The organism is Actinoplanes sp. NPDC051343, from assembly GCF_044455125.1.
Classification (GTDB): domain Bacteria; phylum Actinomycetota; class Actinomycetes; order Mycobacteriales; family Micromonosporaceae; genus Actinoplanes.
In genome coordinates this window covers 1-57,202 of record NZ_JBITEL010000021.1, presented here as the reverse complement: position 1 = coordinate 57,202, position 57,202 = coordinate 1, and the positions used below count along the sequence as shown (strand labels likewise).

Below are 57,202 nucleotides of genomic sequence, written 5' to 3'. Positions count from 1 at the left end.
TGGGACCCGACGCGCGGCAAACGAGCGTGGAGCGCTCCTCCTGGCGTACCTTCAGGAGCGCGCCCGGACCGGGCGCCTCGACCCGGTCGTGACCGTGCCCGCACTGGAGGGGTCGCGGTGACGGAGCCGCACGCTGACGTGGTCGGCCAGGTCGAGGAGGCTGTCCTCGCCGCCGCCACCCTCGCCGCCGCCACGCACGAGCCCGGGGCGGCCGACCGGCTGCCCACGCTGACCGCGACGCAGCTCGAGACGGCCTCTTTGCGCTATGTGGCGACGATGCTCGCCCACCTGGGGGAACACGAACTGGGCATCCGGCTCCTGCAGGACGGCTTGTCGCACGCCATGTCGCGCGCGGAGCGGTCGCGGTTGGCCGCGCTGCAGGGCGTACTGATGGCGCAGCTCGGCCGGACCGCCCAGGCCGACGCCCGCCTGCAGGAGGCCCTGGCCGACGCCGAGGTGGCGCTCCTGCGGGAGGACGCCGAAGCCTCCGCAGCGCTCGGCCAGTCCCTCGCGCAGGCCGCCGACGAGGTGATCGACAAGCTGCCGGACCATCATCCGGCCGCTCTGGCCACGGTCGCCGACCTGGCTTATGCGCAGTTCCGAATAGCCCGCCTGACCGGACATCCAGGACAAACCGCCACCCCCGCGTCGGTCCTGCGCGCCGCGACACTCGCGCTCGCGGCGGCCCTCGGCGCCGAACACCCCCGCACGATCACCGCCCGGGTCCGGCAGGCGGAGTGCGACCGGCTTGCGGGTGGGGCGCGCTTCTCGGACGTACGGGCGTGGGCGTGCCGGCTTCACGGATCTGATCACCCCCTGGCTGTCGCCGCTCTGGCCGCCGACCTCCCGCCCGCCGGCCCGGCATTCCAGGCTGCGCCCGCAACCGCGGCCGCAGGCAGCCACGCCGTAGCGGCTTTCGCGGCCGGGCGACTCGCCGCGTCGGGTAACCGGGCCATATACAGCCGGTCCAGTGCCGACGCTGCCCTTCCCTCCGTGCCGGATAGTTTCCCCTCGAACTATTCGAGCGGGGACAGTTTTGTCGCGGATGGTTCCGGCTCGGACGGTTTCGCCGCCGGTCGGCCGGTTGCCAGTTCGACCGCGGCCCGCGCACCAATTCCTTCGGCCCGCTCGCCCGTGGTTGGACCGGGCGTTTTCAACGCTTCTGCCGGAAATGTTGACGCCGCAAATATTGACGAAACGGGCGCCGCTGTCGCCGCCCGAGTGTTGGGGCGGCACCATCCGCTGACCGTCGTGCTAGTTGCGGCGGCCCGTCCGGAGGGCGACGAACTCGCCCGGACCGCAGCTCAGGCGGCCCTGGTGCTCGGCGTCGGACACTCCGTGACCAGAATGCTCGACGAGAGACTGCGGTCCTGCCGCCGCACTGGCCCCAACACCACACCCACCCATCGCACCACCGACGCCATCGGGACCGACACCACTGCCATGAGCGAGCCGACCGCCGCAGCGACCGCTGCCACCGCGACCGCATCCACCCACACCGCCGCCGACCTGAACCAGACCGCCGACGGAGGTACCTCACCACCGCACCCCTCCGGCGCTGCGACCTCCGCCGCTGCGGCCTCTGCCGCCGCCCCGGACACGCCGGCCGCCGCCGCAACGGACCCGGCAGCCTCCGCCGGCAACGTGCCTGCCGCTCCGGCAGCATCCGCCGCCGACGACGGACCGACCGCACCGGCGGCCTCCGCCGCCGGGACGCCCGGGGACGCCGGCTCAGCGACCGCAGCCGCGACCGAGTCGGGCACTCCGGCCGGCCCTGGCGCCGCCGCGGGCTCGGAGGTTGCCGCCGACCCGGCCGCTGCCGCCGACCCGGGCAACGCCGCCGGCTCGAACGCTGCCGCCGACCCGGGCAACGCCGCCGGCTCGAACGCTGCTGCCGACCCGGGCAGTGCCGCCGGCTCAGCCGCTGCTGACGGCTCAGCCGCTGCTGACGGCCCGGACGCGGCTGCCGGCCCGGACGCTGCCGCCAGCACGGACGCCGCCACCAGCACGGATAAGGGCGCCGGAACAGAAGCTGCTACCGGCACCGAAGCTATCGCCAGCTCGGACAGCGGTGCCAGCTCGGACAGCGGTGCCAGCTCGGACAGCGGTGCCAGCTCCGACAGCGGTGCCAACTCCGACAGCGGTGCCAGCTCCGACAGCGGCGGGGGCACGGAAGCTGCTCCCGGCTCGGACAGCGGTGCCGGCACCAGTGCTATCGCCGACTCGGATGCCGCCATCGCACCGGGCGACGGGACCTCGCCTGGCGCGACAGGTGACGGGGACCCGGTCGGCGGCTCGTCGGACTCGGGCGCTGCTCCTAGCGCGGAAGCGGCTGCCGGGTCGCCGGACGGGGCCGGAGACGTCGCCGCCGCGGCGCCGGACGGAGCTGGGGACAGCGCCGCGGCGTCGGACGCGAGCGGGGACAGTGCTGCCGCGGCGCCGGACAGCAGCGGGGACAGCTCCGCGGCGTCTGGCGGGAGCGGGGACGGTGCCGCTGCGTCGGGCGGGAGCGGAGACGGTGCGGCTGCGGGTGCGGGCGGGGGGGCCTCGGGCTCGGGCGGTGGGTCGCCGACTCCGGGTGGTACACCTGGGCGCAGCCGTGGGCCTCGGCAGCAGCCGGAGTCCGAGGAGAAGGCGCGCCTCTGGGAAGCCATCGAGAAGATCCGGGACGACGGGGGCGTGCTCCGGGGCCGGGTCGTCGAGGTGGTCAAGGGAGGCCTCGTGCTCGACGTCGGCGTGCGGGCGTTCCTGCCTGCGTCGCTGGTTGAGATGCGCCGGGTTCGGGACCTCAACCCGTACGTGGGCCGGGAGCTGGAAGCGAAAGTCCTGGAAATGGACCGCGGCCGGGGCAACCTGGTGCTTTCCCGGCGGGCGCACCTCGAGGAGACCCGGTCGGCCGGGCGGTCGACGCTGCTCGCGCAGTTGGAGCCGGGGCAGATCCGGCGGGGCGTGATCTCGTCGGTGGTGAATTTCGGGGCGTTCGTCGATCTGGGGGGCGTCGACGGGCTGATCTCGGTCGCCGAGCTGTCGTGGGCGCACCACAATCATCCGTCCGACGTGGTCGAGGTCGGGCAGGAGGTCGAGGTCGAGGTGCTCGACGTCGATCAGACGCGGGGGCGCATCTCGCTTTCGCTGAAGGCGACTTCGCAGGACCCGTGGCCGCAGTTCGCCCGCAACCACCCGATCGGCCAGATCGTGGCGGGGCGGGTCACGAAGCTGATGCCGTTCGGGGCGTTCATCCGGGTCGACGGGCTCGAGGGCCTGGTGCACGTGTCGGAGCTGGCCGACCACCGGGTCGACACCCCGGACCAGGTGCTGCGCAACAACCAGGACGTGCTGGTCAAGGTTACCGACATCGACCTGCAGCGCCGCCGCATCTCGCTGTCGATCCGGCAGGCGAACGCCGAGTATCTGCCGGACGAGGAGCAGTTCGACCCGGTCACCTTCGGCATGCTCAACACGTACGACGCCCAGGGTAATTACATCTACCCGGAGGGCTTCGACGCGGCGACCGGCGAGTGGCTGCCCGGTTTCGAGGAGCAGCGCGACTCCTGGGAACGCCAGTACTCGGAGGCCCACGACCGCTGGGTCGCCCTCGGCCGGCAGGTGGAGGCCGCCCAGTCCGGTGCCCCGGCCTACACCGCCGGTCCCCCGGCGGGCCCGCGCGGCGGTGGCGGCGGCGGTGGCGGCCGCCGGGGCGGCAACGACCGCAGCAACAGTCACGGCAGCGGTCAGTCCAATTCGCCTCGTACCGCCTCCGAGCCCACCACCGGTAACGAGGACGTCGACGAGCGCCTGGCCGCCCTCCGCGAGCGCCTCTCCGAGGGGCACAACAACAACGGTGACGCCTGACGGCAGCTGAGGGCCCCCATCCCGTACGGGGTGGGGGCGCCGGCGGTCAGGGCCGGGCCGGCAGCAGCAGGGACAGCAGCAGGGCCGCCACGGTGCAGACGATCGACCACCAGAAGGCGATGTCGAAGGCGGTCGTCAACGGATGTGACGTCGCGTAGTGCTGGAGGACGACGGCCAGCACCGCGGTCCCGAAGGAGCCGCCGATCTGCTGGGCGGTGCGGGTCAGGATGCTGGCGTGGGGCACCTCGGTGCGTTCCAGACCCTGGTAGGCGGCCGCCATCACCGGGATCGTCACCGCTCCGAGCCCGAGGCCCCGCACCACCAGCACCCCGGTCAGCCACCATTCGCCGGTTGTCGCGCCGGCCACCGCGAACGGCACCGTCGCCGCGGCGACCACGGCCAGGCCGGCGAAGGCCACCCAGCGGGCGCCGATGCGGTCGGTGAGGCGGCCGGCCAGGCTGCGGCTGCCGAGCACGCCGACGCCCTGGGCCGCGATGAACAGTCCGGCGGCGAGTGGGCCGTACCCGCGCACCTGCTGGAAGTAGAGCGGCACCAGCAGGAGCGCTCCGTAGAGGGCGAACCCGCTCAGGAACAGCAGCAGCACCGAGCCGGTGAAGGACCGGAGGCGGAAGAGCCGTACGTCGACGAGCGCCGCCTCGCCGATTCGTCGTGCCCGCAGCGTGAAGGCGGTCAGCAGGGCGGCGCCGAGGGCTAGCGGGAGGTAGGACGACGGGAAGCGGGACAGCCCGTAGACGACGGCCGCGATCCCGGGGAGGGCCAGGGCCAGTCCGGGCAGGTCGAGCCGGGCGCGGCCGGTGCCCGGGAAGGCGGGCAGGAGGCGCCAGGCCAGCAGCAGGCCGGCGACGCAGAACGGGACGTTGACCCAGAAGATCCAGCGCCAGCTGAGGTGCTGGACGATGAGGCCGCCGGCGAACGGGCCGAGGATCGGGCCGAGCAGGGCCGGGAACGAGATGAGTGCGGTCGCCCGGCCGAGCATCCTGCCGCCGGTGGCCTGCACGATCAGCGTGGTCATCACCGGCAGCATCAGGCCGCCGCCGAGGCCCTGCACGACCCGGCAGCCGATCAGCGCGCCCGCGTTGCCGGCCAGGGATGCGCCGATGGAGCCGGCCAGGAACAGGAACAGCGCGGCGATCCACACGCGTTTGCCGCCGAGGCGGTCGGTGAGCCAGCCGGTGACCGGTACGGCGACGCCGAGCGCAAGGAGGTAGCCGGTGGTGACCCATTGGATGGTGCCGACGGTGACGTGCAGGTCGCGGCCGAGGGTGTCGAGGGCGACGTTGACGATGGTGGTGTCGAAGACGACGGCCAGCACGCCGGTGAGCAGCACGAAACTGAGCCGGCGGAAGGAGACGTCATAAGATACGCTCATGTATCTAGAACTACACTGGGCGGCACGGTGAGGCAATAAGATACAGGAGTGTTTCTAATGACACGTCGCCGCGGCGCGGAGCTCGAAGGGGCCCTGCTCGACGCCGCCTGGCGCGAACTGGTCGAGGTCGGCTACGGCCGGTTCACCATCGACGGCGTCGCGGGCCGGGCCGGCACCAGCCGCCCGGTGATCTATCGGCGCTGGCCGGACCGGGCCGAGCTGGCGATGGCGGCGGTGCGCTACTACGCGAACACCCACCAGGTCCCGACACCGGACACGGGCACGCTGCGCGGCGACCTCATCGAGATGCTGACCATCGCGTCGCGCCTGCGGGCCGAAGTGGCCGCGCTGTTCAGCGTGCACATGGGCGAATACTTCGCGGAGACCGGCCGCACGCCCAACGAGCTGCGGGACGAGTTCCTGGCCGCCCGGCGGCAGCCGTTCGGGATCGACGAGATCCTCCAGCGCGGGCTCGCGCGCGGCGAGATCGACCGGGAGCGGCTCACGCCCCGGATCGCCGGGCTGCCCGGCGACCTGATGCGGCACGACCTGCTGATGAACATGCAGCCGCCGTCCGACGAGGCGATCCGGGAGATCATCGACGACGTCTTCCTGCCGCTGGTCACGCCAAAGAATTGAGCAAGGCGGCCAGGCGCGACGCGATGGAGAACAGTCCCGGGGTCGGCGGCCCGCCCGGCTCGATCATGTAGCCGTCGCGCCGAATCTCGATCATCACCGCGGTCACGGCCGGCTCACGGCCGTAGAACTCCAGCGGCACGTAGCAACCGGCGAACGGCGCATCGAGGGCGACATCGACGAACGCCGCTTTCGCGGCGGAAATCAGGCCTTCAGGCGTGTGGTAACGGTCCGTGCCCAGGCAGACCGGTGGGCGCGGGCCTGCGCCATGCATTTCGTACGGCAGGGGAAGCGTCGAATACGAGTGGACGTCGACGATCACCGCCCGTCCGCAGACCGCGAGCCGGTCCGCGACCAGGTCTTCCACCGCAGCCGCGTAGGGACGGAAATGCGTCTGGAGCGCGGTCCCGTCGCGTACGGAATCCTCGTCGCGCAGCTTGCGCCCCGCATAGCCGTGCGTATAAACGACGCCCATGCCCACCGCCCGCATTTCCTCGCGGTCGTCCGGAAAGCGTTCCGGATCGACCGCCAGCCGGGACCATCGGTGACGGAAGATCCAGGGCCGTCGCGATGCCCGCGAGGCGGCGAGAAGAGCGATCTCGTCGGTGTACGCGTCGGTCAGATGGTCCAGTTCCTCCGCCAGTTCGGCGGGCGAGACCAGCAGACTGCCGAGGGCGGCCGGCGGCAGCGCGCGCGAGGCGTGCGGGACGTGCAGCACCACCGGGGACGCCGGGTCCCCGGTGGTGACGTCGTACGGCAGCGTCACGCCTCGGCGAGCGCCGAGCAGCAGGTCTCGACGATCAGGGCAGTTGTGACGTACGGGTCGCAGTTGGCGTTGGGGCGCCGGTCCTCGATGTAGCCCTTGCCGTCCTTCTCGACCTGCCACGGGATGCGCACCGACGCGCCCCGGTCGGAGACGCCGTAGCTGTATTCGCTCCACGGCGCGGTCTCGTGCATGCCGGTGAGCCGGTGCTCGATGTCGGCGCCGTAGCCGGCGATGTGCTCGGGAACCCGCTTGCCGAGGGCCTCGCAGGCCGTGATGATCGCGTCGTAGCCGGACCGCATGGCGTTGGTCGAGAAGTTGGTGTGCGCGCCGGCGCCGTTCCAGTCGCCCTTGACCGGCTTCGGGTCGAGGGTGGCGGCGACGCCGGAGTCCTCGGCGATGCGGTAGAGCAGCCAGCGGGCGACCCACAGCTCGTCGGCGACCTGCGGCGCGGCGACCGGTCCGATCTGGAACTCCCACTGCCCGGGCATGACCTCGGCGTTGATGCCGCTCAGGTGCAGGCCGGCGGCGAGGCAGGCGTCCATGTGCTTCTCGACGATCTCGCGGCCGAAGACCTCGTCGGCCCCGACGCCGCAGTAGTAGCCGCCCTGCGGGGCCGGGAAGCCGCCGCCGACCGGGAAGCCGTAGGGGCGGCCGTCCTTGAAGAACGTGTATTCCTGCTCGATGCCGAAAATGGGTTCCTGGTCCTGGAATTCGGCGGCGAGCGCGGCGCAGGCGGCCCGGGTGTTGGTCGGGTGCGGCGTGCCGTCGATCAGCAGGACCTCGCACATGACCAGCACGTTGTCGCCGCCGCGGATCGGGTCGGGGCAGCTGAACACCGGGTTGAGTACGCAGTCGGACCTGTCGCCCGGCGCCTGGCCGGTGCTCGAGCCGTCGAAGCCCCAGATCGGCAGTTCGGCGCCGTTCTCGACGATCTTGGTCTTGGAGCGGAGCTTGGCGGTCGGCCGCGTGCCGTCGACCCAGATGTATTCAGCCTTGAACGGCATGTCGTCTCCTCGGAAGCGTCTGGCAGATAGAGCCGGGACGACATTGGCGCGGCGCCTGGATGTTACCGACTGAGCACCTTCGTACGGTGCGACCGTGACCACGCTCCGCGGTAACACGGCGGTAATACGTGTGCGCTAGGAGCGAGGACGATTCGCGGTTTTCATCCCATATACGCGAATCCGTCTCTACAGTTGAGCCGATTCGCGTTCGCCGAGCCGGGAGGGGCCAAATGTCGCGTGGAGGGATCCTGGACCGCGTCCTCGGCGACCGCAGCATGACGGTGAAGACCTCGTTCGCCGCCGGCTGCGTGGGCATCGTCGCGATCCTGGTCGCCGTGCTGTCGATCAACCAGATGTCGGCCCTGCGCAACGACCTGCAGACGATGAAGAACGACCACGTCGACAGCCTCCAGCAGGTCGCGACGATGTACCACGGGCTGGCCGCGATGTACCGCGGCGGCCTGGTCTTCCGCTCGGCGGTCAACGCCCAGGCCGCGGCGGCCGGCAAGGCGGCGGTCTTCACCGCCGACGCGGTCGTCGACAAGGCGGTCGCCGCCTATCGCGACATCGCCGACGACACGTCCACGCGAACCAAGGAAGTCGACCACTTCGTCAGCGCGGAGGCGCACTACCGGGCGCTGCGCAACGCGGTGCTGTTCAACATGCCGGTGCCGGCACCCTGGACCAAGCCGACACCGGCGACCCAGACCCAGGTCTTCAACGCGGTCGACGGCGAGGCGAACGCCGCGTTGGTCGCCCTCCAGCAGCAGGAGGACGCCGAGGCCGACGCGATGCAGGCCCACGCGGCCAAGGCGTACTCGCGGGCCCGGCTGATCACGCTGCTCGCCCTGGTCGTCGGTTTCGCGCTCGCCGCCCTGCTCGGCGCGGCCGTCGTGCGCCTGGTGCGGCGGCAGCTCACCACGGTGTCGGCGGCTCTGCACGCGGTGGCCGAGGGCGACCTGACGGTTCCGGCCGAGGTCAACGGCCGCGACGAACTGGGCGTGATGGCCGAGGAGGTCAACCGGGCCCGGGAAGGTTTGCGCGGCACGGTTCTCGCGCTGACGCAGGGCGCGACCGTCCTCGGCGAGGGCACGGCCCGGCTGACCGCGGTCACCGCACGCCTGGCCGTCGGCGCCCGCGAGGCCTCCGATCAGGCCGGCGTGGTCGCCTCGAGCGCCGGCGACGTGTCGAGCAGCGTGCAGTCGGTGGCGGCGGGCAGCGACGAGATGGGCGCGTCGATCCGCGAGATCGCCGAGAACGCGAACAACGCCGCCCAGGTCGCCTCCAGCGCGGTCGGCGTCGCCCAGTCGACCAACGAGACCGTGGCCAAGCTGGGGACGTCCTCGGAGGAGATCGGCAACGTGGTCAAGGTGATCACCCAGATCGCCGAGCAGACCAACCTGCTGGCTCTCAACGCGACGATCGAGGCGGCCCGGGCCGGCGAGGCGGGCAAGGGCTTCGCGGTGGTGGCGACCGAGGTCAAGGACCTGGCGCAGGAGACCGCGAAGGCGACCGAGGACATCTCGCGCCGGGTCGAGGCGATCCAGGCCGACACCACCAGCGCGGTCGAGGCGATCGCCGAGATCTCGCGCATCATCTCCGAGATCAACGACTACCAGGTGACGATCGCCTCGGCGGTCGAGGAGCAGACCGCGACGACCAACGAGATGAGCCGCAGCATCGGCGACGCGGCGAGCGGCAGCGCAGCCATCGCCGGCAACATCAACTCGGTCGCCTCGGCCGTGCAGGCGACCACGGGTGCGCTCGGCGAGGCTGACGCCTCGGTCTCCGAGCTCACCCGGGTCGCCGACGAATTGCGTACGGTAGTGGGCCGGTTCCGGGTCTAGCTGAGCGCGAACTTCTGAGCTGCGTTCCCGTTGCAGTCATAGATCTGCAGCCGGGTGCCGTTGGCGGTCGCGCCGTTCGGCGAATCGAGGCAGCGGCCCGACTGCGGGTTCTTCAACGAGCCGTCGGCCTGCTGCTGCCAGACCTGGCCGCCGACACCGTTGCAGTCGTAGAGCTCGACCTGGGTGTTGTTGGCCGTCCCGTTGCCGTTGATGTCCAGGCACCGCCCGAGCGTCCGGAGCGAACCGTTGGACTGGTGGAACCAGTGCTGGTCGGCGGCGTAGGTCTGGCAGTCCCAGAGCTGCACCGCGGTCTGGTTGGTGCCGCTGTCGTCGGCCGCGACGTCGACACACTTGCCGCCCGGGGCGGCGGTGACGCCGCCGCCGTTGACCGCGAACTTCTGGGCCGCACTGCCGTTGCAGTCGTAGATCTGCAGCCGGGTGCCGTTACCGGTGGCGCCGCTCGGCGAATCGAGGCAGCGGCCCGACTGCGGGTTCCGCAGTGAACCGTCGGCCTGCTGGATCCACTTCTGACCGCCGACACCGTTGCAGTCGTAGAGCTCGACCTGGGTGTTGTTGGCCGTCCCGTTGCCGTTGATGTCGAGGCAGCGGTTGAGCGTACGCAGGCTGTTGTCCGGGAAATGCGTCCAGTGCTGGTCCTCGGCGTAGTTCTGGCAGTCCCACAGCTGCACCCCGGCGCCGTTCGCCCCGGTGTCGTCGGCCGCGACGTCGACGCACTTGCCGCCCGGGCCGGTGATCGTGCCGGCCGGGCCGTTAGGCACGTTGGTCTGCCCGCCGTAGCCGACGCCGACCACGTTGGCCTGCACCGCGTTCTCGCTCGCGTCGGTCGGGTAGCCGGCGACCATCGCGCCCTCGAACCAGGTGCCCCGGTTGCGGTTGCTGTTGTCGCCGCCGATGCCGAGGATGATGCCGCCCTCCTGGTGCATCGGCTTGTAGCCCTGCTTGTCGGTCGGCAGCGACCCGTTCCACCACGTGCTCAGGCCGCCGGACTGGGAGTTGCCGCCCTTGAGCGCGTACGTCGTCTGGCCGTTGTTCTTGAGCACCGCGGTCACGAAGGCCGAGTTGTTGCCCGGGTTCGGGTTGGAGCCGTTGCCGCCCTGGAACATGCCGTTCTCCATGTCGGCCTCGATCCACGGGCCGGAGCCCTGGCACGGCGCGAAGTAGCAGGTCGTGGCGATGCTGACGGCGTCCATGTGTCCGTTGCCGGTGTCGTACGGCGTGGACTCGGCGTTGCCGTAGTCGAAGCAGCAGTCCGAGTTGACGTGGGTGCCGCTGGCGACCATGTAGACGCCCTCGGACTGGCCGTTGACGGCCACCCCGGACGCGACGCCGTTGTAGCGGTAGCCGACGCCCGGGGAGACCCAGACGGCGTACACCTTGTGGCCGCCCGCGGTGACGGCGATCTCGCTCGCGTCGGCGCCGCGGTCGCCGCTGCCGGCGCCGCCGTCGGGGGCGATCGAGAGGTCGTTGTGCCGGGTGGTCTGGTCGTAGATCCGGGTGATCCGGCAGGTCGTGCCGTTGCAGAAGGCGTCCTGGTCGCCGGCGTCGGCGTAGCCGCCGGCGGCGAGCGTGCCGATGTCGTGGGCGGCGCCGTCGGAAGCCCGGGTGACCTGGTAGAGGCGTCCACTGTAGGCGCCGAACAGGGCCCGAGTCGTCGAGTGGGCGGCGACGCACGGGGTGCCGCCGGAGGCGTAGATGTCGCAGGGCAGCGTGCCGGCCGCTTGGGCGGGGGACGCCACGGCCAGACCGAAGGCCGCGGCGACGAGCGCGAGGAAGGCGGCGAGCACCGGGGATCGATGTCTGCGCATGGGGAGGACTCCCTGGTCAGGGGGACGGGGGCGTGACCACGCAGCGGCCGCGGCGCAGACACATAGACGAGGATCGACCCGTTAAGAAAGTTACGTTGATTGGTCGATTGGGTCAATGTCCGATGGCTTTTGTGACTTCCCGGGTTGCCCGAATGTGCGTCTGTGTTGTTTTCGAAAGCGCATCTGGCTCGTCACGGAAGCCACATATCGTGATAATCATGCGGCTCTTCGGCAATATCTCGATCGGCGTGCGACTGGCTGGGGCGTTCATCTGTGTATGCCTCTGCCTCCTGGTTGCCGTCGCGATCGGTCTGTGGGGCCAGAGCACGACGCAGCATGCCACCGACGACCTCGCGGTCGCCGGCAACCTGCGCCGCGACGCCATGGTGGTCAAGTTCCGCACCGCCGACTTCAACGGCTGGCAGAACGGGTACGCCCTCGACATTCTGCGCGGGGTCAACGGCGCCACCGACGACACCGTCGGGTCACGAGCCAAGTTCCTCGCCTCGACGACCGCCTTCCGCGACGACCTGGCCGCGGTGCGGAAATATCAGCTGCGCGGCGCCGAGCAGACCGTGCTGACCTCGGTCACGCAGTCGTTCGAGCAGTTCATGTCGGTCGACCAGCAGGTTATCGCGGCGTACCGGACCGGCACCCCGGCCGGACGTGCCCAGGCCAACAATCTGGTCGCCGGGCAGGAGGTGACCCTGATGGACCAGATCTTCGACTCGGTCGACCAGCTCGCCAAGCTCACCACCGAGGACGCCGACCAGGCCAAGAAGGAGGCCGACCACGCGTCGGCCACCGCGCGGACGCTGATGATCGTTGCCGGGCTGCTCTGCCTCGCCCTGGCCGCCCTGCTCGCCGTGCTGGTCACCCGAAGCATCACCGTGCCTCTGAAGTCGACGGTGGGCGCGCTTCGCGACATCGCCGACAAGGACCTGACCGTCCGCGCCCCGCAGAACGGCCGCGACGAACTCGCCACCATGGGCCGGGCGGTCAACGAGACGGTCGACGTCCTGCTGGCCACCTTCGGCACGATCGGCGAGAGCAGCCGTACGCTGGCCGGCGCCTCCAGCGAACTGACCGCCGCGGCCGGCCGCATCTCGGACGCCGCCGGCGACGCCTCCAGCCAGTCCGAACGCGTCGCCTCGGCGGCCGAGGAGGTCTCGCGCAGCGTGCAGACCGTCGCGTCGGGCACCGAGGAGATGAACGCGGCGATCCGCGAGATCTCGGGCAGCGCCAGCATGGCCGCCGGGATCGCCGCCAACGGCGTGGAGAGCGCCCGCGAGGCCGGCGACACGATCGGTCAGCTGGGTCGGTCGAGCGCCGAGATCGGCGCGGTCGTCAAGCTGATCACCTCGATCGCCGAGCAGACCAACCTGCTCGCCCTCAACGCCACCATCGAGGCGGCCCGGGCCGGCGACGCCGGCAAGGGCTTCGCGGTCGTCGCCTCCGAGGTCAAGGACCTGGCCCAGGAGACCGCGCGGGCGACCGAGGACATCTCGGCCCGGGTGCAGGCGATCCAGCACGACACCGGCGCGGCCGTCGCGGCGATCGACCGGATCAGCACGATCATCCGCGAGGTGAACGAGCACTCGACGACGATCGCGGCCGCAGTCGAGGAGCAGACCGCGACCACCGCCGAGATGAGCCGCAACATCGTCGAGGCGGCGACCGGTGCGGGCGAGATCGCGGAAAGCGTCTCCGGGGTCGCGACCGCCGCCCAGATCACGGCCGAGGGCGTGACCGAGGCCCAGGAGACCGCCTCCCAGCTCGAGCTGATGTCCCGCGAGCTGAACGCGGTCGTGACGCAGTTCCGCGTCTAGGACAAGCCCTGGCCGAGCAGGTTGGTGAGCGCCTCCCGGGCCGCGGCCGAGTTGTCCGCCAACTTGGACAGCACCCCGGCCAGGGCGACCAGCCACTCGTCGATCCCGACCGTGCTGCGCTTGATCGTCACGCCGCGGACGATCTGCCGGACCTCGGCGTTTCCCGGGCGCAGAACCAGAAGCGAATCCGGAGTGGTCACGGTCAGCGCCACCGGGGTGCCCTCGCGCCCGTTCATCCGGTCGGCCAGCGACCGCTTGCGCTCGACCTCGACCATGCCCGGCGGCAACGCGTCGCCCAGCACCGACGTGAGCACCCGGGTGAGCGACTCGACGTCGGCCCGGTCCGAGCGCAGCGCGGCCGCGATCAGGTGCAGGTCGCCCATCGGGCCCAGCGAGTCGGTCATCGGTCGGTCAGGGGCAGCACGAGCTGCGGCTTGGCGATCACGTGGTCGGCGCGCAGCGGGCGGACGGCCGTGCCGATCGCGAAGAACTCGGTCGTGTGACCGCCCCAGCGGTGGGTGTTGGAGAGCATCTGCACCCCGACGATGCCCTCGGCCCCGAGCGCCTCGGCCTCGGCCTGCATGCGGCTCATCGCCAGCTCGCGCGCGTCGTACAGCGCCTCGGTGTACTGCGGGATCTCCACGTTCTGCCCGATGTTGCCCATCGCCTGCCAGAACCGCTGGTGGGCGATGTGGTAGACGCAGGTGCCCATGGTCATGCCGAGCGGCGCGTAACCGGCCTGGATCAGCGTCCAGAAGTCCTGCCCGGACAGGTCGCTGGTGAACGGCTGGTTGTGCCGGTTGCGCCAGGTGCCGCCCGAGGCCGGCGGGGCGTCGCCCTTGACCGCGGTGCCGATCGCGATGAACTCGGCCAGGTCGGAGCCGAACTCCTTGAACTCGATGTCGAGCCGCACCCCGACGATGCCGTCGGCGCCGAGCGCGTCGGCCTCCGCCTCCATGCGGGTCATCGCCAGCTCGCGGGCGTGGTACATCGCCTGGGACAGCGACTCCAGCTCCTGATTTTTGCTCCACCGGCCGAACTGGATGCCGACGTGGTAGATGCTCGAGCCGAGCACCAGCCCGAGCGGCCGGAACCCGGCCTCCCGCACCAGCAGGAACTCGTTGACGCTCAGATCGGAGGTGAACAGGCTGGTGGCCTGGCCGGGGCGCATCTGCGCCAGGCGGCGCATCGCGTCGTCGGGGACGCCGAGGGCGTCGGAAGTGTTCACGGTCATCGGGAGCTCCGCAGCGGCAGGATGGTGAGACTGCTGGTGGTGGCCTTGCGCCCGGTGTGGAACCGGGCGATCGCGTTGCCGGTGACGACACACTCGGCGACGTGGTCGGTATGGTTTTCGCCCACCTCGATCGGCCACACGTGTGACCAGAGGCCGGAGAGCAGCGCGGCGTCGCCGCCGAGCCGGGACGCCCGGCCGGCGAACTCGCGCCGGGCCTGCGCGCGTACGTGGGTGAGCAGCTCGGTGTAGCCGCTGACCTCGGTGTTGCCGGCCATCCAGCCGGTCTGGGACTGGGTGCGCCAGTCGTCGTGCCGCACCGCGATCGAGATGCCGTACGCGATGCCGGACGGCACCCAGCCCGCGGCGAGCAGCTTGGCCACGTCCTGGCCGCCGAGGTCGGTGGAGAACGCGGTCGCCGGCCGCTCCCGGCCGCGCGAACGCACCGCGGTGCCGAGCGCCATGAACTCGCGCTTCTGCCCCTCCATGCGCTCGTCGGTGAAACGCACCCCGACCACGCCGTCGGCGCGTAGCGCGGTCGCCTCCTGGTGCATCCGGTCGAGCGCGGTGTCGCGCCCCTGCCGGACCGCCCTGGCGTACGGCTCGTAGCCGGACCAGCGCGACGGCCGCGACACCGCCGCCGGGCCGTAGTAACCGCCGGTCAGACCCGGTGTCCAGCCGCAGCCGCCGTAACCCTGGAAGCCGATCTGCATCACCGCGGTGCCGAGCACCTCGCCGACCACGTCGAACCCGGCCGCCTCGAGCCCGGCCAGCCCGTCGGCCGACAGCAGCGAGGTGCGCACCCCGTCGCGGGCGGCGCGCTCGATGCGGGCGCGGGCCACCGGTGGCAGTCCGCGCCCGTCCCACCCGTCAACCGTCACTGTTCAGTCATACCGCGCCGCCGCCAGCGTGGCACTCCCCGGTCGGACAAGATCACTGCCGGGGTCGCCGGAACGGCCACCGACGAGCGACGGAACCGGGCGATCGCGGTGCCGACGATCCGGCACTCGGCCGAGTGGTCGACGTGGCCGGGCGGCTCGTGCCGGCCGGCCTCCGCGCCCGTCCCACCCGTCAGCCGTCACTGCTCACTGATACCGCGTGGCGTCCACCGGCGCGGACCCGTGGTTCCAGCACCAGGGCGACGACCAGCAGGGCGGCTCCGGCGAGGCCGGCCGGGCCCAGCCGGTCACCCAGCACGATCGCGGCGAGCGCGGTGCCGATCAGCGGTTCCAGCAGGGCCATCAGCGAGGCGGTTCCGGCCGGGGCGGTGCGCAGGCCCCGGAAGTACGCCGCGTACCCCAGCGCCGTCGGACCGACCGCGATGGCGGCCGCCAGCCCCAGCCCGGCCGGGTCGACGGTGAAGCGCAGACCGGTGGTCGCCGCGGCGATCGGGGCGAGCAGCGCCGCGCCGAGGGTGAACGACCAGCCGGTCGTGGCGATCTCGTCGAGGCCGGGCACCGGCCGCGCCTGAATCAGCGTCATGGCGGCGAACCCGGCCGCCGCGACCAGGGCAAACCCGCCTCCGGCGAGCAGGGCGGTCAGGTTGCGGGTGCCGTCCGGTACGCCGACGAGCAGGGCCAGCCCGGCGACGGCCAGAGTGGCGATGCCCGCCGCGCCCGGCCCGATCCGCCGGCGCCCGGTGGCCGCCTCGGCGGTCAGCACCAGAACCGGCGAGGCCCCGATGGTGAGCAGGGTGGCCACGCTCACGCCGACCGTCTGCACGGCCGCGAAGTAGGTGGCCTGGAAGAGCGCGGCGAGCCCGCCGACGATCGCGATCCGGGTGCGGGCGTCCCGGCCCCGCGGCACCGGCCGGCGGGTCGCGGTGCGGACGGCGACCAGCAGCAGACCGCCGCCGCCGAGCCGGTAGGCGGCGACGGCCAGCGGGCCGAGACCGGTGTGGTGGGCGAGCAGGCTGCCGGTGAGCCCGCCGGTACCCCAGAGGACACCGGCGACGACGAGAAAGCCGACGCCGGACGTGTTTCGGTGCAACATGGACTTGTCACTCGCTTCTGCGACGAAGGATCAGGGTCGCGGAAAGCGGGGAGCCACGGCGTACGCCAGAAGAGCGCGCCCACCCGGGGCGCGCGACCGAAAGTCCCCGCTCAGGCGAGCGGCGGGGAGTTCACGATGCGACGCACGCCCCGATGTTATGCCGTCGCCGATTCGCCGGCCGCCGGGCACCCGGCAGACGGTAGCCTTCCGGCATGGTGAACAGGCGCGGGCGTGGCGAGCTCGAGTCCGAGGTGATGGCGGCACTGTGGGCCGCCGAGGGCCCGATGACCGCGGCCGGGGTGCAGACCGTGCTCGGTGACGGGCTGGCCTACAACACCGTGCAGACCATCCTGATCCGGCTGCTGGAAAAGGGCGTGGTCAAGCGGGCGCCGGCCGGGCGCGGTCACGCCTACTGGCCGGTTCAGGACGCGGCGACCACGGCCGCCGACCGCATGCGGGCGGCCCTCGACGGGCGGCCGGACCGGCGGGCGGTGCTGCAGCAGTTCGCGGCCGGCCTCGACGCGGTCGACGCCTCGACGCTACGGTCGCTGCTCGAGGAACGCGACTCGTGACCGCCGTCGTCTACCTGCCACTCCTGCTGCCGGTCCTGGTCTCGCTGGCCGCCCGCCGGGCCGCCGACCGCGGGCGGCCCGCTCTCGCGGTGAAAGGCCTGGTCGCGGCCGCGTTGGTGACCGCGGCGCTCTCGCTCTGGTCGCTGGTCCTGCTCGCCCTGACCCTCTTCGACGACGTGCCGCCGTGGCGTGCGCTCGGCGCCACCCCCGGCCTGCACCTGCCCAAACCGGTCCCCGACGCGGTCGCGGCGCTCGCGCTGGGCGCGCTCGGCTGGGCGGCGGTCCGGCTCGGGCGCGACCTGCGGCACCGGGCCGACACCGTACGCCGCCTGCGGGAAGCCGGAGCCCCCTCGGCCGGCCTGGTCGTCGCCGACTGGAACTCGCCGCTGGCGGTGGCCGTGCCCGGCCGCCCCGGCCACGTGCTGGTCACCAGCGGGATGCTGCGCGTGCTCGGCCCCGACGAACGCCGCGCGGTGCTGGCCCACGAACGGGCCCACCTCTCCCACCACCACCATCGGGCGGTGTCCGCGGCGGCGGCCGCGGCGGCGGTCAACCCGCTGCTGGTCCCGGTCCGCACCGCGGTCACCTACCTGGTCGAACGCTGGGCCGACGAGGAGGCCGCGGCGGTCGTCGACGACCGCGGCCTGGTGGCCCGCGCAGTCGCCCGGGCGGCCCTGGCAACCACGGGCGAGCCGCTGGCGCCGGCCTTGGGCGTACACGGCGGCGTCATCGTCCGGCGGGTGAGCGCCCTGCGCCGCCCACCGACCGGCGGCGGTGGCCTCCTCCCCTTGGCGGCCCTGGCCGCGGCGGCGGTGTGCCTCCTGGCCGGTGGCGACGCCACCACCGACTTCGTCGAGGTAGCCCGGGCCTGGCTGCGCTAGCCGCGGTCGAAGGCACCGCGGTGGGTGCGGGTCTCCTGACCCTCCGGTCAGCGGGCCGGGCCGCCGTAGCGCAGTGCGGCGTGGTGGGCCATGACCAGCGGGGCGGCGTAGGCGATCAGGTCCTTGACCCGCTGGTCCTCGCCCTTGGCCAGCTCCGTCCGGCCGGCGGCCAGCGCCTCCTCGTGTGCCTTGAGCTGGGTGCGCAGGTAGAGCCGGTCGAAGGCGGCCCGCGGCACCGACTGGTACTTCTTGACGAGGGCCAGCTGGGCCGCGGTCGGCGTGTCGGGCAGCTGCACGCCGGCGGCTCGGGCGACCGCGGTGAGGTGGGTCTCGATGGCGGTGTGGTCGCGGACGAAGCGGGCGCCCAAGGCTCGCACCCGGGGCGACACGCCGCGCTCCTGGGCGATGTTGCCGCCCGCGATCTCGGCCAGGTCGGCCTGGTGGGCGGCGCGGAGGAAGCTGGCATCCTGAACCGGCTCGGCGGCCGGCGGACCCACAGCGCCGGGGGCGGCCGACGCGGGGAGGGCGGAGAGCCCGGTCATCAGCACGGACAGGGCGATGCTTTTCAACAACATGGCGACCTCAGCGGCATAGTTCGGACATAGCGCTCACAAGCGTACGGAAAGGACCGTGGGAGCGGGGGGAATCGCCGGACCACCGGCGGGGTTGGAGGCGACTGTGAAGAAGATCGGTTTCCTGTCCTTCGGGCACTGGCGCGACGCGGCCGGGTCGCAGACCCGCAGCGCGGCCGATGCGCTGCTGCAGACCATCGAGCTGGCCGAAGCGGCCGACGAGCTGGGGGTGAACGGCGCGTTCGTACGCGTGCACCACTTCGAGCGTCAGCTCGCATCGCCCTTTCCGTTGCTCAGCGCCATCGCCGCCCGCACCCGTACGATCGAGATGGGCACCGGCGTGATCGACATGCGCTACGAGAACCCGCTCTACATGGCCGAGGAGGCCGCCGCCACCGACCTGATCAGCGGCGGACGGCTGCAGCTCGGGGTGAGCCGCGGATCGCCGGAGACGGTTCTCGAGGGGGCGCGAAGCTTCGGCTACGAGGCGCCCGACGGCATGACCGCGGCCGACCTCGCCCGGCAGAAGACCGAGGTGTTCCTGCAGGCGATCGAGGGCGCGGCGGTCGCCCGCACCGACCCGGCCCGCACCGGCGGCATCAGCGGCGGTCTCGCGGTCACGCCGCAGTCGCCGGGCCTGCGCGACCGCATCTGGTGGGGCGCCGGCACCCGGGCGACCGCGCAGTGGGCCGCCACCCTCGGCGTCAACCTGCAGAGTTCGACGCTGCTGACCGAGGACACCGGGGTGCCGTTCGACGAGTTGCAGGCCGAGCAGATCCAGCTTTACCGGGACTCCTTCGCCGAGGCCGGGCACACCCGCGCCGCGCAGGTGTCGATCTCCCGGAGCGTGCTGCCGATCACCGAGGAGATCGATCGGATCTACTTCGGCACGCAGGCTCACGACGACCAGGTCGGGCTGCTCGAGGGGGTGCGGTCACGCTTCGGGCGTACGTTCGTGGGTGACCCGGCGCAGATCGCCCAGGAGCTGGCCGCCGACAAGGCCGTGCAGGCCGCCGACTACGTGCTCTTCACCGTCCCGAACCAGCTCGGCGTCGAGTACAACGCCCGCATCCTCGAGACGATCACCAAGCACATCGCGCCGGAAATCGGCTGGAGCGCGGCCTAGATTCGACGGTGTGGAATATGTGAAATTCGGAAACACCGGCATGGACGTCTCGCGGGTGTGCCTCGGTGCGATGAGCTACGGCGTACCGGACCGGGGACCGCACCCGTGGACCCTGCCGGAAGATGAGGCACGGCCGTTCGTCCGTCAGGCTCTTGACCTCGGGATCAATTTCTTCGACACGGCCAACGTCTACTCCGACGGCACCAGCGAGGAGATCCTCGGGCGGGCGCTCAAAGACATGGCCCGCCGGGACGAGATCGTGCTCGCGACCAAGGTGCACGGCGTCCGCAGGCCGGGGCCGAACGGCGGCGGACTCTCCCGCAAGCACATCCTGAGCGAGATCGACGCCTCGCTGAAGCGGCTCGGCACCGACTACGTCGACCTCTATCAGATCCACCGGCTCGACCCCGCGACGCCGATCGAGGAGACCCTCGAGGCGCTGCACGACGTGGTCAAGGCGGGCAAAGCCCGCTACATCGGCGCTTCCTCGATGTTCGCGTGGCAGTTCGCCCAGACGCTCTACCTGGCCGATCTGCACGGCTGGACCCGGTTCGTCTCGATGCAGAACCACTACAACCTCCTCTACCGCGAGGAGGAGCGCGAGATGCTGCCACTCTGCGCCGACCAGGGCATCGCCGTCATCCCGTGGAGCCCGCTCGCGCGCGGACGGCTCGCCCGGCCGCAACAGCAGGACGACACCGCACGCACCCGCGGCGACGAGTTCGGCCGGACGCTCTATCAGGGCGCCGAGGAAGCCGACCGCCGGATCGTCGACGCGGTGGGCGAGGTGGCCGGGAAACACGGCGTGCCGCGGGCCCAGGTGGCCCTGGCCTGGGTCGCCGCCAACCCGGTCGTCACGGCGCCGATCGTCGGCGCGACGAAACCCCACCATCTGACGGACGCGGTCGCCGCGGTCTCGCTTGCGCTCGACGACCAGGACGTACGCCTCCTCGAGTCGCACTATCTTCCAAGGGCGGTGGCCGGGTTCTGATGCGCCGGGGCGCGGCGCCTGTAGTCTCCCGGAAAAGAATTTCGGCAAACAGGGGCTCGTCCAGGTGTTCAGTCGTATCGCCATCGTCAACCGTGGTGAGGCCGCCATGCGGCTCATCCATGCCGTTCGTGAGCTGTCCGCGGAGACCGGGGCGGAGGTCGAGATCGTCGCCCTCTACACGGACGTGGACCGGTCGGCCACGTTCGTCCGTCAGGCCGACATCGCGTACGACCTCGGCCCGGCCGCCGGTCGGCCCTACCTCGACCTCAAGGTCCTCGAGCACGCGCTGGTCGAGACCGGGGCCGACGCGGCCTGGGTCGGCTGGGGCTTCGTGGCCGAAGATCCGGCGTTCGCCGAGCTGTGCGAGCGCATCGGGGTCACGTTCATCGGCCCGTCGCCCGACGCCATGCGCCAGCTCGGCGACAAGATCGGCGCGAAGCTGATCGCCGAAGAGGTCGGCGTCCCGGTCGCGCCGTGGAGCCGCGGCCCGGTCGAGACCCTGGAGGCCGCGCTCGAGGCGGCCCAGCGCATCGGCTACCCGCTGATGCTCAAGGCGACCGCGGGCGGCGGCGGCCGCGGCATCCGCGTCGTGCGCGACCCCGACCAGCTGGCCGACGCCTACGAGCGCACCAGCCAGGAGGCGGCGCGCGCCTTCGGCAGCGGCATCGTCTTCCTGGAGCGCCTGGTCACCGGCGCCCGCCACGTCGAGGTGCAGGTGATCGCCGACGGGCAGGGCACCGCGTGGGCACTCGGCGTGCGCGACTGCTCGGTGCAGCGCCGCAACCAGAAGGTCATCGAGGAGTCGGCGTCGCCGGTGCTCCCGCCCGAGCGAGCGGCCGAGCTCAAGGAGTCAGCCGCGCGCCTGGCGGTGCGGGTCGGCTACCGCGGGGCGGCCACGGTCGAGTTCCTCTACCACCCGGGCGACGACCTGCTCGCCTTCCTCGAGGTCAACACCCGGCTCCAGGTCGAGCACCCGATCACCGAGTCGACCAACGGGTTCGACCTCGTCAAGGCCCAGATCCACGTCGCGTCCGGCAACCGGCTCGAGGGCACGCCGCCGGTCGAGCGCGGCCACGCCATCGAGGCCCGGCTCAACGCGGAGGACCCCGACCGCGACTTCGCGCCCTCCCCCGGCCGCATCGCGCGGCTCGACCTGCCGGCCGGTCCGGGCATCCGGGTCGACACCGGGGTCAGCGAGGGCGACACCATCCCGGGTGACTTCGACTCGATGATCGCCAAGGTCATCGCGTACGGGAAGGACCGCGAGGAGGCCCTCGGCCGACTCCGCCGGGCCATGGCCGAGACCACCGTCATCATCGAGGGCGGCACGACCAACAAGAGCTTCGTGCTCGACCTGCTCGACCAGCCCGAGGTGATCGACGGCAGCGCCGACACCGGCTGGATCGACCGGGTCCGCGGCGAGGGCCGGCTGGTCTCCCAGCGGCACTCGGCGGTCGCGCTGGCCGCGGCGGCCATCGAGGCGTACGAGGAGGACGAGCGCGTCGAACGCCAGCGCCTCCTGTCGACCGCGTTCGGCGGCCGGCCCCAGGTGCGCCACGAGAGCGGCCGGCCGCTCGACCTGAAGCTGCGCGGGGCGACCTACCGGGTGAAGGTGGCCCGGGTCGGTGCCCACCGGTTCCGGGTCGGCGTCGAGGCGGGCTCCGACGGGCGCACGGCCGACGTCGAGCTGGAGCGGTACGACAAGCACAGCGGGCGCATCGTGGTCAACGGCGCCCGGCACAAGCTGCTCACCGGCACCCACGGCTCGATCCATCTGGTCGAGGTCGACGGCGTCACCCACCGCATCAGCCGCGACGAGGGCGGCGTGCTGCGCGCCCCGATGCCCGCGCTGGTCGTCGCCACTCCCCTGGCGCCGGGCGCCGAGGTCGAGGCGGGCGCGCCGGTGCTGGTGCTCGAGGCGATGAAGATGGAGGCGGTGCTCCGGGCGCCGTTCAAGGCCCGGGTCAAGGAGTGCCTGGTCTCGGTCGGCGCCAAGGTCGACGCCGGGGCGGCGCTGCTGCGTCTGGAGCCCATCGGTGACGCCTCGGCCGAAGTCGCGGCAGCCGGAGAGCATGTCGAGATCGACCTGCCGTCGGCCGCCGGCACCTCGCCCGGGCAACGGACGGCACGCGGCCAGGACGACCTGCGCAGCCTGCTGCTCGGCTTCGACGTCGACCCGCACGACGAGCGCCGGGTGCTCGCCGACTACCTGGCCGCGCGCGCTTCCTCGGTCGAGGCCGGGGTGCGCCCGCTGGCCGGCGAGGTCGAACTGCTCGACGTCTTCGCCGACCTGACCGAGCTGAGCCGCAACCGCCCGGCCGGCGAGGACGGCGGCAGCGACACCCGGGTGCACAGCGCCCGCGAATACTTCCACACCTACCTGCAGAGCCTCGACGTCGAACGGGCCGGTCTGCCGGCGACGTTCCAGGCCCGGCTGGCCAAGGCGCTCGGCCGCTACGGCGTCACCGAACTGGAACGCACCCCGGCGCTGGAGGCCGCGGTCTTCCGCATCTTCCTGGCCCAGCAGCGGACGGCCGCCGACGCCACGGTGATCGTCAGCCTGCTGCGCATCTGGCTCACCGAGGGGCCGCCCGACGACACCCTGCGCGAACCGGCCGGTCTCGTCCTGGAACGCCTCATCACGGCCGCCCAGGTGCGTTTCCCGGCCGTGGCCGACCTGGCCCGCGCGGTCGTCTTCGCCTGGTTCGGCATGCCGCTGCTGCGGCGCAACCGGGCCCGGGTCTACGCCGAAGTCCGCAAGAGTCTGCGCCACCTCGACGAGCAGCCGCAGGCCGCCGACCGCGACGAGCGGGTCGCCGAGATGGTGCGCAGCACCGAGCCGCTGGTGCGGGTGCTCGGCCAGCGTCTGCGCCGGGCCAACCTCGACAACTCGGTGATGCTCGAGGTGCTGACCCGCCGCTACTACGGCAACAAGGAACTCTCCGCCGTCCGCACCGAAGAGGCGGCGGGCGGCAAGTTCGTGATCGCCGAGCGGCACGCCGGGTCGACGATCGTGTCGGCCGCCGTCGACATCGACAAGCTCGGCGAGGCGCTCGACGGGCTGGCCGCGCTGGCCGACGGCGACACCGCGATCGACGCCGACATCTACCTCGCGTGGGAGGGCCAGCCGGCCGACTCCGACGCGCTGGCCGCCGCGCTGCTGGAGGTCGTCGCCGCGCACCCGCTGCCCCACCGGGTCGGGCGGGTCACGACAACGGTCGCGGGCCGCGGCGGCGCGGTCATGCACCACCACGTGACGTTCCGCCGGAGTGCCGCCGGCATGGTCGAGGAGCGGTTGATCCGCGGCCTCCACCCGCGGGTCGCCCAGCGCATGCAGCTGGAACGCCTCCGCAAGTTCGACCTCACCCGGCTGCCGTCCTCGGACGAGGAGATCTACCTCTTCCGCTGCATCGCCCGGGAAAACCCGGCCGACGACCGGCTGATCGCCTTCGCCCAGGTACGCGACCTGACCGAACTCCGGGAGCACGACGGCCGCCTGGTCGCCCTGCCCACGGCCGAGGACACGATCGCGACCTGCCTCGACTCGATCCGCCGGGCCCAGCAGCAGCGGCCGTCCGACAAGCGGTTCAACACCAACCGCATCGTCATCTACGTGTGGCCGCCGGTGTCGATCAGCCGCGACGAGATGGAGATGATCGCCCGCCGCATCGCGCCGACCACCGCCGGCGCGGGCCTCGAGGAGATCCTGTTCATCGCGCGGCGCATCGATTCGTCCGGCTCGCTGGTCAAGACCGCGGTGCGGATCACCTTCGAAGCGGCCGGCGGCACCTCGCTGACCATCGGCGAGCCCTCCGACGAGCCGATCGAGCCGCTGGACGGCTACCGGCAGAAGGTGCTGCGGGCCCGCGCACGCAACACCGAATACCCGTACGAGCTGGCCGGCCTGATCGGCGACTTCGTCGAGCACGACCTGTCCGACGGCGTTCTGGTGCCGGTCGACCGGCCCAAGGGGCGCAACAGCGCGGCCATGGTCGCCGGCGTGGTCACGTCGGTCACCGACCGGCATCCCGAGGGCGTGACCCGGGTCGTGCTGCTCGGCGACCCGACCAAGTCGCTGGGTGCGCTGTCGGAGCCGGAGTGCCGCCGGGTGATCGCGGCCCTCGACCTGGCCTCGCAGATGGCCGTCCCGCTCGAGTGGTACGCGCTGTCGTCCGGCGCGCGCATCTCGATGGACTCGGGCACCGAAAACATGGACTGGGTGGCGGCCGCACTCAAGCGGATCGTCGAGTTCACCCAGGCCGGCGGCGAGATCAACATCGTGGTGGCGGGCATCAACGTCGGTGCACAGCCCTACTGGAACGCCGAAGCCACGATGCTCATGCACACCAAGGGCATCCTGGTGATGACGCCCGAGTCGGCGATGGTGCTCACCGGCAAGCAGGCGCTCGACTTCTCCGGCGGAGTGTCGGCCGAGGACAACTTCGGCATCGGCGGCTACGACCGGGTGATGGGCCCCAACGGTCAGGCCCAATACTGGGCGCCGTCATTGAGTGCCGCCCACGACGTGCTGATGGCCCACTACGACCACACGTACGTCGTACCGGGCGAAAGCGCGCCGCGGCGCGCCCCTTCCTCGGACCCGGCCGACCGCGACATCTCGGACTTCCCCCACAGCATCCCGGACAGCGACTTCACCACGGTCGGCCAGATCTTCTCGGCGGTGTCCAACCCCGACCGCAAAAAGCCGTTCGACATCCGCACGGTGATGCGCGCGCTCGCCGACCAGGACCACCCGGTGCTGGAACGGTGGGCCGGCATGGCCGACGCGGAAACCGCGGTGGTGCAGGACGTACGCCTCGGCGGCATCCCGGTCTGCCTGCTCGGCATCGAGTCACAGCCGGTGCCCCGGCGCGGATTCCCGCCCACCGACGGCCCCGACACCTACACCGCGGGCACGCTGTTCCCGCGCTCCTCGAAGAAGGCGGCCCGCGCGATCAACGCGGCCAGCGGCAACCGCCCGCTGGTCGTGCTGGCCAACCTGTCCGGCTTCGACGGCTCACCGGAGTCGATGCGCAAGCTCCAGCTGGAGTACGGCGCCGAGATCGGCCGGGCCATCGTCAACTTCGACGGCCCGATCGTCTTCACGGTAATTTCCCGCTACCACGGCGGCGCGTTCGTGGTCTTCTCGAAGGCGCTCAACCCGCGGATGACGGTGCTGGCGCTGGAGGGCTCGTTCGCCTCGGTGCTGGGCGGCGCCCCAGCCGCGGCGGCGGTCTTCGCCGGCGACGTCAACGCCCGCACGGCGTCAGACCCCCGGGTAAAGGCGCTCGAGCAGCGGCTGGCGACGGCGTCGGGCACCGACCGGGGCCCGCTGGCCGCCGAGCTGGACGAGCTGCGGGCGTCGGTGCGGGCCGAGAAGCTCAACGAGGTGGCGGCCGAGTTCGACCGGGTGCACAGCATTCAGCGCGCGGTCCGGGTCGGCTCAGTCGACGCCGTGATCACCGCCGCCGAGCTCCGGCCCCGCATCATCGCGGCGATCGAGTCGGGCCTGACCGAGTAGTCCGGTTTCGCCGGGCCGGGCGGCTTCGGCCGCCCGGCCGCACACCTGCCGCCGACCGGCGGGCCGCTCACGCACGGTGACGGGTGCGGGAGGCGAGACGCACCTTGTCCGCGGCAGATCCGGATACTCATGGCGCTCCCGCTTCTCCTGGTCGTGTCGCACCGTGGGTACTGAGCTGAGCCTTTTAGCTCGCAGATTATCCGCGTGCTGATTGCATCTTCCGATTCAACGAGCACAATGGACGCCGTGGACGGACGCGCGTACCTGGTGAGCCTGATTGATCAACGCTTGCGCCGCAGCGGTGAGCGGGTCACAAATGCCTTGGACCTCGCCGAACTGAAAGGCGTGGCCCAAGGTCTGGTGGCCTCTGGCGCTTTAACCACGGAGGCGATGCGGGATCTTCTCGCCGAGAAGGGTGTGGAACCCCCACTGGGAGCAGTTGTACTGCAGGATGATGCACGTGCAACATTCACCCAGGCGGATAACAGCGCTCGGCGAGCTGCAGTGGAGTCACTCGCAGCCGACCGAGCAACGGGTGCCGACACGCACGAGTTTCTCAGTCGCGTTATACCCGCTGTGGGCCAAGAGTTGGACATCGCTGGCCGCAAGGCCTCACTCATCTCCCTCGACGTCTGGTCGAGACTGTTCGTCTTACGGTTCGCGTATCCGTCAAGCGATCTGCGATTCTCCACCGACGTTGCGGCTGCGCACTGGTATGCGGAGGACGATCGCAAAACCCGCTTCGACAGCTGTGGCAGCGCATGGGACGGCATCGATGGCATGGCGTTTCACCAGCAGTATTTCAAACCGGGAATCCCTGACGGGGTCTCTGAACTGGAATTTTCGGTTGAGCTTCGAGGCGCGAAGAGTACGGCGTCAATCAGAGTTTCATGAATGGATAGGCGTAGGCGCGGATGGGAACCGTTCGATCCCATTCGCACCTACGTGTGCCCTGGTCGATGTTCCGCTTTTCATTAGTTCAGTGTGTCGCCGGTATTGATGTCACGGTCGTGATTGGAAGGCATTCAAGGACGTCAGGCGTCTGCGGGAGTGGCGCTTTGCAGTCCGAGTTCCACTCGCTCCATATGTAGCCTGCCGGCAGCATCATGAGCTGGTCGCCACTTCCCCAATAAGACCCCACGCACGCTGCGGCGACGCATGAGAGCGTTTTGTCGCCGGTGGGGATGGCGTTACACGTGCCGCATCCTTTAGCAGGAGTCGAATTGATATTTGACCCGTTGAACCAAAGAGTTGCCTGCGTGCTCAGAGCTGCCATCGATTGCCCAGAGGCTGTGGGAGTGCAAGTGATACCGGCGCCGAACGTGACAACCGCGTTGGTGATGGCTCCGTTCGTGTAGTACGCCTTCCAACTGACATGGAGTTGCGACCAATAATCACATCCCCCGAGCGGTGGAACCTGCAATGTGCTGACGGCACCTTCGGCGGGTCGAGAAACCGCCTTCCCTACATGAACCTTGGCGACGCCGCCGCCATAGAGCACAACCGAGCCTCTGGGCGTATTCCCTGCCGCGGGCGACGGGTCGGCGAAAGCCGCTGTCGGCGCAACCGTCACAGCGGCGGCACCGAGTCCAAGACTGAGCAATACAAGCCAGATTTTGCGCGCACGATTTCGCAAAGTAATCTCCCTCTGATCGGTGCCGTAGGCACGGCAAAACGCTGAATCCCGTCCGCCTAATCGGCAGCGAGAAATTTCAGCTGGACCTGTTGGAGGCCGAGTGGGGACTACGCCCTACACTCAATTCGATGACTTTCGCGACCATCGCTCGTATTGCGGCGATGGCCCCCGCGGAACCCGTTCCATCGACACGCGTCGAAGACTATCGGTGATTCTTAACGGCTACAATGCCCATGGAGTCTTACCGGTTGGCACAGTGTGAAAGCCGCAGCCGCCCATAGGGCTCGCCATGAGGCGTTGTGCGGCGTATAACGGTCCACACTCGACGGTGCAGCTGAATCGCCGCCATTCCGTCAACTCCAATGGGCACCACGCAGCGATGACGGCTGCCGTCCGGCCGCCGCTTACCGCGGTCACCACGCGCAGCGAGAGTCACCACCCCGCAGCGAGGGCCCGCGACCATCGGCTACCGAAGCTCGCTCCGCAGCAGACGGATGTCCGTGAGACCGCGGCGAACGGCGCCGGCGGCTTAAATGAAGATCGATGATCGCGCTCACGTCTAGCGTGGTGGCGTGACATCAGGAAGGGCCTTCGGTACGAGCAGAGGTGACTAATCAGCCTGGTGGCCACGCCGAAGTCGGCGGCGGCCGGAGAGGAGCACAGGGTGCAGGCTCATCTGTTCTCGGGCGAGCCGCCCGAGCCGATGCTGGCGGCGGGACGTGCCGTCTACGCGGCGGCCTTCGGCCAATCGCCGTACCACGAAGGACCGGAGCAGGCCGACGGCTTCGTCGCGCGGGTCCGGCGGTACGCGTCCGAGCGGGACGGCGTACGCGTGGTGATCGTGACCGGCGACGAGGGACCGACCGCCGTCGGCCTGGCCGTCCTCGCCCGCCCCGGCGACTGGTGGCGCGACCGGGCCGCCGAGGCCGCCGGTGACGACGCGGCCAAACGCTGGATGGGCGAACTCTGCGTCGAGGTCGTCCACCTGGCCGTCCACCCGCGGGCGCAGGGCCGAGGGCTGGGCAAGCTGGCCCACGATCTGCTGATCGCCGGTTCACCCGCCCCGACCGCGATCCTCGCCTGCAACCCGGTGGCCGAGCGAGCACACCGGCTGTACACCAATCGCGGCTGGACCACCATCGCCGAGGACTTCCAGACGGGCGGCGGTCCCGGCGGCTCGCTGTTGATGGCCCGCGACATCTGAGCAAGCCGCCCGAGCCGAACGGCGCGGCCTCCGTCGATCGGCGGCAGAATGAGCCCGGCGGCGCACACAAAAGGGGAGGCGCTTGATGAGTGAAGGGTTCTACTCCCACGCGACGCTGTATGACCTGATGTTCCCGGGCGGCGGCCCCGCAGTCGACTTCTACCGGGCCGCCGCCGATCGGCAGGGCGGCCGCGTACTGGAGCTCGGTTGCGGCACGGGACACAAGCTGATCCCCGTCGCCTCCGACGGGCATCCGTGCGTCGGCCTGGACTTCTCGGCAGACATGCTGGCCGAGGCCCGACGCAAGGCGAACGAGCGCGGTGTAACGGTGGAATGGATACCGGGCGACATGCGAGCCTTCGATCTGGGCCGCACCTTCGACTTCGTGTTCATCACCGCCAATTCCCTGCTGCATCTGCATGAGGCTGAGGATCTGGTGAGCTGCTTCCGGTCGGTCCGAAAACACCTGGCACCTGGCGCACGGTTCGTCTTCGATGTGTTCAACCCGAGCGTGCATCTGCTTGCCGAAGCCGATGGCGTGCGGCGCACCCGGAAGTCGTTGTCGTTCACGGATCCCGACCGTGGCAACGTCAGCGTCGATATCACGGAGACCTACGACGCGCCCGCGCAAGTTACCCGCGGGACGTGGCGCCTCTCGACCGACTCCGAGCCCGACTTCGTCGTCGCGCCGCTCGACATCAGGAGCATCTTCCCCCAGGAGCTCCCGCTGCTCGTCAGACTCGGCGGCCTCCGGCTCATCGAGCGCTTCGGCGACTGGTCCGGTCGGCCGTTGGCCACGAATTCGCCGCTCCAGCTCTGCATCTGCGAGTCCGCGTGACCGAAGTTGATTGGCCCAAAATCCGCACGCTCACTCATGCACACGAGCGCGCGGCCTGAGCGGATGTCCAGGCGCGCGCCCCGGCGAAACATTGAGCCGGGGCGCCTCGAGTCAGCTATGCCACGAATCGGGAACGGCGTCGGCGTCCGATCAGGAAGCCGGCGCCGCCGATGAGCAGAAGCGCACCGCCGATGCCCGCCACGGTGCCGGTGGCGGTACCGGTCACGGGCAGCCCCCCGCCCTCGCCACCGGAAGCGCCCAGGCCGGCAGAGGAAGTAGGGACTGCTGCACCGGTCGTCGTGACGCTCGGCGTCGGAGTGGATTGAGTCGGAGTGGATTGAGTCGGAGTGGGCTGAGACGCGCAGTCAAGGGCACGTGCGGCGTACAGGCCGTCGTTCAGGTAAGCCAGGAAGGCGTCGATGGCTCCGTCGTCGAGCGCCTTACTTGCGGCCGCATTCACGTTGGCGCCCGCACCCGTCAACGTCCGGACCGCCGAGATCCGCAGATCCGTCGTCCAAGCTTGCTGCAGGCCCGACTTCAGGAATGTCCGCAGGTCATCCACGGTGCCGTCCAGCCGCTCCTGCACTGCACGGGGCAAGGTGGGCAGCGACTCGGCGTCTGCCTCGAACAGGATCTGGTTGGCCAGGATCCGCACCTGCACATCGGTGGCGCTGTCCAGATCGATGGTGACAAGCTTGCGAATATCCTTGTACACCTTGCGCTCGACCGTTTGGCAGGCCTCGTTGAGCCCCGTCGGTTCGCTTTGAGCCAGCGCCGGTGTCGCCGGAATCAGAAAGGCCAGCGCCATCAGGACGCCGGCCGACAACTTCCATCGCATGTGGGTCTTCCTCCCCGTTGCAAGCCAAAACGTGGAGATATTACCGACGCCCGACGAACATGCAAGACGTATGAGGGCGCGACCGGCATGCACCGTCGGTCGTGGACATTTATGCCGAGCGGTTATGGCGTCATTCATCCGGAATATCTCGTTCGACAGCGCTGATCCGTAGGCCCTGGCACGGTTCTGGAGCGACGTGGTCGGCCACCCGGTCGACCCCGAGTGCGTTCCCGACGACACCGAGGTCGTCATCGAACCACAGGGAGGCCCCCGGCTGTTCTTTCAAGCCGTTCCGGAGGACAAGACGGTGAAGAATCGCGTCCACGTCTGCCTTCAGCCGGATGATCGGGACCGCGACGCGGAGGTCGACCGGATCGCCGGCGACGAAGCTGGTGGCGAGTCGGCGGATAATGTCCTCACCGTCGTCGGCGGGCAGGTAGCTCGCGTTCTCGTACCGCTCGCTACTTTTCCACTCCCGCATGTCAGATGGGTCCTCACCGCGGCCCTGAAGTAGAACGGCTCGCCGCTGGGAAGTCGACCTCCGATCTGCACCGGTGCGGCGAAGCAGGTCATTTCGGCCCTCCATCCCTCTGCGTGAAGGACGGCAATCACGTCCTGCCACGCCCGCTCGTGCGCGCCAGCCCAGTCTGCCGAACCGCTCATGGGGCCATGATGGCGCAACGTCCCGCGCCCGGGGCAAAAGCCCTCACGGGACACCTCACGCATCGAATCCCGTTGGACCACGACCCCTGCCATGTTACCTTGGTCCCCCGGGACATAGATAACGAAGGGAGGGTGTCGTGACTTCGGCATCGCACAAGATTGAGCGGGTCCAGCTCGGCGTTCGCATGGAGACGCGACTGGTCAAAGTCCTGAAGGGCCTTGCAGAGTTCAACGACGAGACGCTCGGGGAACTGCTGGAAAAGATCGTCCTGCACTCCTTCGAACCGGTCCCCGGGGACGAAGGAGAGTCGAGCGCAAGCCCGCACGGCAAGGCTCAGCTCAAGGCGATCGAGGATCTCAAGAAGGTCTACGGGCTCGACTACGAGATACACAGCGCACGCGACTTTCCCAAGCAGTCGGGAGACGACTGAACCTCAAACGCGGCCGTCACGGGCCCGCTACGACCGCGAGCCCGCCACCAGAAGGCGCACAACCCGCCGCCGCCAAGGCGGGGTCAACGGCGTGCGGCGACCTTCTCAGGGACCACGGGCTCGGGCATCAGCGCAGGCTCCCGGACGGGCCCGGGCCGCAGGAAGACGGCCGCCAGCACCGCCGCGAGCGCTACCACGACCGCGGCCGTCAGCGACACCAGCACAAAAGCATTGCCGTAGGCGTGTTCGGCGGTCTGCCGCAGCTGGCTTCCCGCCGCCGCAGGCAAAGCAGCCGCCCGCGTCAGCGCGTCGACCAGCGTCCCCGGCAGCACCTGCCGATAGGCGGCCACACCCACCGACCCCAGCACCGCAATTCCCAGTGCACCCCCGAGCTCGGTGCCCGTCTCGGTCACCGCGGCCGCCATCCCCGCCCGCTCCGGCCGCACGGTCGACACGACCAGGTCGGTGGTGAGGATGTAGGCCGGCGCGAGTCCGACCGAGAAGATCACAGTGCCGGCCACGACGGCCGGGAGGGCGACCGCGCCGGCCGCCGCCAGCACGGCGAAGCCGACCGTCATCACGGCCAGGCCGCCCGCGATGACCCGGCCCACCGAGAACCAGCGGGTCAGTCGAGGACCGAACAGTGATGCCAGGAGGTAAGCCACGACCGACGGCAGAGTCCACAGCCCGGCGCGCAGCGGGGTCATGCCGAGCACCAGCTGGAGGTATTGGCCGATCGCGAACTGCGTGCCGTAGAGCACGAAGAACGACAGCGCGTTGGCGACCAGCGCGACCGACACCCGTACGTCCTTCAACAGGGCCAGGTCGAGCAGCGGCTGCGGGTGCCGGCGCTGACGGCGGAGAAACAGGCCGCCCAGGGCTCCGGCCGCGGCGATCGCCAGCAACGGCAACAGCTGCAGGCCGGACGCGGCCAGCCGTTTGAGCCCGTAGACGAAGGTCAGCACCGCGAACAGGCTCAGCAGCGCACCGAACCAGTCGAACCCGGTCGCGTCCCGGTCGCGCGATTCGGGCAGCAGGATCGGGCCGACGATCAGCAGCAGCGCGGTGGCCGGGGCCGCGATCACGAAGACCGAACCCCACCAGAAGTGTTCGAGCAGCACGCCGCCGATCAGGGGCGCGCCGACGCCGCCGAGCGAGAAACCGGCGCTCCACACGCCGAGGGCGAGGCCGCGCTGGCGCGGGTCGGCGAACATCGCCCGGATCAGCGCCAGCGTGGACGGCATCAGCGTCGCACCGGTGAGACCCATGAGGACGCGGGCGCCGATCAGCTGGGCCGGGCTGGTGGCGAACGCGGCGGCCAGCGAGGCGAGCGCGAACGCGGCGGAACCGGTGAGGAGCAGGCGGCGCCGGCCGATGCGGTCGCCGAGCACTCCGGCACCGATCAGGGTGCCGCTGAGGACGAAGACGTAGCTGTCGAGGATCCAGAGGAGCTGGACGTTGCTCGGCCGCAGGGCGGCGGTGAGGCTGGGCGCGGCGAGGTTGAGGACCTCGGCGTCGAGCGAGACGAGCAGGCAGGGCAGGACGAGGACGGCGAGTCCGGCCCAGTCACGTGCGGTTGCGGTCGCACGCATGATTTCACTCCCAACGAGTAACGCTTTGGCTGCGGTCATCACGTTACCCAGGAGAGGGTGGTGCCGCAACGCGATAACAGCGTTTATTGCGTTACGCTGAGGCTCATGGCGATCCGGATCGCGATCATGCCGCTCCACGAGCTGGTGGAGCTCGTCAACGAGTGGGGTACGCTGCCGCGCGAGTTCGACGGCCGCTCGGGCGCTCCGGCCGGTCACGAGCTGACCAGGCTCGCCGACGAGCTGCACCCGATTTTCGCCGCCGACGACGGGCGGGCGGCCCGGGTGACGGCCTTGCTGCGGCAGACCGAGGTGAGACCGATCCTCGCCGATGACCTCAGCCAGGCCTGGCTCGTCGACGACCCCCGGCAGGCCACGCGCGCAGCGGCTGCCCTCGCCCTGCGCGAGCAACTGGCCGAGCACCCGGGCCGCATCGGCGTCTGCGCCGACCGCCAGTGCGCCGACGTCTACGTCGACCTCTCCCCCGCCGGCCGCCGTCGCTTCTGCTGCCTCACCTGTCAGAACCGCGCCCGGGCCGAGGCGTTCCGCAAGCGCCGCGCTCTACCCATGTCCGGTCCATCGGAGTAAGCCAGAGGGTGTGAAGCTTCACGGCGAAGCGCTACGACTCATGGTGATCGTGGCGAGTCGGACGGTGGCACCACAAACCCCTGTACACCGACATCGTCCACCGGGCCGGCGTGGCCGGCGCGACCGTTCTGCACGGCATCGAGGGCTTCGGTGCCTCCAACGCCGTCCACACCACCCGGCTGCTGTCGCTCTCGGGCGACCTGCCGGTCACGATCATCATCGTCGACACCGAGGATAAGCCGGAGCTCCACGAGCTCCTCACCGACCACCTGGCGATGCTCGACCGGGTCGAGGTCATCTAACGGATTTCAGAGGTGGCGGCCGTCCGGATCGCAGTATTCCACCTTGTCGGTCATGCGGAACGGGCCGAGCAGGATGCCGCGCCGGAACGGCAGCCCCCGAGGCATGTCGTCGGCCGCCACCTCCAAAGTGAACTGCTGCAGCACCCGCAGCTGCTGCCCGCCGATCCGCACCGGCCGCCGCACCTCGTAGAGCGCCGACCACGGGCACTCGAAATAGCAGGTTCCGTTGGCGGGAGCGGCCATCGACACCACGTCACCGGCGGCGAGCGCGACGTCGACCTCGGCCTTGAGCGCGATGGTCGCCGCCGGGTCGGGATCCCACTGCCACAGCTCCTGGATCGCCCGCACGGCTCGCGGGTCGTTCTGCCAGCGGGCCCGGGTCACCGGGTCGGTCAGGCACCACGGATCGAAGCGGGCTCCGCCGGGCAGCGTGGCGATGTCCGGCCGTACGGCCGGTCGCAGCCCCCGGTACGAGTCGAGCAGTCGCGGCATCGCGGCAAGTTGCCCGGCGTGGTACCAGAGTTCCAGCGCCCGCTTCAGATTGTTCTCGATCAGCTCGTGCAGCGTCGGGTCGTGCCGCTGGATGCGCAGCCCGACCGCGTAGTCGGTGGCCGCGGCCGCCTCGGCCGCCATCTGCTTGAGCCGGTTGACCGCCGGCCGTCGCGAATCGGGCACGCCACGCCGCTCCAGCGTGTAGATCGCCACGTCGACGTGCTCACGGATCGGCGGCACCGCGGCCAGCATCGCGGTCAGGTGCTCCGGCGGGCACGGGTCCACTTCGGCCCACGGCGGCAGCCCGGCCGGCAGACCCAGCTCGAGGCTGATGTCGTAGTCCGGGTTGACGCGGGCCTGCCGCGCCCGCGACACCCACCCCTCGACGGCGGCGAACCAGCGGGCCGCCTGGTCGTAGGTGACCGGCGGGACGAACCCGACCGTGCCCGGCTTGGCCGCGTAGTCGGCGTCGAGGAACGTCTCCCCGAGCGTCTGCAGGACGAAAGCGTTCCAGGTCGCCAGATTATGGCTGGCGACCGCGAGCGAGACGGACCACGGAGAAGGCCCGGTTGCCCGGGCCTTCTCCGCGAGGATCAACTCGTCGTACGCCACCCGGCCGGCCGCCCGCAGAGCCTCCAAGAACGCCGCGTCGCGTTCCCCGCCGAGGGCCGCCCGCACCTTGGTCATCAGAGTCGGGCGCAGCGGGTCGGCCATGGACGTCCTCCATCGATCGCACGGGGCACTCACGGTACCGGCGCCGCGCGAGGCAGTCGATCAACCGGTCATCCGGCCGGCGCGGTGATGGTGATCGGCGCGTTGAAGTCGAAGTAGTCGATCGTCGACTGCAGGTAGTCCGGCACGTGCACGACGATGCGCTGGATCAGGTCGTCGGCGATCCAGATGTCGACGGTCGCCGACCGGTGGACGCTGTCGAGGTCGAACCAGGCCAGTTCGCCCTCCGGCAGGGCGGTGAGCGCGGCGCGGGAGACGTCGGTCAGATCGAGGCGGTAGTGCGTGGCGGTGGTACCGCGGATCGCCGTCGTACCCACCTTCTTGACGTTGGCGTCCTGCAGCGCGGCCCGGATGACGTGCTCGGTCGACTCGGCGAACGGCGCCAGCCGGCTCTCCGGGGTCAGCTTCTGCTTGCCGCTGTTCTCCGTGCGGCCCTGCTCGGTACGGATCTCCCAGGCGTAGTCGCCGACGACGGTCAGCTGGTCGGTGCCGATGCTGTCCTGGGACGAGAGCTGGAGGTCGTTGCCGTGGAACGAGGCCCGGGTGGTGGACCGGCCGCCGCCGGCGTCGATGGATTCGTCCACCGTACGCAGGGAGGTGACCTTGCCGGTGTGGGTGGCGGCGGTGAGCACGGCCGCCGAGGCGCTGCCGGGCCGGGTCGCCAGCACCCCGGTGGTCACCCCCGCGGCCAGGACCACCGCCACCGCGCCGGTCAGGGACGCGGACCGCCAGGTCCATCGCCGCCGGGAGGTGGCCGGCGCCTCGTGCTCGCGCTGCGGTGCCGGGATCGTCGTCTGTGTCATCGCCTTCTCCAGGATGCTGTCGTAGCGGAACGTGCCGGGCGCGGGGGCCGCGTCCGGGCGAGCGGGATCCCATCGGCTGAGCCGCGCCAGGTCGGCGTCGTCACGAGTGGTCATCGATCCTGCTCCGTTCGGTCCGGTCGTCATCCAGTACGTGTCCCGCCGCGGGCGGATCTCGCCGTTCGAGTTCGCGGGCGAGCCGGCGGCGCGCCTTGTACAGGCGCGAGGAGACGGTGGTCGCGCTGACTTCCAGCACCACCGCGATGTCGGCGACGTCGAGGTCGTCCCAGGCCCGCATCAGCAGCAGTTCCCGGTCGCCGGCCGACAGGGCGGCGAGCGAGCGCCACAACGCCGTCTCGGACGGCACCTCGTCCTCGTAGCTGACCGGCGGCGCGGCGTACCGGGCGAGCCGCAGGTGCAGGCGCCCCCGGCGCTCGGTCTCCCGCCGGTGGTTGGCCAGCACCCGCCGGGCCACCCCGAACAGCCACAGCCGGGCGGTGGCCGCCGGAATGTCAACGCGCCGCCGCCACGCCACGGCGAAAGTGTCGGCGCAGACGTCGTCGGCCTCGGTGGCCGAGGCCGTCCGGCGTCGCACGAAGCGCCACACGTCCGCGACGTGGGTTGCGTAGAAGTCGCGGAAAAGCTCCTCGGTCATGTCCCCTCCACCGGCCGGGCAGACGGCCTACCTGTACGTGTCCGGCGGTGGCGGAATCTCGCCGCCGTTACGGGCCGGAGCGGTAGGAGACGCCGTGCGGTTCGGCGCAGTGGTCGTCGAGGTCGGCCGGGACCTGCCCGAAGTGGTCGACCTGGAGGGTGCTGTGGCTGATCCGGTAGGTCGAGCGCAACAGCGCCTCGATCTGCCGCCGCACCGCGTGGCAGTCGCCGCCCGCGACGACCAGGACGTGCGCCGATAGCGCCGGCTGCCCGGAGGTGATCTGCCAGACGTGCAGGTCGTGCACCTCGACGACGTCGTCGACCGCGGCCACCCGGGCGCCGATCTCCGGCGGCTCGAGACCGGTGGGCGCCGCCTCGAGGAAGACCTTCCCCGATTCGCGGACCAGCCCGAGACCCGCCTTGGTCATCAGCACGACGACGACGAGGGTGGCGATCGGGTCGGCCCGGGTGAAGCCCGTCGCCAGAATGACGGCCCCGGCTACGGCGGTGGCGATGAACGCGTACAGGTCATTGACGATGTGCCGGAAGGCACCCTCGATGTTGAGGCTCGACCGGTTGGCCTTGCTCATCGCCCAGGCCGCGATCAGGTTGATCACGATGCCGCTCAGGGCCGTGATCAGCACCAGCGGGCCGACCACCGCGGGCGGGTCGATCAGCCGCCGGATCGCCTCGACACCCAGCCACACCGCCAGGATCAGCATGGTCAGGCCATTGGCCTGCGCGGAGAGGATCTCCGCGCGCTTGAGGCCGTACGTGTAACCGCCGCGCGGCGGCCGCGCGGCAAGTCGCATGGCGATCAACGCGAGCACGATCGCCCCGGCGTCGGTGAGCATGTGCCCGGCGTCCGACAGCAGCGCCAGCGAGTGGGCGATCAGGCCGACGACGACCTCGCCGAGCATGAACAGCGAGATCAGCGCCAGGGCCAGGCTCAGCCAGCGCCGGTCCGCGTCCGCCGACACTCCGTGGTCATGCCCCGCGTGCCCGCCGGCGCCCTGCTCGACGTCGCCGTGCCCCCTGTCACCGTACCCACTGTCGCCGTGCCCACTGTCGCCGTGCCCACTGTCGCCGTGCTCACTGTCGCCGTGCTCACTGTCGCGGTCGCCGTGCCCGTTCGGGCCGTGGTCGTGGTCGTGGTCGTGGCCGATGTCGTGTGCCGTCGGCATTCTCGGCCCCCTTCCGTCCTGACCCCGCACAACATATGCAGTCATTGCAATAGGTTCAGCCGTTCCATTGTCCCGCAACCCTCCCAGCGTGCCTTCCGTCACCCCCGCGGAGAGGCGCCTCAGGACTCCTTCAGCTGCCGGGCTGCAGGGTCCTTCGCATGATCGCACCCCGCGCCGTGACCGGGACCGCCCCGGTCGCGGTCTGGGAACTGGACGGCGTCCTGACCCGCCGGAACACCCTGCTGCCCTTCCTGCGGCGGGTCGCCGGCACCCGGGCGGTCCTCGACGCGGCGGCCATGGCCTTCATCCGCGAGTCCCCGGTGACCCTGGTCCTGCAGCGGACCCTCGGCGGGCTCGGAGTGGCCGAGGTCGACCGGGTGGCCCGCGCCTACGCCGCGCGGGTCGCCGCCCGGCTGCGCCCCGACACGCTGGCCCGCTGGCAGTGGCACCGCCGCCAGGGCCACCGCGTGGTCATCGCCTCCGCGTCGCCCGGCCTCTACGTGCACCACCTCGGCCGGCACCTCGGCGCCGACGCGGTGATCTGCACCGAGATGGCCACGGTCAACGGCCACCTGACCGGCGCTCTCCGCGGCGGCCCGTGCCAGGGACCCGAGAAGGCCCGCCGGGTCCTCGCCCACCTGACCGAGTCACCGGCGAGCCAGGTCTGGATCTACGCCGACGCCCACACCGACGACCGCCTGCTGGCCCTGGCCGACGTCCCGGTCCCGGTCTCGCCTCTGCGCGGCCTGAAAATCCCATAATTTGTAGGCCGACCGGGCGGGAATGCGCCTCGTTGTCTCATTTCGAGACACCGGCCGCGCGGTGCGCATGCGTACCGTGGTGGTGAGGTGGGTGCGATGGTCGCGATGATGCTGGCTGTGCTGGCCCCGCTGGCGCTGATCGCGCTGGCCACCGGGGCCATCCGGATGCGCGGCGGCTATGACCGCTGCCCGACCCACTCGCGCCCGACGGCCGCCTATTGCATGACCGCAAGGCCAACCGCGGACCGGCCGTAGAGCCGCCAGCATGACCGCAAGGCCAACCGCGGACCGGCCGTAGAGCCGCCAGCATGACCGCAAGGCCAACCGCGGACCGGCCGTAGAGCCGCCAGCATGACCGCAAGGCCAACTGCCGACCGGGCGTAAAGCCGGAAAGCCGCCTACTGCACCACCGCCAGGCCGACCGCGAACAGGACGTAGAACACCGCCGCCACGATCAGCCGCCCGGCCGTGGCGCGGCCGGTGCGGAACAGCACGAGCAGGTAGATCACCGAGAGCAGCGTCGCCACGCCGGCCAGCACGAGCGGGGCGTCGAAGTGCCACGGCGTGCCGAGCAGGCCGATGCCGGACGGCACCGTCGCCTGGATCATCATCGCGCCGGAGATGTTGGCCAGCGCCAGCGGCGTCTTGCCCTGCCGCACCCAGATGATCGCGTTCATAACCTCGGGCAGTTCCGTGGCGACCGGCGACAGCAGCAGTGCGACCACGATCGGCGACAGCCCGATGGCCGGCCCGGCCCACTCCAGTTGACGGACGAACAGCTGCGACGCCAGGAAGATCACGACCAGCGTGGCCAGGGTCTGCGCGACGACGGCGGGCGTGGACGGGCTCGTCCGGCGCGGCTGCAGCTTCAGCGGCTCCAGGTCCTCGTCGGCCGCGTGTTCGCCGCTGCCTCCGGTCTCCCGCCAGAAGTAGACCGCGTAGGCGGCGAAGAACAGCAGTCCGAGCCACGGCTTGATCGCGAACGCGACGAGGCCGAGCCCCACCTTCACCACGAAGATCGCGAGGAACCAGGTCTGGTCGCGGGCGAGGCGGCGCATGTCGGTGCCGTCGAGAGGGGCCGCCGGTGGTTCGGCGCCGGCGATTCCGCCGGCCATTTCCCGTACGCGCGTAAGGCGGCGGGACAGCAGCATCACGCCGGTCACCGCGTACGCGATCGTCCCGACCACCAACGGCCCGCCGAGTGCCGCTCCCACGCCGATGTCGTCGCCCGAATGCTTGCTCCCGAACAGGATCGCGACCAGCGTGACGACGCTTTCCGGCAGTGCCGTGCCGGCCGCTGCGAGGATCGTGCCGACCGCCAGCGGCCCGACTTTGAGCCGGGCTCCGAGCCATTCGACGGCGTTGACGAACCACTCGCAGGCCAGGTAGATGACCACCGCGCAGCCGAGCAGCAAGACGATGTGAATCACGAAGTGCCGTGTCCTTCCGCGCACCGCGGAGGGACGGCGACCTGCGGGGTAGCCCTCGACCCGCGGCGCGGACGTCGAGTCCGAACCGTTCGAATCGAAGGTCTCGCCCACCCGCGCGAGCGGGCCCGGGCGCCGGGATCTCCGGGGAGATCCAGCATGTCGACGCACCGGCGAGGGGGCTACTCCCCTTCAACGCCTCCAGCATACATAGGGTGGGGGGATGCAGCGCGTGGTGGTGACGGGAGCAACCGGGCACATCGGCACCTATCTGGTGCCGCGGCTGGTGCGGGCCGGCTACGAGGTCGTCGCGATGAGCCGTGGCGAGCGGCAGCCCTACCACGACCGCCCGGAGTGGCGTTCGGTGCGCCGGGTGACCCTCGACCGGGAGGCCGACGACGCGGGCGAGCGCATCGCCGCGGAGCGGCCGGACGTGGTGATCGACCTGATCTCCTTCACGCCCGAGTCCACGCAGAGACTCCTCGACGCGGTGCAGAAGACCAGGCCGCTGCTGGTGCACTGCGGCACGATCTGGGTGCACGGGCGGGCGGGCCGGGTTCCGCTCACCGAGGACGAGCCGCGCACGGCGTACGGCGACTACGGCACCGGCAAGGTGGCGATCGAGGAACTGCTGCATCTCCAGACCCGGACCGGCGGGGTGCCGAGTGTGGTGCTGCATCCCGGCCACATCACCGGGCCCGGGTGGCGGCCGATCAACCCGCAGGGCAATCTCGACGCCGACGTGTGGCGCCGGCTGGCCACCGGGGAGCCGCTGGCGCTGCCGGCGCTGGGCCTGGGCGTGCTCGGCCACGTGCACGCCGACGACGTGGCGCAGGCCTTCGAGCGGGCGATCACCCGGCCGGCCGCGATCGGGTCGAGTTTCCACGTGGTGGCCGAGCAGGCGATGACGTGCCGGGGCCTGGCCGAGGGCGTGGCGCGCTGGTTCGGCCGCGAGGCGGTGCTCGACCTGGTCGACTGGGACGAGTTCGAGCGGCGCACCGACCCGGCGCAGGCCGCGGCGACCCGCGACCACATCGAACGCAGCATCACGGCGAGCATCGACCGCGCGAAGCAGATCCTCGGCTACACCCCGCGCTACTCCTCGCTCGAGACCCTGCACGAGTCGGTCCGCTGGCTGGCAGCGCACGGCGAGGTCGAGGTGGGCGGCCAGGAGTTCTGAGCCCTCGCCGCGTCGTAGATGTCGGCGACCGCGTCGTACCGTGCGTCACGCATGAACGGGACGCTATCTTTCCCCGGGCAGGAGGCGGCGCAGAGCGGACTCCTGGGCCGCGCCCGATAGACCGCGCTTGGCCAGCAGGAAGAACGTCTTATGGTTCTGGCCGGCCACGTGGACGACGAACCCGCGCTTCGTCTCCAGCACGCTGTGCAGTTGCGCCCACGGGAACTGCCAGTTGCCGGCGTTGACCTTCATCGGGCCGTCGCCCATCGTGACCACCGGGATGTGACCGGCGATGCCGGAACCGGGATCGACGAGCACGTGGACCGGCTGCTGCAGCGCAGAGTTGCGCCGATAGAGGAAGCCGGTGCCGAGCTTCCCCATCACCGCGAAGAACAGCGCTATCACCACACCGAACACGGCCATCGCGGGCTGGCCGCCGACAACCGCCAGGACGGCGAACGCGATGCCGAACACGCACATCGCCCACGCCAGCCATCCGACGTGGCGCCTGCGGTTGCGGGCCTGGAACGCCTCGGCATAGTCGGCGGCCTCGGGCTGCCAGGACATCCGGATCACATCGACGGACTCTGCGGGGATCACCGCATGAGCATGCCTCAGCTTCCGGCCCGGACGAAGGCGGGGTCAGCGCAAGTAGGCGAGTTCGGGGAACTCCGCGCGGTAGGCGTCGATCAGCGCGCGGGCCAGCGGCACCGAGTCGACCAGCGGGTGGGACGCCATCGCGCGTACGGCGACCGCGCGTGATCCGCTCGCGGCGGCCTCCAGCACGGCCCGCTCGGTTGCCTTGACCCGCTGCACGAGCGGGACCCCGTGCGACGGCACCGACACCCCGGCCACCGGTACCGGGCCGTCCGAGGTCACCATGCACGGCACCTCGACTACCGCATCCGAGTCCACAATGTCGAGGACGCCGCGGTTGCGGACGTTGAGAATCAGCGAGGCGGGCGCGTCCGAGGCGAGTGCCCGCATCAGGTCGAGCGCTACCCGTTCATAGCCGCCGCCCTCATCGGCGGCGGAGCGATCCAGGCCCTCGAGCGCCATGTAGGTGGCGTCCCGTTCCCGCAGCGCCGACGTCCAAGCCGCGAGCGGATCACCCGAGGCGATGTCGGCGTAACAGGCCGACTGCCGGCGCAGCAGGAATTCGCCCCGGGTTTCCGGGGCCGCCTGCTCGGCGCGTACGCAAGAAGCGGTGTCGTAGTAATAGTGCAGGTATTCGTTCGGGACGGCCCGGAGCGCGCGCAAGCGCGCCGGGCCGAAAAGCCGGCCCTCCTCGAACGACAGGAGCACGTCGTCGTCAGGGGAATCCCAGAGCGACGGCAGCACGTCGACACCGTCGGACATCACCGAACTGAGCCAGCCCAGATGGTTGAGCCCGGCATAACCCACCGGAGCCGAGGGCGGCAGGCCCAGCGCGCGCACGACCCGGCGGGCCATCGCGGACGGCGAATCGCAGATGCCGATCACCCGGTCACCGAGGTGGGCCGCCATCGCCTCGGTGACCAGACCGGCCGGATTGGTGAAGTTGATGACCCACGCCTGCGGTGCGACCGCGGCGATGCGCCGGGCGATCGCGTCGGCGACGGGAACGGTGCGGAGACCGTACGAGACGCCGCCCGCACCGGTTGTCTCCTGCCCGAGCACACCGAGGCCGAGCGCCACTTTCTCGTCGATGACCCTTCCCGGCAGCCCGCGCACCCGAATGGCGCTGAACACGAAGTCGGCCCCGGTCAGCGCCTCGGTCAGATCGGTGGTCGCGAATCGGGACGGACCGTGGCCGGCCGACGCGGCCTGCGCTTGCAGCACGCGCGAAATGGCGGCCAGCCGCCCCGCGTCCACGTCGTGCAGAACCAGCGAGGTAATGGGCGACGACGGGTCGAGCAGCGCCGAATGCACCAGCGGCACCCGGAATCCGCCGCCGCCCAGGATGACGAGTTTCACCGCTGATCCCCCGCATCGGAGAGCCGGGCAATGGTGGCCGTGGCCCGGCGCACCGAACGCTGCTCCCCCTGCGGGATCACGTCGTCGAGGAAGCCGTAGCGGGCGGCGAGGAAAGCCTCGGAAGAATCGGTGTGGTGCTGCGAGGCGGAAGCCCGGGTCGCCCGCCACCAGTCCGCTATGTCGCCCCATCCGGGTGCCGACAACGATCCCCCGAAATGCTGCACCGACAGCGCCGCGATCAGATTGGCGAAGGCGAGCCGCTGGTCGAGGGGCCATCCGCGGAGGGTGCCGAGCACGAATCCGGCCGTGAATACGTCACCGGCGCCGGTCGGGTCGAGCGCTTCCAGCCGTACGCCGGGAACTTTCACCGACTCACCGGTCGTCGCGTCGACCGCCTCGGCCCCGTCGCTTCCCTGCGTCACGACGACCACCGGGACCAGACCGGAAAGCCGGCGCAACGCCTCACCCGGGCTTGCGGCCCGGGTGTATTGCATGGCCTCGACCGCGTTGGGCAGGAAGGCGTGGCAGTCGGAAAGGACGTCGAGCGCCTCGACCGGCCATTCCGCCGTGTCGTCCCACCCGACGTCGGCGAAGACGAGAGTGCCGTTCGCCCGCGCCGAGGCCACCCACGGCAGCGGCCCTTTGATCAGGCTGACCGAGGCGGCCCGCGCGGACGGCAGGGCGTCGACGAGACCGCTCGGACCGACCGGGAGCGGATGGCCGTGCGTGATCATGCTGCGGTCGCGCTGATAAGCCAGGGAGATTGTCACCGGCGAATGGCCCTCGTCGACCCGCCGCGACGCGGACAGGTCGATGCCCTCCTGGTCGCGGAGAATGTGCGCGCAGAAGTCGCCGTAGGCGTCGGTCGCCAGCGCGGTGCCCAGCCCGGTGTGCAGACCGAGCCGGGCCGCCGCCACCGCGAGATTGGCGATGCCGCCGGGGCAGGAGCCCATGCCGGGCGCCCAGACCTCGGCACCCGGCGACGGCAGTTCACGAAGGCCGGTGAAGATGATGTCGAGGTAGACGACACCGGGGACGAACAGGTCCAGTGCCGGGTTCATCCACCGATCTTAGTCGTCCAGATGTCCTCGTCAGCGGCGAGATCAGCCGACGCGCCACTGACGATTTCGACCCGCCAGGGCAGCGCGGCGCCCCGCCTTTCGATCCGATCGGAGGACACGGTGAAGGTGGTGTCCCCGACAACGACGGTGGTCGATTCGGAAGTGGGTTCGAAAAGACGCAACGTGATGCCGTCGCGGTAGTCGTAGTCCGGCCGGTCGGTCCGGTTACCGACCGGAATGACCGCACCCGGCCGCACCAGCAGCGGCACGCTGTCGAAGCCGTGGTTCTCCCGCACCCACGCCGGCCCCTCGATCACCTCGGTCGTCCCGAACCGGGTCCAGCGGCCCGCCGGCACGTAGTACTCGACGTCGCCGCCCGCGCTCATCACCGGCGCGACGAGCAGGTCGTCGCCGAGCATGTACTGCCGGTCGAGGTAGGTCACGGCCGGATCGTCGGGGAACCCGACGACCATCGGCCGCATCACCGGGAGTCCCTCGCGCCGGGTGCGGCGGGCCGCTTCGAACAGGTACGGCATGAGCCGGTACTTGAGGTGCGTGAAGTGCCGCAGCACGTCCACCGATTCGTCGTCGAACTGCCACGGCACCCGGTACGAGTGGTTGCCGTGCAGCCGGCTGTGGGAGCTGAGCAGCCCGAACGCCACCCACCGCTTGAACACCGCCGGGTCGGGGCGCCCCTCGAAGCCGCCGATGTCGTGGCTCCAGAACCCGAAGCCGGACGACAGCAGCGACAGCCCGCCGCGCAGGCTCTCGGCCATCGACTCGAAGGTGGCCGAGTTGTCGCCGCCCCAGTGCACCGGGAACTGCTGGCCGCCGACGGTCGCGCTGCGGGCGAAGAGCACCGCCTCGCCCTGCCCACGGGCCTCCTCGAGCACGTCGAAGACGGTCTGGTTGTAGAGCTGGGTGTAGTAGTTGTGCATCCGTTCCGGATCGGAACCGTCGTGCCAGACCACGTCGGTCGGAATGCGCTCGCCGAAGTCCGACTTGAACGCGTCCACGCCCATATCCGTCAGGCCTCGCAGTTTGCCGGCGAACCATGCACGGGCGGACGGGTTCGTGAAGTCGACCAGGCCCATCCCGGCCTGCCACTTGTCCCACTGCCAGACGTCGCCGTTCGCCTTTTTCACGAGATAGCCGCGAGCGAGGCCCTCGGCGAACATCGCCGACCGCTGGGCGATGTACGGGTTGATCCACAGACACACGCGCAGCCCCCGGTCGTGCAGGCGCTTGATCATGCCCGGCGGGTCGGGGAAGATCCGCGCGTCCCACTCGAAGTCGCACCAGTGGAACTCGCGCATCCAGAACGTGTCGAAGTGGAAGACGCTCAGCGGCAGGTCGCGCTCGGCCATCCCGTCGACGAACTTGTTGACCGTCTCCTCGTCGTACGGGGTGGTGAACGACGTGGTCAGCCAGAGGCCGAACGACCAGGCCGGGGGCAGCGCCGCCCGGCCGGTCAGGGCGGTGTACTTCTTCAGCACCTCGGCCGGGGTCGGGCCGTAGATGACCAGGTAGGACATGGTCTGACCGGCCACGCTGAACTGGGTGCGGGTGACCATCTCGCTGGCCACCTCGAACGAGACCTTGCCCGGGTGGTCGACCAGCACGCCGTACCCGCGGTTGGTCAGATAGAACGGGACGTTCTTGTACGCCTGCTCGCTGCTGGTGCCGCCGTCCTCGTTCCAGATGTCGATGCTCTGTCCGTTCTTGACGAACGGCCCGAAGTGCTCGCCCAGCCCGTAGACCGCCTCGCCGACCCCGAGGTCGAGCTGTTCGTGCACGTAGTGCTCGCCGCTCGCGGTGTCGACGATGCCCATGCCCTTCCAGCCCGAGCCGGTGATGCGCCGGCCCTCGGCGAGGAAGTCGAGCCCCCAGTTGTCGCTCGTGTTGAACCGCGCGGTCAGCCGGCCCGACGTGAGTTCGGCCGGCGCGACGCTCACGTCGCCCTTCTCCTGCGAGATGGCGAAGTTCGGCTCCTTGGGCACACCCCCGAGGAAGTGACCGATCGTGACCCGGACGACGTCGGGCATCGGCGCCTCGACACGGATCGTGATGATCGGCGTGTTCAGGGTGTCGCCGCGGGTCGCCACCGGCTTGATCGTGGCGTACGCGGTCAGCGACGTCTCGTCGGTGTCGGTGTCGTGCAGCTGCGAGGGATGCAGCACCGTGAACCCGTCGCGCTTGTGCCAGTAGCCGTCGGTGAACTTCATGGGGGTCCTTTACTTGATGGCGCCGGCGGCGATGCCGCGGGTGAGCGTGCGCTGGAAGATCACGAAGAACAGCACCGCGGGCAGGATGCCGATCAGCGCCGAGGCGCTCGTCGTGGTCGCGTCCATGAGGCGGTCGCCCTGCAGGACGCCGAGCGCCACCGGGACGGTCTGTTTGTCGTTCGAGATCAGGAAGACCAGCGGCAGGAGGAACTCGTTCCACGTCCAGATGAAGAAGAACGTGAACAGCACGCCGAGCGTCGGGCGGCTGACCGGCACGACGACCCGCCACAGCGCGCGCCATTTGCCGGCGCCGTCGATGCTGGCCGCCTCGAGCAGTTCGGTCGGGAAATCGGCGTACACCGAGGTGAGCAGATAGGTGCCGAACGCGCTCTGGATGACGGTGAAGATAATGATGATCGAGAGCAGGTTGTCGTAGAGCCCGAGCTGCTTCGAGAAGTAGTACAGCGGGTAGATCAGGGCTTCCTGCGGAAGCAGATTGGCGACCAGGAAGAAGACCAGGAAATAGACCCGGCCGCGGACGCGGCCGATGCCGAGGGCGTACGCGTTGAGAATGCTCAGAAGCACACCGAGCACCGCGACGGCGAGACTGGAGATGAAGCTGTTGAACAGTTTCTCGCCGAAGTCGACCCGGTTCCAGAAGTCGACGATGCCCCGGAAATAGAGGTGGTGGGGCAGCGCGAGCGGGCCGTGCCCGGCGTAGTCGGCCGGGCTCTTGACCGCGTTGATGACGACCACGAGAAGTGGCGCGACGATCAGGAGCAGCAGGATCAGCAGTCCGATGAGGACGGCGTACCGGACCGGGTTGCGCCGCTTCGCGGCCTTGGGTGATCCTTCTCGCAGCTCGGGTTTTTCCAAGGTCGCTGTCGTCATCGGGATTGCCTTTCCGCCCGGTTCTGCAGGCGCAGGAAGACGAACGCCAGCACGATGATCAGCACGGTCAGCACGGTCGAGATCGCCGAGCCGTAGCCGACCTGAGCCTTCTCGAAGTAGTTCCGGTAGGCGAAGTAGGACGGCACGATCGTCGCGTTGCTAGGACCGCCCCGGGTGAGCACGAAGATCTGCGCGAACACTTTGAGCGCCGCGATCGTGGTGGTGATCAGCACGACGTAGAACTCGGGCCGGATCATGTAGACCGTGATCCTGCGGAAGCGCTGCCACCAGCTCGCGCCGTCCAGGTCGGCCGCCTCGTAGAGCGAGGGGTCGACGCGCTGCAGGCCCGACATGAACATCACGATCGGGTAGCCGAGCTGGATCCAGATCAGCACCGCCATGACCGTGAACAGCGCGTACTTCGGGTTGCCGAGCCAGTCGACGGCGAGGCCGTGCAGGCCGACCGCGTTGAGGATCTTGTTGAGGGCGCCGTAGTCGGGGTGCAGGATCCAGCCCCAGATGATGCCGGTCACCGCGAGCGGGATGACCTGCGGCAGATAGAAACCGGACCGGAAGAAGCTGGCCCACCGGTCGCTGAAACGCTTGCCCACGTAGTCGAACAGCACCGCCGCCAGCACCAGGCCGAGCAGCGTCGGGATCACCGCCATCGCGACGACCATCAGGATGATGTGCCCGAACGAGCTCCAGAACAGCTGGTCGTGAAACAGCCGGGTGTAGTTCTGAAAGCCGATCCAGGTCGGCGAACCGACGCCGGTCCAGCGGGTGAAGCTGGTGTAGATCGTCATCACCAGCGGCACGACGATCACGAGGGTCGAGGCGATCACCCCCGGGATCAGGTACACCGCGTACCCCTTTTTGCCGGACATCGGTTCGCTCCCTTCCTGGGTCTCTTACTTGCCGATGTCCGACAGGTTCTCGTTGTACGGCTTGGCGATCTCGTCGAGGAACGCGGCCGGGGTCTTCGAGCCGTTGATCAGGCCCTGCACACCGGCGACGAGGGTGTCGTAGTAGCCGGGCGCCGGCCAGTCCGGATAGAACGCCAGCCCGTCGGCCGTCGACACCTTGTTGAAGTTGTCGATCAGCTCCTTGGACTTCGGGTCGGTGATCGCGGCCGGGTCGGCGGCGACCGGCAGACCGCCGCTGTTGCCCATCAGGTTCTGGATGTCCGGCTGCATCGTGATGTTGATGAAGTCGTAGGCGAGGCTCTTGGCCTTGCTCTTGGACGGGACGACCCAGAGGTTGCCGCCCGAACCCGGGTAGAGGGTGCTGCCGGGGAACAGGAAGGTGCCCCAGTCGAACTTCTTGATCTCGCTCTGGAAGCGGCCGTACCACCAGGAGCCGGAGAACATCATCGGGAACTTGCCCTGCTCGAAGGCGACGCCCATGTCCTCGGCCTTGATGCCGGCCGAGTTCTTGGCGATGTAGCCCTTGCTGACCCAGTCGGCGAAGGTCTGCGCGCCGTAGGTGAGCTCGGGCCCGTGGAAGTCCACCTTGTTCTGGTAGAGCTCGTAGTTGTTGACCCACTGACGGTTCGCCTTGGAGAGCGCGAGCTCGTAGAAGATCTGCTGGGCCGGGTATTCGGCGCCGCCGACGCTCAGCGGGGTGATGCCGTGGGACTTGAAGGCATCCATCACCTTGACGAGGTCGTCGTAGGTGGTCGGGACCTGCAGGTTGTACTTCTTGAACAGGTCCTTGTTGTAGTACATCTCGACGTACTCGCCGTAGTTCGAGACGCCGTACCACTTGCCCGAGCCCATGATGCCCTGGTCGTCGTACCGGTCGGTGGTCTGCAGGCTGGTGCTCAACTTCTTGTCCCAGCCGTTCTTGGTGACCTGATCAGTCAGGTCGGTGAGCAGCCCCTGCTTGGCCAGCAGGCCGGCGGTGGCGTTGCCCTTGTTGTATTCCATGACGTCCGGCGCGCTGTCCGAGTTGAGGATCATCTGCGCGTTCTGCTGCATCTGCGCGAACGATTTCTCCTCGAACTTCACCGTCACGCCGGGGTGGCTGGTCTTGAACTCTTCGATCGCCTTGTTCCAGGCGATGCCCATGGCGCTGGTCGGACCCTCGTAGTGCCAGAGCGTGAGGGTCTTCGCGTCCTTGCCGTCGTCGCCCTCACTGCCGGAGCCGCCACATGCGGTCAGCGCCAGCGAGGAAACCAGGAACAAAGCTCCGGCAGCGACGCCGGCTCGTGATCGGAACATGCCGTCCTCCGGGAGGGGTCCGTCGAAGCGCTTCGACAATCTGTCGTCGAAGCGCTTCGACGCTGGGCTTTCGGGTGACGCTAGAGAACGCCCCACGCCGATGTCAACGGTGTGACGAAGAGATTTCCTGGACCGTGATCCGGCCCCCGGACGAGCATCCGCCGCGGCGGGCGGCCGGTCAGTGCTCCGTGTCGGTCAGGTCGTGGGCCAGCGATTCGACGACGGCCGGCATGAGGAGCCGGCCGGCGACGGGCTTCCCGAACACCATCGTTCACGATGGCCTCGAGCCAGGGCCTTCGTCCCACCTCGTTCCAGGCCCGGCCCCAGGCGGCGACCTTGCCGAACGGGGCGAGACACCTCGCGATGGAGCCCCGCCCGTCAGGCCGCGTGTGGGGAACCGCAGCTCTCCCGCTCGACCAGCGTCGGCGGCAGCAGCCGGACCGGGTCGGTGTGGCGGCCGTCCAGCAGCTTCATCGCCGTCTCGACGGCCAGGCCGCCGACGTCGTGGGCCGGGATGTCGATCGACGTCAGCGGGATCGGCATGCCCAGCGCCACGTCCCGCGGGCACACCGCCACCACCGACATGTCCTCCGGCACCCGGCGGCCACTTGCCCGCAACTCGTCCAGGACCAGCCGCAGGACTTCCTCGTTGTGCACCACCAGCGCCGTCGCGCCCGGCAACTCGGCGTCGATGTCGGCCAGCGCCTGCCGTACGCCCTCGGCTCCCGGCTCGCACGGATGCGCCAGCGTCTGCAAGCCGAGCGACGACGCCGTCTCGTCGAAGCCGGCCAGGAACCGCTCCGCGTACGACGTGCCGCGCCGATAGACGGCCGGCGACGGTCCGACCAGGGCGATCCGCCGATGCCCGTGCCACGCCAGGTGCCGCAGGGCCTCCCCCGCGGCGTCGGCGAAGTCGAGGTCGACGCACGCGATGCCGGCCGGGTCGGCCGGCAGACCGATCAGCACCGACGGCTGCTTGAGCTTGCCCAGCGCCGGGATACGCAGGTCGTCGCGCTCCACGTCCATCACGATCAACGCGTCGACCATCGTGCTGTTGGCGACCCGCTCGAGGCCGGCCGTGCCCTCGTCCTTGGTCAGCAGCAGCACGTCGTGGTTGTGCGTGCGGGCCGTCGTGACGACCGCGGTCGCGAACTGCATGATGACCGGCACGTTGACGTCGACGCGCAGCGGCACCACCAGCGCCAGCACGTTGGTCTTGCTGCTGGCCAGCGCCCGGGCCCCCGCGTGCGGGTGGAACCCCAGTTCGGCGATGGCCGCCTGCACCCGGGCACGGGTCTGGGCCGAGATCGGCCGGCGGCCGCTCAGCACGTACGACACCGTGCTCGGCGAGACCCCGGCTGCCCGGGCCACGTCATTGATCGTCGGCATCGGCCCTCCCCACGCGCTCGATCCTACTGACCTGCATGATCAAACACGGTGTCCCCGCCCGCCGGCTCACCAGACCGGCGGGCGGGGCTTCCCTCTCACCGAATGGAGAACGTGGCCAGCCGGATCCCCGGGCCGCCGAAAACCAGATAAATGTCGTGCCGGCCCGCCGTTCTCGCGAGTGACGCGGTGGCGGTCGCATAATCGGCCGAGGACACCTTCGCCGTTCCGAGAAGCCGGCCGGAAGGCGAATCCAGCCGCACCTCGACGGTCCCGGAACCGAGGGCGGAAGCGCTGAAGGTCCTACCGTCCCGCAACTGGACATCCTTGAACGAAATCCATTGGCCGGCGGCCGTGCTCCCGACCACCGTCCCCGACAACGGCGTTTCGGGAAGGAGCGTCGTGCCGGCGTACGCGTCAAACGTCTCCGCCCTCGTGGCGGAAGCGAGGTTCCGGGCCGGAATGGTCTCGCCCCGGACCGCGATCGCGGTCCGCGCCCGGATATCGCTCGACGACGCACCGATCATGACGTCGTAGACCGACGTCTCGGTCACCCATCGGCCGCGGGTGACATCCCAATGTGCGAGATCGGCCGGGCTCAGCGGAAGGGTCACGGTCGCCGTTCGGCCGGGCTTGAGATGTACGCGCTGAAAGCCGCGCAACTGCCTCACGGCCACCGTGTCCCGGGAGCTCCGCTGATGCGTGTAGAGCTGGACGACCTCGTCGCCCTCCCGCCGGCCGGTATTGGTGACCGTCACCCGCACCTTTCCACCGCCGACAACCGGTTTGCCATACCGGAATGAGCTGTACGAGAGACCGAAACCGAAGGGATAAAGCGGCTTCTGCTTGCTGTAGAGATAGGTCTGGTCGCTGGAGATGATGTCGTAGTCGTTGAGGTCGGGCGGCAACTGGGCGGCCGACGCCGGCCAGGTCTGGGTCAGCCGCCCGGCCGGGTTGTAGTCGCCGTAGAGCACGTCCGCGATCCCGTGCCCGGTCTCGGCGCCCGCATGCGTGGTCCAGACGATGCCGGGAACGTGCTGCTGCTCCCACGTGATCGTGTCCGGATAGCTGGTCTGCAACACCACGACCGTGTGCGGGTTGGCCTTCCGGACCGCTCGGACGAGCGCCTCCTGCCCGTCCCCGAGCGCGAGCGAGGTGCGGTCGTGCGCCTCCCGGCCGTTGATGAACGGGTTGCTGCCGACGACCACCACCGCGGTGTCGGCCTTCTTCGCCGCGGCCACCGCCTGGTCGACCGCGCTGCTGATCACCTGCCTGCGGAAATGGGCGGCGTGCGAAGCGTCGGATGCACCGAGGGTCAGACCACCATCGGGATTGACCGTCACGTAGGTATTACTGCCGAACCACGTTTCCTGGGTCTCGTACCCGGCGTAGTGCAGCACGACCGTGCCGTCCGGCTGCGGTTCAATTTTGAACTGCTGCTGGACGTACCACCCGTTGGGCTGGTCGTCGTGCGTGATGAAGGGCCCCCAGTTGTAACCGAGGTATTTGCTGTTCCCGACGTTCTTCAGCGTCGACACGTTCTGCCCCCAGTCGACCGCGTCGAACTCGGCGGCGGGGTCCGGCAGATCGGCGTTCGCGGCGACTTTCGCCGGGTCGGCCGCGCTCACGAACTTGCCCGAAGCCACGTCCTGCAAAGCGATCCGGTCCGCCCCGTCGCTCGTGGCAACCGATCCGGCCTTGGCGCGGATGCCGTCGAGCGCGGTCACCTGGTAGGGCAACTGACCGGCGTACCAATCGCTGTAGAGCGTGTCGGCCAGCGGCCCGACCACCGCGACCTTTCCGCCCGGCTTGAGCGGTAGGGCATTGTCCTGGTTCTTGAGCAGGACCATCGCCTCGTCGGCGGTCTTGCGGGCCAACTGCTGATTCGCCGGACTGTTGATGACCGCGGGCGTGATCTTCGCGTACGGTCCGCCGCCCGGATCGAACTCCCCCAGCCGGAACCGAATGCTCAACGCCTGCCCGGCCGCGACATCAATGTCATTGACGCTCAGCAATCCCCGATCGAGCGCCTGATGAATCGCGGCCGCCATCGGCCCCCCGTCCGCGTTGTCGATCGTGAAACTGTTGATACCGGCCTTGATCGCCGCGGCGTCCGCCTCGGCCTGCGTCGCGAAATAGTGCTCGGAGCCGGTCAGGTTGTAGGGTGCGCCGGCGTCGCTGACGTTGAACACCGGATAGTCCGACCAGCCGCGCACCAGCGTCCCGAGGTCCGGGTCGACGGTCGCCGGGCGCCCGTTGACGAGGTTGTAGGACGCCATCACTCCGGTCGCCGCATTCGCCTTCATCGCCGGCGCAAAAGCCTGACGGTCATACTCATTGAGCACCCGTTGCGGCACCGTCGAGGACGTCACGTCGCGGCCGGTCTCGTTGTTGTAGGCGAGGTAGTGCTTGAGCGTCGGGGCCGTCTTCAGGTGGGCCGGGTCATTACCCTCCAGCCCTTTCCCGTACGCGGTGGAGATCGCCCCCGTGAGCAGCGGGTCCTCGGAATAGCCCTCCTCGTTGCGGCCCCAGCGGGGATCGCGCAGCAGGTTGACCACCGGCGCCCACAGGTTGAGGCCGAACACCCGCGGGTTCTGCGCGTTGAACCCGCGCGCCTCGTCCCCGACCGCCCCGCCCACCCGCTTGATCAGGTCGGTGTCCCACGTGCTGGCCAGCCCGACCGGCTGGGCGAACGTCGTACCGTTCGCCGCCACGACGGCAGAGTTATTGTCGATATCATTCGACCAGGCCACGCCGTGCAAGGCTTCGGTGCCGGCCTTGAACAGCTTGATCCCGAGCCGCGGAACCGCCGGCTGATATTGGTGAAGCATCGAGATCTTCTCGTCGAGCGTGAGCCGCCCGACAAGGTCGTCGACGCGCACCTGCAACGGCAGGCGCGGATCCCGGAACGGAAAGCCGGCATCGGCGCGGGCAGCGCCGGGGGCGGTCGGCGTGGCGATCAGGGCCACGGCCAGCACCGCCAGGATTCGCCTTCGCATGGCGATTCTCCAAGCACGAAACAATGGCAAGGACAGGCAAGAACGCCAGCTCAGCAGCCTCCGGCCGAGCGGGCGAAATGCACTCCCACGAATGGTCGTCGAAGCGCTTCGATTGTTCGGTGATATCGCCCACGATAGATGTCACCGCACCCCGTGTCCACCGTCTGCCACAAATCCGCCGCGCCGCCCCGCCGCCCGGCCACTCCACCGGCGCAGCCAATCCAGCCACGGCTCATCCCCGCCGCCTCCTCCGGCACGGCGCCGCCAACTCCAGCTCCCCACCGACCAGCCTCACGCGACGTTAGACCCCGCCACCGCGTGCCGCCCCGACGACCGGAAGCCCCTCACCTCCCCCAGCCACCGCGCCGCCCCGACGACCGGAAGCCCCTCGCCTCCCTCAGCCACCGCGCCGCCCCGACGACCGGAAACCCCTCACCCCGCTCAGCCACCGCGCCGCCCCGTTCGACCCCAGCCGCCGGAGGCTTTGACGTGCCTCCGCCGCTGCGCACCGCCCGGTCCACCCCAGCGATCGAGGGCCTTCACGTCGCTCCGCCACTGCACTGCCCCGCTCCACCCGAGCGGCCGGAAGGCCTTCCCCCACCACTACGCCGCCTCGACCGACCCAAACGGCCGAAAGGCCCCTCGCCTTCCTCCGCCCGTGCCCTCCTGCGTTGTGATCCCAACCGCCGAAAGGACCCCTCGCCTGCCCAGCGCCGTCGGGCCGTTGACCACCTCGTGTCGTGCGACTGTGGAGAAACCCCGTGTTCGGCGTCCTAGGATCCTAGATGGTTGGCCCCGACCAGCGGGGACGCCGACTGGCGATTGGTCAGCTTGCGGAGATCTCGGCGATCGCGGCTCGGAGCCGCTCGCCGTACGGTCCGCCGGCAGACGCGGCCCGTTCGACCGTCTGCCGGAAGGCGGCTCGCGCGGCGGCGGCGCCCAGCCGTTCGTGGACCCCTCGCGACACCGAGATGCAGCGGACGGCGACAGAGAACTGCCATCCGCTATGTCATCGGCCTGCCGAAGCGCCTTGCCAGCATCGCTGGGGCCTCGGCGAGAGCTGCAGTAGCGTCGGACACAACGACGCGTGAAGGGAGAACCGTCGTGATCGGACGAGTAAAGGTGGAGATGCGGCGTTCGGGCGGCTTCGCCGGCCGCACCACCAAGGTGCATCTCGACACCGCCGACATGCCCCCGGCCGAGGCGGCCCGGCTGATCCAACTCGTGACCACCGTCGACCTGTCCCGCCTCAACGTGGCCCGCGGTGCACCGTCCGCCGGGGCCGACCTGATGCGCTACGACCTGGTCATCGAGAACGGCGTCGACCGCTGGGAAGGCACCGTCTCCGACCCGTCGATCCCTAACGAGCTCCGCCCCCTCCTCCAGTTCCTGACCGCCGCCGCCCGCTGACCGCCGGGGAGCGGCGCACCCCGCTCGACTCACCGATCGACCTTCCGTTAACTTACGCTGGCCTAACAACGGAGGGTGGAACGTGACGGCGTGGCGGTTCTTTCCGGTCGAGGTGCGGGCTCTGCGCCGGCTCAGCCCGACCTTCCTGCGGGTCACGTTCACCGGCGACGGCCTCGACCGGTTCGCCGACAACGGGTACGACCAGCGGATCAAGTTCATCCTGCCGCTCCCCGGGGACGGCCTCGACCATTTGCCGACCGGCGACGACTGGTACGCCCAGTGGCGTGCGCTTCCCCACGAGCGCCGCAACCCGATGCGCACCTACACCGTCCGCGCCGTACGGCCGGAATTGAACGAGGTCGACGTCGACATGGCCCTGCACGGCGCGACCGGCCCGGCCTCCCGCTGGGCCGAAACCGCCCGCCCGGGTTCGACCGCGTGCCTGATGGGCCCGAGCGCCGACTACGACGGCGAACACGGCGGCGTCGACTACCGGCCGCACGACGACGACGCCGGCTTCGTCCTGATCGGGGCCGACGAGACCGCCGTACCCGCCGTCGCCGGGATTCTCGAGCGGATGCCGGCCGATGCGCGCGGCGAGGCGTACCTCGAGGTGCCGTCGCCGGACGACCGGCTCGACCTGCGGAAGCCGGACGGCGTACGCGTGACCTGGCTGGCCCGCGAGGGTGAGCCGCACGGCGAAAGATTGATCCCGGCCGTTCGCGAAGCGACCGGCCGGATCCTGACCGCCGGGTCCGAAAAGCAGGAACTGGAGGACGTCGACGTCGATGTCGACGACCTGTGGGAGGTGCCGGAGGAGTCCGGCGCCGGCCGCCTGTACGCCTGGCTGGCCGGCGAGGCAGCGGTGATCCGCACCCTGCGCCGCCACCTCGTCGCCGAATGCGGCGTCGACCGGCGCGCCGTCGCCTTAATGGGGTATTGGCGACTCGGCCGGGCCGAATCCGTGGCCTAGCCGCCCGGCACTGGCCTTCCCCTGCGTACCGGTTCGGCTCGGCACGATGCCGCGGCCGCCGGCTGATCGGTTGCAAAATGCACCCGAGAGAAAGCGCGGCACCTTCCTCAAGCGGTCGGCGGGGATTCCGATAGCAAGGGCACCTGACCATCGAGCCCGGCGGTCAAGGGACCGACAGGGAGTCCTGGCATGCCCGAGATCAACATGTTCGTCGAGCTCGTCCGGTTCCGCGTGCAGGTGCTGCGTGGCCGCATGGCGTCCGACGAGGGTGCCTCGGTCCTCGAGTACGGTCTGCTCGTGTCGCTCATCGCGGCAGCCATCGTCGCGCTGGTCAGCACCGTCGGCAGCAAGGTGTACGCGGCCTTCAACAAGGCCAACCAGTCCGCCGGCTGATCGGTCGACTCGATTAACGACGTCCCCTGCTGACCGTCGCCCGGCACCCAGGCCGGTACGGCCGCTCCCTTTCTGCTGGCATTCCTTCGCAGAGCCAGCCGCTCATGCCCGCTGGGTGAGGCCGCTCGCACAGGCACCGGCGCTAACGTTCAGGCCGGGCAGCGGCATGACCGCAAGACTGACTTTGCCGGCACCAAAAAAATAGGCCCACCCCTTTTCGGGGTGGGCCTATTTCTACGTTGAGTCCGGCGGTGTCCTACTCTCCCACACCCTCCCGAGTGCAGTACCATCGGCGCTGGAGGGCTTAGCTTCCGGGTTCGGAATGAGACCG

At 70.1% G+C, this 57,202-nt stretch carries 48 protein-coding genes, 1 rRNA gene and 1 pseudogene (1 of these 50 cut by a window edge); 23 read left to right on the top strand and 27 right to left on the bottom strand.

Features of this window, described 5'->3' with window-relative positions; all coding sequences use genetic code 11:
• Both ACIA5C_RS44440 and ACIA5C_RS44435 read left to right on the top strand, forming a co-directional pair.
• Nucleotides 1-121, top strand: partial view of a hypothetical protein gene (locus ACIA5C_RS44440; RefSeq protein WP_396066539.1) — the final stretch only. It extends 395 nt beyond the left edge of the window; the window shows 121 of its 516 coding nt (coding positions 396-516); its start codon lies beyond the left edge, outside the window; the stop codon is at nucleotides 119-121.
• Complete coding sequence (locus ACIA5C_RS44435; RefSeq protein ID WP_396066537.1) at nucleotides 118-3,852, top strand: S1 RNA-binding domain-containing protein; 3,735 nt, start codon at nucleotides 118-120, stop codon at nucleotides 3,850-3,852. Before ACIA5C_RS44440 ends, ACIA5C_RS44435 begins: the two co-directional genes overlap by 4 nt.
• 46 nt (nucleotides 3,853-3,898) lie before the next feature.
• Here the strand turns inward: ACIA5C_RS44435 and ACIA5C_RS44430 are convergent, their stop codons facing one another.
• Nucleotides 3,899-5,242: an MDR family MFS transporter gene (locus ACIA5C_RS44430; RefSeq protein WP_396066535.1), complete on the bottom strand. Its 1,344-nt coding sequence runs from the start codon at nucleotides 5,240-5,242 to the stop codon at nucleotides 3,899-3,901.
• A 57-nt stretch (nucleotides 5,243-5,299) separates the two neighbouring features.
• Between ACIA5C_RS44430 and ACIA5C_RS44425 the strand changes: the two genes are divergently transcribed.
• Entirely contained in the window at nucleotides 5,300-5,881 is a 582-nt protein-coding gene (locus ACIA5C_RS44425; protein WP_396066533.1) for a TetR/AcrR family transcriptional regulator, read from the top strand.
• Here the strand turns inward: ACIA5C_RS44425 and ACIA5C_RS44420 are convergent.
• The gene (locus ACIA5C_RS44420; protein ID WP_396066531.1) at nucleotides 5,865-6,644 is read right to left on the bottom strand and encodes an N-formylglutamate amidohydrolase; all 780 of its coding nucleotides are present in this window, start codon (nucleotides 6,642-6,644) and stop codon (nucleotides 5,865-5,867) included. The genes ACIA5C_RS44425 and ACIA5C_RS44420 overlap by 17 nt on opposite strands.
• A complete protein-coding gene (gene glnII, locus ACIA5C_RS44415) occupies nucleotides 6,641-7,648 on the bottom strand; it encodes a glutamine synthetase (RefSeq protein WP_396066529.1) in 1,008 nt (335 codons plus the stop codon). Before glnII ends, ACIA5C_RS44420 begins: the two co-directional genes overlap by 4 nt.
• Nucleotides 7,649-7,878: 230 nt before the next feature.
• Here glnII and ACIA5C_RS44410 point away from each other — a divergent pair, with 230 nt between their 5' ends.
• Nucleotides 7,879-9,495, top strand: a complete 1,617-nt coding sequence (locus ACIA5C_RS44410) for a methyl-accepting chemotaxis protein (RefSeq protein WP_396066527.1) — start codon at nucleotides 7,879-7,881, stop codon at nucleotides 9,493-9,495.
• Here ACIA5C_RS44410 and ACIA5C_RS44405 read toward each other — a convergent pair.
• Nucleotides 9,492-11,321 (bottom strand): arabinofuranosidase catalytic domain-containing protein, encoded by a 1,830-nt coding sequence (locus tag ACIA5C_RS44405; RefSeq protein ID WP_396066525.1) that lies wholly within the window; start codon nucleotides 11,319-11,321, stop codon nucleotides 9,492-9,494. The genes ACIA5C_RS44410 and ACIA5C_RS44405 overlap by 4 nt on opposite strands.
• 218 nt (nucleotides 11,322-11,539) lie before the next feature.
• On the opposite strand from ACIA5C_RS44405, the gene ACIA5C_RS44400 reads away from it, so the two are divergent.
• Nucleotides 11,540-13,150: a methyl-accepting chemotaxis protein gene (locus tag ACIA5C_RS44400; protein WP_396066523.1), complete on the top strand. Its 1,611-nt coding sequence runs from the start codon at nucleotides 11,540-11,542 to the stop codon at nucleotides 13,148-13,150.
• On the opposite strand, the gene ACIA5C_RS44395 is transcribed toward ACIA5C_RS44400, so the two are convergent.
• The 4 genes from ACIA5C_RS44395 to ACIA5C_RS44380 form a co-directional block, all read right to left on the bottom strand.
• Nucleotides 13,147-13,554, bottom strand: a complete 408-nt coding sequence (locus ACIA5C_RS44395; RefSeq protein ID WP_396066521.1) for a hypothetical protein — start codon at nucleotides 13,552-13,554, stop codon at nucleotides 13,147-13,149. The two genes, ACIA5C_RS44400 and ACIA5C_RS44395, sit on opposite strands and share 4 nt — an antisense overlap.
• Entirely contained in the window at nucleotides 13,551-14,384 is an 834-nt protein-coding gene (locus ACIA5C_RS44390; protein ID WP_396066519.1) for a heavy metal-binding domain-containing protein, read from the bottom strand. The genes ACIA5C_RS44395 and ACIA5C_RS44390 overlap by 4 nt, the downstream gene beginning before the upstream one ends.
• Entirely contained in the window at nucleotides 14,381-15,262 is an 882-nt protein-coding gene (locus tag ACIA5C_RS44385; protein WP_396066517.1) for a heavy metal-binding domain-containing protein, read from the bottom strand. The genes ACIA5C_RS44390 and ACIA5C_RS44385 overlap by 4 nt, the downstream gene beginning before the upstream one ends.
• 190 nt (nucleotides 15,263-15,452) lie before the next feature.
• Entirely contained in the window at nucleotides 15,453-16,373 is a 921-nt protein-coding gene (locus ACIA5C_RS44380) for a DMT family transporter (protein ID WP_396066515.1), read from the bottom strand.
• Nucleotides 16,374-16,585: 212 nt separating this feature from the next.
• Between ACIA5C_RS44380 and ACIA5C_RS44375 the strand changes: the two genes are divergently transcribed.
• Nucleotides 16,586-16,945: a BlaI/MecI/CopY family transcriptional regulator gene (locus ACIA5C_RS44375; RefSeq protein ID WP_396066513.1), complete on the top strand. Its 360-nt coding sequence runs from the start codon at nucleotides 16,586-16,588 to the stop codon at nucleotides 16,943-16,945.
• Nucleotides 16,942-17,826 (top strand): M48 family metalloprotease, encoded by an 885-nt coding sequence (locus ACIA5C_RS44370; RefSeq protein ID WP_396066511.1) that lies wholly within the window; start codon nucleotides 16,942-16,944, stop codon nucleotides 17,824-17,826. Before ACIA5C_RS44375 ends, ACIA5C_RS44370 begins: the two co-directional genes overlap by 4 nt.
• A gap of 47 nt (nucleotides 17,827-17,873) precedes the next feature.
• On the opposite strand, the gene ACIA5C_RS44365 is transcribed toward ACIA5C_RS44370, so the two are convergent.
• Nucleotides 17,874-18,401: a DUF4142 domain-containing protein gene (locus tag ACIA5C_RS44365; protein ID WP_396066508.1), complete on the bottom strand. Its 528-nt coding sequence runs from the start codon at nucleotides 18,399-18,401 to the stop codon at nucleotides 17,874-17,876.
• 103 nt (nucleotides 18,402-18,504) lie between these two features.
• Here ACIA5C_RS44365 and ACIA5C_RS44360 point away from each other — a divergent pair, with 103 nt between their 5' ends.
• The 6 genes from ACIA5C_RS44360 to ACIA5C_RS44335 all read left to right on the top strand — a co-directional run bounded on the left by ACIA5C_RS44360 (nucleotide 18,505) and on the right by ACIA5C_RS44335 (nucleotide 29,714).
• Nucleotides 18,505-19,524 carry an LLM class flavin-dependent oxidoreductase gene (locus tag ACIA5C_RS44360; protein ID WP_396066506.1) on the top strand — a complete coding sequence of 340 codons (1,020 nt, stop codon included), beginning with the start codon at nucleotides 18,505-18,507 and terminating at the stop codon, nucleotides 19,522-19,524.
• A gap of 10 nt (nucleotides 19,525-19,534) precedes the next feature.
• Nucleotides 19,535-20,515 carry an aldo/keto reductase gene (locus ACIA5C_RS44355; RefSeq protein WP_396066504.1) on the top strand — a complete coding sequence of 327 codons (981 nt, stop codon included), beginning with the start codon at nucleotides 19,535-19,537 and terminating at the stop codon, nucleotides 20,513-20,515.
• 64 nt (nucleotides 20,516-20,579) lie between these two features.
• On the top strand, nucleotides 20,580-26,036 hold the full coding sequence (locus ACIA5C_RS44350) for a carboxyl transferase domain-containing protein (protein ID WP_396066502.1): 5,457 nt from the start codon (nucleotides 20,580-20,582) through the stop codon (nucleotides 26,034-26,036).
• A gap of 204 nt (nucleotides 26,037-26,240) precedes the next feature.
• Nucleotides 26,241-26,930 (top strand): hypothetical protein, encoded by a 690-nt coding sequence (locus ACIA5C_RS44345; protein ID WP_396066500.1) that lies wholly within the window; start codon nucleotides 26,241-26,243, stop codon nucleotides 26,928-26,930.
• A 1,406-nt stretch (nucleotides 26,931-28,336) separates the two neighbouring features.
• A complete protein-coding gene (locus ACIA5C_RS44340; protein ID WP_396066498.1) occupies nucleotides 28,337-28,876 on the top strand; it encodes a GNAT family N-acetyltransferase in 540 nt (179 codons plus the stop codon).
• Between the two features lie 85 nt (nucleotides 28,877-28,961).
• Nucleotides 28,962-29,714, top strand: coding sequence for a class I SAM-dependent methyltransferase (locus tag ACIA5C_RS44335; protein ID WP_396066496.1), 753 nt, complete (start codon nucleotides 28,962-28,964; stop codon nucleotides 29,712-29,714).
• A 115-nt stretch (nucleotides 29,715-29,829) separates the two neighbouring features.
• On the opposite strand, the gene ACIA5C_RS44330 is transcribed toward ACIA5C_RS44335, so the two are convergent.
• A complete protein-coding gene (locus tag ACIA5C_RS44330; protein WP_396066494.1) occupies nucleotides 29,830-30,552 on the bottom strand; it encodes an LPXTG cell wall anchor domain-containing protein in 723 nt (240 codons plus the stop codon).
• A 196-nt stretch (nucleotides 30,553-30,748) separates the two neighbouring features.
• Between ACIA5C_RS44330 and ACIA5C_RS44325 the strand changes: the two genes are divergently transcribed.
• Both ACIA5C_RS44325 and ACIA5C_RS44320 read left to right on the top strand, forming a co-directional pair.
• Nucleotides 30,749-31,066: a VOC family protein gene (locus tag ACIA5C_RS44325; protein ID WP_396066492.1), complete on the top strand. Its 318-nt coding sequence runs from the start codon at nucleotides 30,749-30,751 to the stop codon at nucleotides 31,064-31,066.
• A 286-nt stretch (nucleotides 31,067-31,352) separates the two neighbouring features.
• Entirely contained in the window at nucleotides 31,353-31,646 is a 294-nt protein-coding gene (locus ACIA5C_RS44320) for a hypothetical protein (RefSeq protein WP_396066490.1), read from the top strand.
• A gap of 83 nt (nucleotides 31,647-31,729) precedes the next feature.
• Here the strand turns inward: ACIA5C_RS44320 and ACIA5C_RS44315 are convergent, their stop codons facing one another.
• The gene (locus ACIA5C_RS44315; protein WP_396066488.1) at nucleotides 31,730-33,238 is read right to left on the bottom strand and encodes an MFS transporter; all 1,509 of its coding nucleotides are present in this window, start codon (nucleotides 33,236-33,238) and stop codon (nucleotides 31,730-31,732) included.
• Nucleotides 33,239-33,343: 105 nt separating this feature from the next.
• Here ACIA5C_RS44315 and ACIA5C_RS44310 point away from each other — a divergent pair, with 105 nt between their 5' ends.
• Together ACIA5C_RS44310 and ACIA5C_RS44305 are read left to right on the top strand one after the other, a co-directional pair.
• Nucleotides 33,344-33,823, top strand: coding sequence for a CGNR zinc finger domain-containing protein (locus ACIA5C_RS44310; RefSeq protein ID WP_396066486.1), 480 nt, complete (start codon nucleotides 33,344-33,346; stop codon nucleotides 33,821-33,823).
• 74 nt (nucleotides 33,824-33,897) lie between these two features.
• A pseudogene (locus ACIA5C_RS44305) lies at nucleotides 33,898-34,125 on the top strand (DUF190 domain-containing protein); the annotation flags it as partial.
• A gap of 6 nt (nucleotides 34,126-34,131) precedes the next feature.
• On the opposite strand, the gene ACIA5C_RS44300 reads toward ACIA5C_RS44305, so the two are convergent.
• From ACIA5C_RS44300 to ACIA5C_RS44285, 4 genes are all read right to left on the bottom strand, one after another.
• Entirely contained in the window at nucleotides 34,132-35,331 is a 1,200-nt protein-coding gene (locus ACIA5C_RS44300; protein ID WP_396066484.1) for a hypothetical protein, read from the bottom strand.
• Between the two features lie 68 nt (nucleotides 35,332-35,399).
• Entirely contained in the window at nucleotides 35,400-36,266 is an 867-nt protein-coding gene (locus ACIA5C_RS44295; protein ID WP_396066482.1) for a hypothetical protein, read from the bottom strand.
• Nucleotides 36,253-36,804, bottom strand: coding sequence for an RNA polymerase sigma factor (locus ACIA5C_RS44290; RefSeq protein ID WP_396066480.1), 552 nt, complete (start codon nucleotides 36,802-36,804; stop codon nucleotides 36,253-36,255). Before ACIA5C_RS44290 ends, ACIA5C_RS44295 begins: the two co-directional genes overlap by 14 nt.
• A gap of 67 nt (nucleotides 36,805-36,871) precedes the next feature.
• A complete protein-coding gene (locus ACIA5C_RS44285) occupies nucleotides 36,872-37,987 on the bottom strand; it encodes a cation diffusion facilitator family transporter (protein WP_396066478.1) in 1,116 nt (371 codons plus the stop codon).
• A gap of 158 nt (nucleotides 37,988-38,145) precedes the next feature.
• On the opposite strand from ACIA5C_RS44285, the gene ACIA5C_RS44280 reads away from it, so the two are divergent.
• Nucleotides 38,146-38,748, top strand: a complete 603-nt coding sequence (locus ACIA5C_RS44280; protein WP_396066476.1) for an HAD-IB family hydrolase — start codon at nucleotides 38,146-38,148, stop codon at nucleotides 38,746-38,748.
• Nucleotides 38,749-38,844: 96 nt separating this feature from the next.
• Complete coding sequence (locus ACIA5C_RS44275; RefSeq protein ID WP_396066474.1) at nucleotides 38,845-39,003, top strand: hypothetical protein; 159 nt, start codon at nucleotides 38,845-38,847, stop codon at nucleotides 39,001-39,003.
• A 143-nt stretch (nucleotides 39,004-39,146) separates the two neighbouring features.
• Here ACIA5C_RS44275 and ACIA5C_RS44270 read toward each other — a convergent pair whose 3' ends face one another.
• Nucleotides 39,147-40,178 carry a sodium:calcium antiporter gene (locus ACIA5C_RS44270; protein WP_396066472.1) on the bottom strand — a complete coding sequence of 344 codons (1,032 nt, stop codon included), beginning with the start codon at nucleotides 40,176-40,178 and terminating at the stop codon, nucleotides 39,147-39,149.
• 220 nt (nucleotides 40,179-40,398) lie between these two features.
• Here ACIA5C_RS44270 and ACIA5C_RS44265 point away from each other — a divergent pair, with 220 nt between their 5' ends.
• On the top strand, nucleotides 40,399-41,355 hold the full coding sequence (locus ACIA5C_RS44265) for an NAD-dependent epimerase/dehydratase family protein (protein WP_396066470.1): 957 nt from the start codon (nucleotides 40,399-40,401) through the stop codon (nucleotides 41,353-41,355).
• 63 nt (nucleotides 41,356-41,418) lie between these two features.
• Here the strand turns inward: ACIA5C_RS44265 and ACIA5C_RS44260 are convergent, their stop codons facing one another.
• The 10 genes from ACIA5C_RS44260 to ACIA5C_RS44215 form a co-directional block, all read right to left on the bottom strand.
• Nucleotides 41,419-41,955: a YcxB family protein gene (locus ACIA5C_RS44260; RefSeq protein ID WP_396066468.1), complete on the bottom strand. Its 537-nt coding sequence runs from the start codon at nucleotides 41,953-41,955 to the stop codon at nucleotides 41,419-41,421.
• A gap of 42 nt (nucleotides 41,956-41,997) precedes the next feature.
• Nucleotides 41,998-43,311: a 6-phospho-beta-glucosidase gene (locus ACIA5C_RS44255; protein WP_396066466.1), complete on the bottom strand. Its 1,314-nt coding sequence runs from the start codon at nucleotides 43,309-43,311 to the stop codon at nucleotides 41,998-42,000.
• Nucleotides 43,308-44,372: a carbohydrate kinase family protein gene (locus ACIA5C_RS44250; RefSeq protein ID WP_396066464.1), complete on the bottom strand. Its 1,065-nt coding sequence runs from the start codon at nucleotides 44,370-44,372 to the stop codon at nucleotides 43,308-43,310. Before ACIA5C_RS44250 ends, ACIA5C_RS44255 begins: the two co-directional genes overlap by 4 nt.
• Nucleotides 44,369-46,597: an alpha-xylosidase gene (gene yicI / locus ACIA5C_RS44245; RefSeq protein WP_396066462.1), complete on the bottom strand. Its 2,229-nt coding sequence runs from the start codon at nucleotides 46,595-46,597 to the stop codon at nucleotides 44,369-44,371. Before yicI ends, ACIA5C_RS44250 begins: the two co-directional genes overlap by 4 nt.
• A gap of 9 nt (nucleotides 46,598-46,606) precedes the next feature.
• Entirely contained in the window at nucleotides 46,607-47,488 is an 882-nt protein-coding gene (locus ACIA5C_RS44240; protein ID WP_396066460.1) for a carbohydrate ABC transporter permease, read from the bottom strand.
• A complete protein-coding gene (locus ACIA5C_RS44235) occupies nucleotides 47,485-48,375 on the bottom strand; it encodes a carbohydrate ABC transporter permease (protein ID WP_396066458.1) in 891 nt (296 codons plus the stop codon). Before ACIA5C_RS44235 ends, ACIA5C_RS44240 begins: the two co-directional genes overlap by 4 nt.
• A gap of 24 nt (nucleotides 48,376-48,399) precedes the next feature.
• Nucleotides 48,400-49,710 carry an extracellular solute-binding protein gene (locus tag ACIA5C_RS44230; protein WP_396066456.1) on the bottom strand — a complete coding sequence of 437 codons (1,311 nt, stop codon included), beginning with the start codon at nucleotides 49,708-49,710 and terminating at the stop codon, nucleotides 48,400-48,402.
• A gap of 378 nt (nucleotides 49,711-50,088) precedes the next feature.
• Nucleotides 50,089-51,099, bottom strand: a complete 1,011-nt coding sequence (locus tag ACIA5C_RS44225; RefSeq protein WP_396066454.1) for a LacI family DNA-binding transcriptional regulator — start codon at nucleotides 51,097-51,099, stop codon at nucleotides 50,089-50,091.
• A gap of 95 nt (nucleotides 51,100-51,194) precedes the next feature.
• The gene (locus tag ACIA5C_RS44220; protein WP_396066452.1) at nucleotides 51,195-54,095 is read right to left on the bottom strand and encodes a glycoside hydrolase family 3 C-terminal domain-containing protein; all 2,901 of its coding nucleotides are present in this window, start codon (nucleotides 54,093-54,095) and stop codon (nucleotides 51,195-51,197) included.
• Between the two features lie 826 nt (nucleotides 54,096-54,921).
• Nucleotides 54,922-55,062: a hypothetical protein gene (locus ACIA5C_RS44215; protein WP_396066450.1), complete on the bottom strand. Its 141-nt coding sequence runs from the start codon at nucleotides 55,060-55,062 to the stop codon at nucleotides 54,922-54,924.
• A gap of 137 nt (nucleotides 55,063-55,199) precedes the next feature.
• On the opposite strand from ACIA5C_RS44215, the gene ACIA5C_RS44210 reads away from it, so the two are divergent.
• The 3 genes from ACIA5C_RS44210 to ACIA5C_RS44200 all read left to right on the top strand — a co-directional run bounded on the left by ACIA5C_RS44210 (nucleotide 55,200) and on the right by ACIA5C_RS44200 (nucleotide 56,871).
• Entirely contained in the window at nucleotides 55,200-55,505 is a 306-nt protein-coding gene (locus ACIA5C_RS44210; RefSeq protein ID WP_396066448.1) for a protealysin inhibitor emfourin, read from the top strand.
• A gap of 82 nt (nucleotides 55,506-55,587) precedes the next feature.
• Complete coding sequence (locus tag ACIA5C_RS44205; protein ID WP_396066446.1) at nucleotides 55,588-56,478, top strand: siderophore-interacting protein; 891 nt, start codon at nucleotides 55,588-55,590, stop codon at nucleotides 56,476-56,478.
• 189 nt (nucleotides 56,479-56,667) lie between these two features.
• Nucleotides 56,668-56,871: a Flp family type IVb pilin gene (locus ACIA5C_RS44200; RefSeq protein ID WP_396066444.1), complete on the top strand. Its 204-nt coding sequence runs from the start codon at nucleotides 56,668-56,670 to the stop codon at nucleotides 56,869-56,871.
• A gap of 243 nt (nucleotides 56,872-57,114) precedes the next feature.
• Here the strand turns inward: ACIA5C_RS44200 and rrf are convergent.
• A 5S ribosomal RNA gene (gene rrf / locus ACIA5C_RS44195) occupies nucleotides 57,115-57,202 on the bottom strand; the annotation flags it as partial.

Coding starts and splice junctions, on each gene's coding strand:
- ACIA5C_RS44380 (WP_396066515.1), bottom strand. CDS start 16,373: ATGTTGCACCGAAACACGTCCGGCGTCGGCTTTCTCGTCGTCGCCGGT.
- ACIA5C_RS44315 (WP_396066488.1), bottom strand. CDS start 33,238: ATGCGTGCGACCGCAACCGCACGTGACTGGGCCGGACTCGCCGTCCTC.
- ACIA5C_RS44400 (WP_396066523.1), top strand. CDS start 11,540: ATGCGGCTCTTCGGCAATATCTCGATCGGCGTGCGACTGGCTGGGGCG.
- yicI (WP_396066462.1), bottom strand. CDS start 46,597: ATGAAGTTCACCGACGGCTACTGGCACAAGCGCGACGGGTTCACGGTG.
- ACIA5C_RS44225 (WP_396066454.1), bottom strand. CDS start 51,099: ATGCCGACGATCAATGACGTGGCCCGGGCAGCCGGGGTCTCGCCGAGC.
- ACIA5C_RS44250 (WP_396066464.1), bottom strand. CDS start 44,372: ATGAACCCGGCACTGGACCTGTTCGTCCCCGGTGTCGTCTACCTCGAC.
- ACIA5C_RS44405 (WP_396066525.1), bottom strand. CDS start 11,321: ATGCGCAGACATCGATCCCCGGTGCTCGCCGCCTTCCTCGCGCTCGTC.
- ACIA5C_RS44230 (WP_396066456.1), bottom strand. CDS start 49,710: ATGTTCCGATCACGAGCCGGCGTCGCTGCCGGAGCTTTGTTCCTGGTT.
- ACIA5C_RS44390 (WP_396066519.1), bottom strand. CDS start 14,384: ATGACCGTGAACACTTCCGACGCCCTCGGCGTCCCCGACGACGCGATG.
- ACIA5C_RS44365 (WP_396066508.1), bottom strand. CDS start 18,401: ATGTTGTTGAAAAGCATCGCCCTGTCCGTGCTGATGACCGGGCTCTCC.
- ACIA5C_RS44290 (WP_396066480.1), bottom strand. CDS start 36,804: ATGACCGAGGAGCTTTTCCGCGACTTCTACGCAACCCACGTCGCGGAC.
- ACIA5C_RS44410 (WP_396066527.1), top strand. CDS start 7,879: ATGTCGCGTGGAGGGATCCTGGACCGCGTCCTCGGCGACCGCAGCATG.
- ACIA5C_RS44300 (WP_396066484.1), bottom strand. CDS start 35,331: ATGGCCGACCCGCTGCGCCCGACTCTGATGACCAAGGTGCGGGCGGCC.
- glnII (WP_396066529.1), bottom strand. CDS start 7,648: ATGCCGTTCAAGGCTGAATACATCTGGGTCGACGGCACGCGGCCGACC.
- ACIA5C_RS44375 (WP_396066513.1), top strand. CDS start 16,586: ATGGTGAACAGGCGCGGGCGTGGCGAGCTCGAGTCCGAGGTGATGGCG.
- ACIA5C_RS44240 (WP_396066460.1), bottom strand. CDS start 47,488: ATGACGACAGCGACCTTGGAAAAACCCGAGCTGCGAGAAGGATCACCC.
- ACIA5C_RS44275 (WP_396066474.1), top strand. CDS start 38,845: ATGGTCGCGATGATGCTGGCTGTGCTGGCCCCGCTGGCGCTGATCGCG.
- ACIA5C_RS44295 (WP_396066482.1), bottom strand. CDS start 36,266: ATGACCACTCGTGACGACGCCGACCTGGCGCGGCTCAGCCGATGGGAT.
- ACIA5C_RS44425 (WP_396066533.1), top strand. CDS start 5,300: ATGACACGTCGCCGCGGCGCGGAGCTCGAAGGGGCCCTGCTCGACGCC.
- ACIA5C_RS44310 (WP_396066486.1), top strand. CDS start 33,344: ATGGCGATCCGGATCGCGATCATGCCGCTCCACGAGCTGGTGGAGCTC.
- ACIA5C_RS44280 (WP_396066476.1), top strand. CDS start 38,146: ATGATCGCACCCCGCGCCGTGACCGGGACCGCCCCGGTCGCGGTCTGG.
- ACIA5C_RS44330 (WP_396066494.1), bottom strand. CDS start 30,552: ATGCGATGGAAGTTGTCGGCCGGCGTCCTGATGGCGCTGGCCTTTCTG.
- ACIA5C_RS44335 (WP_396066496.1), top strand. CDS start 28,962: ATGAGTGAAGGGTTCTACTCCCACGCGACGCTGTATGACCTGATGTTC.
- ACIA5C_RS44235 (WP_396066458.1), bottom strand. CDS start 48,375: ATGTCCGGCAAAAAGGGGTACGCGGTGTACCTGATCCCGGGGGTGATC.
- ACIA5C_RS44200 (WP_396066444.1), top strand. CDS start 56,668: ATGCCCGAGATCAACATGTTCGTCGAGCTCGTCCGGTTCCGCGTGCAG.
- ACIA5C_RS44265 (WP_396066470.1), top strand. CDS start 40,399: ATGCAGCGCGTGGTGGTGACGGGAGCAACCGGGCACATCGGCACCTAT.
- ACIA5C_RS44220 (WP_396066452.1), bottom strand. CDS start 54,095: ATGCGAAGGCGAATCCTGGCGGTGCTGGCCGTGGCCCTGATCGCCACG.
- ACIA5C_RS44395 (WP_396066521.1), bottom strand. CDS start 13,554: ATGACCGACTCGCTGGGCCCGATGGGCGACCTGCACCTGATCGCGGCC.
- ACIA5C_RS44285 (WP_396066478.1), bottom strand. CDS start 37,987: ATGCCGACGGCACACGACATCGGCCACGACCACGACCACGACCACGGC.
- ACIA5C_RS44430 (WP_396066535.1), bottom strand. CDS start 5,242: ATGAGCGTATCTTATGACGTCTCCTTCCGCCGGCTCAGTTTCGTGCTG.